Consider the following 56093-nt stretch of genomic DNA (forward strand, 5'->3'; position numbering starts at 1 on the left):
CTTCAGACTGCCCGTACGATCATCAATGCCGAGCGATTTGGCCGGGTTTAGCGAAAGCCACGTCCAAGCGACCTCTTTCGGTATATCGATACCTGCCTTCAAACCATCAGCCCACGCCTTGGCGGCTTCCTGGTTGAGGCGCTGAATGCCGACATCGCTGTCAGAATGGACGATGGCACACGCACCGGCCTTGTGGACCATCGGGATGTTCTCACGGACCCCATCATAGGCTTCCATCTTGAAGCCCCACCAATCGGCCCACATGGAAGAACACGCACCATACTCGGCCAGTTTGTCAGCAATCTTGTAGCTTTCGACGGCGTGGTGGAAGGCGGTGACCTTGTAGCCAAACTCCTTCGACATATCCATGATTTGCGCCATCTCATCGGCGCGGTAGCAATGCATGTGCACGAGGATGTCGCCATTCAGCACACCTGCGAGCGTGTCCAGTTCGAGATCACGCGCAGGTGCTTCACCGCCTTCGTCTTCAAACTTCTCCCATTTGCGCTTGTATTCTGCAGCCTTGATCCAAGCTTGCCGGTATCCCGCCACATTGCCCATCCGAGAATAAGGGGCGCCACCAGGAAAACGCCCGCCGCCGTAACCATAGACGCGCTTGGGATTTTCGCCGCAGGCCATTTTCAGCGTATAGGGCGCGTCCGGAAATTTCATGCCCTGAACGGTCCGGCTCGGCACGTTCTTGAGGATCACACCCCGCCCGCCGAACAAGTTTGCGCTGCCCGGCAGCACCTGGAGCGAGGTGATGCCTCCGGCTATCGCCCGCGTGAAGCCTGGATCTTGCGGCCAGACACCGTGCTCCGACCACACTTCGGCCGTGACCGGCGCAGAAATTTCGTTGCCATCGCCGTGCGCGGTCACACCGGGCGAGGGATAGACGCCGAGATGGCTGTGATTATCGATAATGCCCGGAGTCACCCAGCGACCTGTCGCATCAATCGTCTCGGCACCCTCCGGGGCTTCGATATCGGCGCCTAGTGCGACGATCTTGCCATCCTGCAACAGCAGGCTGCCATCTTCGATCAGGTTACCTTCGCCATCGAGGATTGTAGCATTGGTGATCAGGACAGGCGCATTCGGATAGGGCGCATATGTGGAGGGATAGGGATTGCGGTCGAACGCGTCTTCCGACGACGCAGCCTTGTCGGCATCGTCGCCTCCACCGCACGCTGAAAGCAGGAGTGCCGCAGCGCAAACAGCGGCCAGCCCATAAAGTATTCGCATTTCATTTCGCCCCGTGTCCGCAGAAAGGTTTGGCTCATACTGCTGACATTTCTCCCGGCTTCAAGGCCTGAGCCGGAAACACGCGTGAAATTCTTGCCTGGCCGGCCGGATTTGCCGCAATTTGTTTCTACTGTTCCGGTTGAGACGGGTCTTTCTTGTCTCGGCCGAACACCAGGCGCATCAGCCAGTTTGGCGCAAACCGTTCGACCCGGGGATGCCTTGCCAACACGCTCTCCATCCACCGCCTGCCCCACATCGCGTTCCGCCCCAGCAGCACGACACCAAGAATGGCAATCGGCAAGCCAACAGGAATGATCGGCGTGACGAAAGCGATTGGAATGGCCACCACGATCATGATCAGACCGGTAAGCGCCAAAATCTGGCGGAACGCTACATTCACACCATTGCGCAGCCCCGCCGCAGCCTTTGGGGAAGCTGCGGTCTGTTCCGTGTTCATGTGGGTTTCGTCATCGGCCATTAAGCTGAATATGGGAAAAGAAGCGGGCGCCGCCAGCGATATCGTCATGATGTGGCCAAAGTCTGGTGTCTGCGTTACCTGATTGCTACAGATTGCCCGTTCGTTCCGCGCGCAGGGCGGGATGAAGTGTTGCGTGAGGCCCGGAATGAAATTGCAGTCAGTTCAGGTCCTGCGTGGAGTGGCTGCCCTCCTGGTCGTTCTCTATCACACCCGAGCCCACGAAATTCGCGGCATCACCCATAATGGTGGCGACGAGCTCGCTTGGCTTGGCGGCATCGTGACGAACGGTTTCGCCGGGGTCGACCTGTTCTTCGTTATTTCCGGCTTCATTATGGTCGCCGTGACCTACGAATTGAAGCCCGGCATCCACACAGCTCTGAATTTCGTGTTCCGTCGGCTGACCCGGGTCTATCCGGTCTGGTGGCTGTTTGCCGGTATCACCACAGTCGGTCTGCTCGGCTATTTCCAGTTGGGTAATATGGTCGAGACGTTGCAAGTCACGTCACGTCCGGAGCCAGACTGGATCTATATCATCAAGTCCTTCCTACTGATTCCACAGGAAAAGGAGCCGGTACTCGTGGTGGGGTGGACGCTAATCCATGAAGTCTATTTCTATCTGGCGTTCAGCCTGGTCCTGCTGCTTCGCAGATCCTGGTGGCCCTATGCGTTGCTTGGCTGGGGAGCTGCAGTCATCGCAGGATGGATGTCAGGGCTGTCCGGCCCGATCGTTACCGATTTCCTATCGCTGTTTTTCTCGCCCATGACCATGGAATTCCTGTTCGGCGCCGCCACAGCAATGCTCGTCGCGTCCGGAGTAGCGTGGCGAGGTGGCGTAGTGATGCTGGTCGCCACACTGTGGATGGTGGCGTCCCTATGCCTGCAGGGGCCCCAAACCGATTACACACTTCAATGGGGCCGCGTCATGATGTTCGGCTTGCCGAGTGCCGCGCTCATCTACGGACTCGTTACGCTGGAGCTTGATGATCGTTTGGCTTGGCTGGTCCCCGCGGGGGTCGGCGCTCTGCTGAGTATCGCGGTTTTCCAGCTCTACGGACTGGGAGAAACAGCCCCTCTATCCGTGCGGGTCAATGCCACTATTGTTGCAGTTCTGGTGGGCGGCGTGGGCATGCTTGCCACGTTCTGGACAGGTTGGCTGGCTGGTCAGACTAAACCTCGCAGCGTGCGCGCCCTGTTTCCATCCTTGCGAAAGATGCTCGCCGCAATGGTCCGTCTCGGCGATGCCTCTTATTCGCTCTACCTTGTGCACACGATCATCATCGTGGCCGTACGGGTCCTGTTCGGACGCCTCGGAGACATTCCCGTTCTCGCGCCTGTTTTCCAGCTCGGCCATCCCGGCCTGCTCGACAATGTTGCGTTTGCACTTGCCTGCGTGACCGGATCGATTATCGCCTCGCTGCTAAGCTACACCTATTTTGAACGGCCAATGGGCGCGCTCTTCCGAAAGTCACGCCCAACAGTGCAGAACGCTTCCTGATCCTTATTCCGCCGCGACGGAACTCGTTTCTGGCGGTGTCCACTTGAGCACAGGCTTGCGGGCGGCCTGCGTCTCGTCCAAGCGACGCATCGGGGCGAGATAGGGCGCGCCCTTCATCGTTTCATCGCCCTGTGCAGCACGCCGGGCAATCGCCTCCAGCGAGTCACAAAAGCGATCCAGCTCGGCTTTCGATTCTGACTCGGTCGGCTCAATCAGCATCGCCCCATGCACGACCAGCGGGAAGTACATGGTCATCGGGTGGTAGCCCTCATCGATGAGGGATTTCGCAATATCAATCGTCTCGATCCCGTCCGCCGTGAAGGCATCGGAGAACAATGCCTCATGCATGCAATAGCCATCGAAAGCTGGTGTCATGACGGATTTCAGGCGCGCCTGAATATAGTTGGCGTTCAGCACGGCATCTTCAGAGGCCTGCTTCAAGCCGTCTGCGCCGTGGCTGAGCATATAGGTCAGCGCCCGGACGAACATGCCCATCTGGCCATGAAAGGCCACCATGCGGCCAAAGCTCTCGCTCGCATCACCTTCCATGTCCTCCACGAGGCGGAAGACCCCGTCTTCATCCTTCACAACGAAGGGCACTGGCGCGTAAGGCGCGAGTGCATCTGAGAGGACGGTCGGTCCGGACCCCGGTCCACCACCGCCATGAGGGGTGGAGAAAGTCTTGTGGAGATTGATGTGCATCGCATCGACGCCAAGGTCACCGGGACGGACCCGGCCAACGATGGCGTTAAAGTTCGCACCGTCGCAATAGAAGTATCCGCCAGCCGCATGGATCAGGTCGGCGATCTCCTTGATGTCGGTCTCGAAGAGGCCGCACGTATTCGGATTGGTCAGCATGATGCCAGCGATATCATCAGACATTTCAAGCTTCGCTTTCAACTCATCCATGTCCACGCGGCCGCGCGCATTGGCCTTGATCTCGTCCACGATGAAACCGCATTGAACCGCGGTCGCCGGGTTCGTTCCGTGCGCGGAGGCTGGTACCAGCACGCGCTTGCGGGTCTCGGCCTCGCCGCGCGCGACCAGCGCCTGACGGATTGCCATCATGCCGCAGAACTCGCCATGCGCCCCGGCTTTGGGGCTCATCGCAACCGCAGGCATGCCGGTTAGTGTCTTCAGCCAAGTGGCCAGTTCATCAATCAGTTCCAGTGCGCCCTGCACGGTTGCCTGCGGCTGCAGCGGGTGGATATCCGCAAAGCCGGGCAAGCGCGCGAGCTTCTCGTTGAGACGCGGATTGTGTTTCATCGTGCAGCTGCCGAGCGGGAACAGGCCAAGATCGATGGCATAATTCTTCTGACTGAGGCGCATGTAGTGGCGCACCGTCTGCGGCTCAGACAGGCCCGGCAGGCCGGTCGGCTGGCTGCGCGCGGCGGTTTTTTGGCTTGGGCAGGTCAACGCCGGTCGTGTCTTGTGTGCCGATCTCGAATATCAGGTCCTCGGCTTGCAGCAGGCCTTTCGAGCCGGACACGGTGTCCACGGACTGGCTGGCAGCTGAAACGGGAGATGTCGGGCGGCCTTGGGTGTTCATGGTCATCAGATGATCTCCTTCAGGGCGGCGGCATAGGCGGCTATGTCTTCCGGTGTCGTGCATTCGGTGGCGGCGCAAATAATCACGTCACCCATATGCCCATCGGGGAAGAGGCGGCTGGCGCGAACGCCACCGACCACACCGGCTTCGTCCAGCATGGCGAGCACGGCTTCGGCGTCCATCGGTGTGCGGAAGGCAAACTCATTGAAGAAGCGCGGCGTCAGGATTTCCACGCCGGGCACGGCTTCCAGCGCATCGGCAAGATCGCAGGCCGCTTCATGGTTCAGCAGGGCCAGCTGTTCCAGCCCCTTCCCGCCGAGCAACGTCATGTGCGCCGTGAAGGCCAGCGCGCAGAGGCCGGAATTGGTGCAGATGTTCGAAGTCGCCTTGTCGCGACGAATATGCTGTTCGCGCGTCGAGAGCGTCAGCACGAACCCGCGATTGCCGTCGGCGTCCACAGTTTCCCCGCACAGACGGCCAGGCATCTGGCGCACCAGCTTCTGGGTACAGGCAAAGAGGCCGACATAGGGACCGCCAAAATTGAGGCCGTTGCCGATGGACTGGCCCTCGCCCACGGCAATGTCTGCGCCCATCTCACCCGGAGGCGTGACGAGGCCCAGAGAGACCGCTTCGGTGAAAACAGAGACGAGCAGCGCGCCTTTTTCATGCGCGGCGTCGGCAGATTTCGAAAGGTCCGTCACCGTGCCGAAAATGTTCGGGCTCTGGCCGATGACGCAGGCGGTCTGATCGTCTACCGCATCGGCCAGCGCATTCTCTCCATCCACAGTTGCGGGCAACTGGAACACTTCGAACCCTTGCGCCTCGCACACCATTTTGGTGGCGGCGGCATAGTGCGGGTGCAGCCCGCCCGACAGGATCACCTTCTTCCGGCGCGTCACGCGGGTTGCCATGATCGCCGCCTCGGCACAGGCTGTGGAGCCGTCATACATGGAGGCGTTTGCCACATCCATGGCGGTCATCGCCGCAACCTGAGTCTGGAATTCGAATAGGGTTTGCAATGTGCCCTGCGCAATCTCCGGCTGGTATGGCGTGTAGGTGGTGAGGAATTCAGAGCGCTGGATCACCATGTCGACCGTAGCCGGAACATGACGCTTGTAGGCGCCCGCCCCGACAAAGAACGGACCGGACGAGGCCGACCGGTTCTTGGCCGCGAGATTCGACATGTGGCGCTCGACGGCGAGTTCCCCCTGATGGTCCGGCAAGCCTTCAATCGTGCTGCCGAGGCGCGCAGCTTCAGGTACGTCCGTGAAGAATTCATCGACTGTTTTGGCGCCGATGGTCGCCAGCATTTCTGCACGGTCTTCCGGGGTCAGGGGGAGGTATCTCATATGTGCTACTCCATCAACGCCTACAGGCCGTCACAAAATGCCTTGTAGGCATCCGCATTCATCAGCGATCCAAGTTCGCCGGCATCAACCAGTTTCAATTTGCAGAACCAGCCTTTGCCTTCCGGGTCTTCGTTGACCGTTTCCGGTGCGTCGGCGAGTGCGGCATTGCCCTCGACCACTTCGCCGGCGACGGGTGCGTACACATCCGAAGCCGCCTTGACGCTTTCGACCACCGCCATGTCGTCGCCCTTGGCGAAGCTGGCACCTGCTTCGGGCACTTCGACAAACACAACATCGCCGAGCTGCTCGGCGGCGTATTTGGTGATCCCAACCGTGGCGACATCGCCATCCACGGTGATCCATTCATGGTCTTCAGTATAGTAAGTTGTCATGCCCAATTCCCTCTCAGCGTTTGTAATTGTGTGCCACGAAAGGCAGCGCGCACACTTCTGCGGGACGCGCCTTGCCTCTCACCATCAGGTCGATTTTCGTGCCAGGCTCAGCCAGGCCTGCGCGCACATAACCCATTGCGATGGGCGCATCGACACTAGGTCCAAAGCCACCGGACGTGACAATGCCAACTGCTTCGCCACCAACTTCGATCACGGTTCCCTCGCGGGCTGGCGCGCGCTCCAGGGGCTGGATACCGACACGGACTTCAGCCGGGCCGTCGGCGAGAGCTTTCATAATACGTTCAGCCCCCGGAAAGTCGGCGCGTTCACGGCGTTTCTTCTGGATCACCCAGGCAAGGTCTGCCTCGATCGGGTCGCGGGTCGTATCCATGTCGTGGCCATAGAGGCAAAGCCCAGCCTCGAGACGCAGGGAATCCCGCGCGCCAAGGCCGATAGGCTTCACCCGGTCATCGGTCAGCATTTCCTTGACGAGCGGCAGGCCAGCCTCCGGGGAGACAAGCACTTCAAACCCATCCTCGCCCGTATAACCACAGCGCGACACGATGCAGCGCGAGCCGTTCAGCTCGAACGGCATATGACGCATAAATTTCAGCTCTTCACAGCCCGGGAAGAAATCGCTCATCACGTCGGCAGCCTTCGGCCCCTGCAACGCAAACAGAATGCGGTCATCGGCGTGCGTCAGCACGGCCTTGCCTTCAAAGCTCCGCTCAATGAGCGCCCAGTCGGCATCCTTCACAGCGCCGTTCACGACGATGTAGAGCGAACCCTGCGCCTCTTCGCCGATCGGGCGGGTGATGATGAGGTCATCCAGGATACCGCCTTCCTCATTGAGCAACACGGTCAGGCGTGCCTGCCCTTCCTTGAGGCCCGCAATATCTGACGGTACCAGCGTTTCAATTAGCGCCGCAATCTCGGCATGCGCGTCATCGCCGCCACCAATACCGTCAGCAAGCGCCAGGAAGCATGGCCCCATATGGGAGACGTCGAACAGGCCTGCCTCTGTGCGTGTCCAGAGATGCTCTTCCTTGACGCCCATCGGGTACTGGACCGGCATTTCATAGCCTGCGAACGGCACAAGCTTCGCGCCCAGCTCTTCGTGCAAGGCATGCAGCGGGGTACGCTTCAAATTCTCTGTCGTCGTGTCGGCCATGACGCCCTTTCATAAGGAGACGGGGCAGCCTGAAGCTGCGCATCGTCGCCCCCGCTGTCCTGGGCGCCTGAGAGATTCCGCCCGGTTTGGTGGGCTTGCTCCTTCGGCGAGACGGCGCAATCAGCCCGTCTCTTTCCAGCGTGTTGTCTCTCTCCCGGTCCATTTGCCTGAGCGTTTCCGGGGCGGTTGCGCCTTCGGCGGCAGGATTGGATACCTGCTCTCTCCCGGGAGGAGTTCGTCTATGCGACTCGAACTAGCGTGGATTCTGGTGGCCAGCAAGCGGAGAGTCAGCAATCGCCTGCCCGAATGCCGACACTGCCCAGCGAACAGGCAGGCCGGCTCGCATCAGACTTCTGTCGCCTTGCGCCCGAACCAGCCCTGAACCATCGACCACGCATTTTTTGAGCCCGACATGGTCTGCTCTGCCGCCCAAGCGGCGCGGGAGGTTAGCCCGCCGCAACGCTTGAGCAAATCCGTCGCGACCGAGCCGGATTCCTTTTTCACGCGGGCAAGTGCTTCGGCAGAAATCGAGCGGGCCTGTCGCGCGGACCAGCCTTCAAAGGCCCGGCAGCGGCGCTTGGCGAGATAACCCATCTTCAGGGTCAGCATGGCGTTTACCGCTCCGTCCATGACCGGCCCGGCGATCAATCCGCCCATACGCCCCAACAGGCCGCCGATCACATCCCCCGTCATGTCGGTCACATCCTCCAGCGCGCGGCTCACCACGACGATAGCCGCCACATCTCGCAGGATCAGCAATGTGCCGCCCAAATGTGGGCGGCCAAAATAGATCTGGGAAATCTTCGCGATCAGGTTCGCATTGCGCCACAGCACCACGAATGCATCAACGGTGCCGTTCATGGAGAAAGCCGTGGCCACGCCGACGCCGACCGCTTCGGCATGGATCAGCTTGTCGACCTTGGCGTCGAGTTTCTTGAGATGGATTTCGATATGGCGCTTCTGGAAAGCTTCAAGGTCTGCTGCGACCGTGGCGGCCTCTGTCATGTCCGCCGCCGCGAACCGGGCCAGCAAAGCGCGCCCGGCCACCATGCCTTCCTCGATAGACGCCACGTCCTCGACCAAGAGCGGATTGCGCTTCAGCATGGCAAGATATTTGAGGTCGTATTTCAGCCGCTGAGACAGGAGTGTGATGTCCGGATCATCCAAATCGAACGGCGTATGGGGCGGTTTCGCTGCGACGGGCATGGACAGGAATGACGCGAGTGGCCGCCCTACCAGCAAAAGCAACAATCCCGCCAGCAGCAGGATGAACGCGTACCCCAGCACCGGGTGCACGTCGTCGAACAGGCGGTAGAACAGAAATCCCTGTCCGATCACGGTCAGGAAGGCGAGCGTCAGCAGCGCCGCTCCAGACCATTTGATGACTTTCCAGGCTTTCGACCATTGGGATGCAAATTCCCATTGGTACGCGCTGTCTGAACTGGTCTCCACCGGGACTGGCATGGTCTTGGCCATATCGGAACTCCTCTACTGACTGATCTCTCCGAAGAGGATCAGCGAGGAGTTGGGCCAAGGCAATACGTAGCTACATGCGCTCCGGAATGCGAATGCCGAGAAGGTCGAGGCCAGTTTCGAGTTGCTTGAGCACGGCGGCCGACAGGGCAAGCCGGCTGGCGCGGAGGCCAGCATCTTGCTCGGATGCGATCGGCAACGCCGCATAGAAGGCGCTGAAACCCTGCGCGAGATTGTAGACATGCTCGCAGAGGATGTGCGGCATACGCTTTTCACGCGCCTGCAGCAGCGTCGCCGCGAAGCCATCCAGTTGCAACACAAGCGCGCGTTCGGCGTCATGGCCGATCCGGATCTCGCCAGCCTTGTGGCCAGCATCTTCTGCCTTGCGCAGGACCGATTTGATCCGCACGGCCGCATAGAGCAAATATGGCCCAGTCTTGCCCTCAAAGCTCGTGAAGCGGTCGAGATCAAAGACGTAGTTACTAGTCCGGGTGTTGTGCAGGTCCGAGAAGCGCAGTGCCGCCAGCGCCACCTTGGCGGCGACATCCCGGCGCTCGTCTTCCGACATGTCTTCCGGCAGCTTTCCGGCTTCCGCAATCTTCTTCTGGGCTTCTTCGAAGGCCATGGCGTTGAGGTCCGCCAGCCGAAGCACGCCGCCTTCGCGGGTCTTGAACGGCTTCCCGTCGGGACCGTTCACCGTGCCGAAGCCAATGTGCTCCATATGGCCTTCATCGATCAGGCCAAGCAATTCCGCGGCGCGGAAAACCTGTTCGAAATGCAGCGCCTGACGTTGGTCCACAACATAGAGCATCAATTCCGGGACCGGATCCATATGCTCCATCCGGTCCTCAATCGTCGCAAGGTCGGTGGTATGATAGCCCGTGCCGCCGCGGCTGTTGACCAGCATGATCGGCGGCATGTCCTTCTTGTCGCTCTCACGCTCGATGCGGACAATGACGGCGCCATCATCTTCTTCGGAAAGGCCTGCGTCCTTGAACTTCTCAACGAGACCCGGGATCAGGTGATCGACATCGCTTTCCCCCTTCCACAGGTCGAAATGGACATTCAGGAATTCATAGTCGATCTTGAGCGCCGCAACCGACACATCGATGAAGTGCCTCAGCAGGGCACGATAACCCGGCCGCCCGGCCTGGAGTTCGGCCACAGCCTTCTGGCTGCGCTCATTGCGCGCCGCATCAGCCTTGGCCTTGTTGCTAGCCGCCGGATAGAGGCGTGCGAGGTCTTCGATCGTGACAGGTGGCTGTTCCGGATACGGGCCCTCATAGACGGCGTCGAAATAGATAAGGTCGGGCTGCTCGTCATAGAGTTCGGTCACGAGGTGGCCCATCTGGAGCCCCCAGTCGCCGAGATGGGTGTCGCCTGTTACCTTGTCGCCGAGAAAACGGAGTAGTCGCACCAATGTGTCGCCGATCACGGCGGAGCGCAGATGTCCGACATGCATCGGCTTGGCCACGTTCGGGCCACCAAAATCGATCACAGTGACCTTCGGGTCAGCCGCCAGTTCGCCGCCCGCCATGTCGTCCGAGAGGATGCCCGCAGCACGCGCCGACATCGCCTCGTCGGAGACGCGGATATTGATGAAGCCCGGCCCGGCGACTTCTGCCGACAGGACCATGGGATGATCTTTCAGTGTCGCCGCGATCTCACCGGCAATCTCGCGCGGGTTCTTGCCAGCCGACTTGGCCGCCCCCATTGCGCCATTACACTGGAAGTCCGCGAATTCCGGCTTGTCAGAGCGGCGCACAGCGCCCCATTTCGACTCCAGTCCCATGGCCTCAAAGGCGGCGCTGGCGGCCACCGACAGATCATTGATCAGACTGGCCATTGCTTACTGTCCGGCATCCATGCGGAAACGCTTGCCCGCGCGGTTGAATTCCAATTGCTCTTGGGTCAGCTCGAACCCTACGACGACTTCGAAGTTCGTGCCCGAAATCGACTCATCCACGCGCGGAATTTCGATTGTGCCGATAACTTCGGTTTTTCCGGTCAGGTTCTGGCCGCCGAAGTTGCCCTCGGTATTGAAGTATTTCTTTGCCAGTACTTTGCCGTTCCGGCGCGTGACCGCGACGTAGTAAGGGTAAGTGTGGGCATTGGAATCCGCTGCCGGGCCCTTGCCGAACGCAAAATCGATCTCAACTTCAGCTTCCAGTGGATTGTCCTCAACATACCGACAGAACAGCCGTACATCGATGATTTCACCCGTAAATTCGATATTCGAATACAGCTCGCCACCACCATCAAATTCGACATAGCGCGACGAATCATAGAGGGCACCGACGGGTGGGCACGGGCCGGCATTCTGGCGCGTATCGAAACTGTCCGCGATCTTTCCGGCACCACAGCCAGTGAGAATGACCGCGGCGAGAAGTGGGGCATATTTGATCATGCGTCGGCGTGTCCTTCTTGGCCTCATGCAAAGGCCTGTCCATCTGTTGCTGCAGATGTGTTAAAGGCCCAGACGTCTCGGCGCAACGCCCGCAGGCAGGAAGTAGGATGAAATGAACGACAGGCAGCCTCTTGTGATCCGACTTGCGGCGCCGCGCGGCTTCTGCGCTGGCGTTGATCGGGCCATCCAGATCGTCGAGGAAGCGCTCGAAAAGTGGGGCGCGCCGGTCTATGTGCGCCACGAAATCGTCCACAATGCCCATGTGGTGAGCCGACTCGAGGATCTGGGCGCTATCTTTGTCGAAGAACTGGACGAATGCCCGGAAGATCGCCCTGTGATATTCTCCGCCCATGGCGTGCCGAAATCCGTGCCGGCCGAAGCCCAGCGCCGCAACATGATCTTTGTCGACGCTACCTGCCCACTCGTCTCCAAAGTGCATGTCGAAGCCGAGCGCCATCACCGGGAAGGCCGTGAAATTGTGCTGATCGGCCATGCCGGACACCCGGAAGTCATCGGCACGATGGGACAGCTGCCGGGTGATACAATGACCCTGATCGAGACCGTTGAAGACGTGGCGAGCTTCGCGCCAAAGAATCCGGACAATGTCGCTTTCGTGACCCAGACAACCCTCTCTGTTGACGATACAGCAGACATCGTGGCGGCGCTGCAGACGCGCTTTCCGGGCATTTCGAGCCCTCACAAGGAAGATATCTGCTACGCCACCACCAATCGTCAGGAAGCGGTGAAGTCGTTCGCGCCCGGCACAGATCTCGTTCTCGTGATCGGGGCGACGACCAGCTCGAATTCGGTCCGCCTGGTCGAAGTGGCCAAGCGCGCAGGCGCCGCACGGGCAGAGCTGGTCGCCAGCGCCGAGAATATCGACTGGGCCTGGTTCGAAGGCGTGAGCATACTTGGCCTGACGGCCGGGGCCAGCGCGCCGGAAGATCTGGTGCAGGGTGTGATCAATGCCTGCTCTGAGCGCTTCGAAGTGTCCGTGGAAAAAATCGAAACCGCACGCGAGACGGTGACCTTCAAGTTGCCCCGCATATTATCCGAACAGGCATAGCAACCTGTCTGCGGCCGGATATTCAAATCTGTCCAACATTCTGGCATAAGGCCCGGCATGACTTACACGATTGCTGCCTTCTACAAATTCTTTTCCTTTCCGGACTTCGAGGCTCGGCAGCCCGAGCTTGCCAAACTGCTGGACACCGCAGGCGTGAAGGGCACAGTCCTGCTCGCTTCCGAAGGTATGAACGGCACGATTGCCGGAACCGCCAAGGGCATCGAGGCGGCGCTCGCCTGTTTACGCGCCGTACCGGGCGCGGCGGATCTTGAGGCGAAGTTTTCCGAAGCCGCCGATATGCCCTTTCTGCGCCTCAAAGTGCGCCTGAAAAAGGAAATCGTGACCATGGGCATACAGGGCACAGACCCGAATGCGCTGGTCGGCACCTATGTCGAGCCAACCGAGTGGAACGACCTCATCAGCGACCCGGACACTGTGCTGATCGATACGCGCAATGATTATGAATATTCTATCGGCACGTTCGAAGGCGCGATCGATCCGGAGACAAAAACTTTCCGCGAATTTCCGGACTGGTTCCGCAAGTTCCGTGAGCGGCTGGAAGCCGAAGGACGCACGCCCAAGGTCGCCATGTTCTGCACCGGCGGCATCCGCTGTGAAAAGGCGACCAGCTTTGTAAAGGCCGAAGGCATTGACGACGTGTTCCACCTGAAAGGCGGCATTCTGAAATATCTCGAGACCGTTCCGGAGACCGACAGCAAATGGCGCGGCGAATGTTTCGTCTTCGACGAACGCGTGTCGGTGCGCCATAATCTCACCCCCGGCAGCTATGATATGTGCCATGCCTGCAAACGGCCGATCACGGATGAAGACAAGGCGGAGGCCGCCTATGTACCCGGCGTTTCCTGCCCGCACTGTATTGACGAAATGAGCGATGAACAGCGCGCACGTTTCGCCGAACGCCAGAAGCAAATCGACCTTGCCCGCAAGCGAGGCCAGGAGCATATGGGCCCGGAGGCGCGGCGGAGCGAAGACGCGTGAGCGCGCCAGGACACATCCTCTATACGTTCCGGCGCTGTCCCTATGCGATGCGTGGACGAATGGGTCTGTCGATGGCAGGTCTGCCAGTCCATGTTCGTGAAGTGGTACTCCGCGACAAGCCCGCCGACATGCTGGCCGCCAGCCCCAAGGGCACGGTGCCGGTTCTGGTAACGACCTCTGGTGAGGTCGTGGACGAGAGCCTCGACGTGATGCGGTGGGCGCTGGCACAGAATGACCCCGAGGGCTGGCTGGCGGCAGACCCGGAAACGACGGACATGTTGATCTCTCGCAATGATGGCGCGTTCAAGCACGCGCTGGACCGCTATAAATACCCCAACCGGTATTCCGACGAAGATCTTGTCCCCGGCGCGGCGCGGGAGGCGGGGCTCGAGATACTTGGGGACCTTAACTCAAGGCTGGAAGCACATGGCGGCCAGCTTGTGCGGCCAACGCGCAGCCTGGCCGATATGGCGATATTTCCTTTCGTTCGCCAGTATGCGCATACCGACATGGACTGGTTCCGGGCGCAGGATTTGCCTGCGCTACAGGTCTGGCTGGACGGTCACAAGCAGAGCGCCCTGTTCAAGAGTGTGATGGCGAAATATGCCCAGTGGGAACCGGGCAATGACGAGCCATTATTGCCCGCTGTCGCCTGACCACCCAACGCTTACCGTCTACCCACCAAAACCGGCTATCTGGTCTTGCTATCACCGGCACGATCCGTCCCGATATCTTCCAGATTATAGGGCGTGGTCTGGTACATCTGGTTGATCCAGTTTCCAAACAGAAGAAAGGCGTGAGATCGCCACCGATTTTTCGGCGTGCGGCTGGGGTCGTCATCCGGGAAGTAATTGGCCGGCACAGCAATCTGCTTACCTGACGCCACATCTCGGCGATACTCATTCTCCAGAGAGGTCGAGTCGTATTCAATGTGGTTGAAGATATAAAGCCGGTTGCCGCGCGCCTCATGCAACAGGCAGAGCCCGGTCTCGTCACTCTCCATCAGGACATTCAGACCACTGCCGGATGGAATATCCTCGCGGCGCACTTCGGTCCATCGAGATACCGAGATCGAGAAATCATCCGAAAATCCCGTGAGGAACGGAGATTCCGGTTTGCGGTTGTGGTGGCGATAGACACCAAACGCCTTCTCTTCGAGAGTATGCTTAGGCACGCCATGGAAATGATGCACGGCCGCCATGGCCCCCCAACAGATGAAGAAGCTGGAATGAACATGAGTCTCGGTCCAGTCGAGAATTTTTGTCAGCTCGTCCCAATAGGTGACGTCCTCGAACGGCAGGGTCTCAATCGGCGCACCGGTAATGATAAAGCCGTCAAACTTGCGATCCTTAACCTCATCCCAGGTATGGTAGAAGGAGATGAGGTGATCCTCCGGCGTGTTGCGCGCCACATGGCTGCCGATGCGCACCAGGGTCAACTCCACCTGCAGCGGCGTCGCGCCGACAAGGCGGGCGATCTGGGATTCAGTCTCGATCTTGTTCGGCATCAGATTGAGCAGCGCAATCCGCATCGGGCGAATATCCTGACGCGTTGCGATGGATTCATCGAGCACCTGCACGCCTTCACGCACGAGCAGGTCGCGCGCGGGCAAACCGTCAGGAATTCGAATGGGCATAGGCTCTACTCCGCTACCAGTTTCGGCCAGTCGGAATCTTGCTGTGAGCGTGTTCGGATTTCCCGCGCAGCCTTTTAGCAAGTTGTTTAACGTGGCTGCAAGCCGACCGACCAAATCACCACGGGGCCTCTACATAGGCGCCCTGTGGCGGGAGTCAATCGGTTCGCGTGAGGGGATCAGCCCGCAATCGCCGCGCGAACAGCGGCGAGCGCATCGTCGGCCTTGTCGGTATCAGGGCCGCCAGCCTGAGCCATGTCAGGCCGTCCGCCACCGCCCTTTCCACCAAGCGCCTCGCTGGCCGCCTTGACGAGATCGACCGCCGAATAGGTGTCGGTCAGGTCCTTGGTCACCCCAACGGCAACACCGGCCTTGCCATCGGCGACGCCGACAAAGGCCACGATGCCAGATCCGATCTGGGCCTTGGCCTCATCCACCAGCGTGCGCAACTCCTTGCCGCCCACACCTTCAGCAATGCGCGCCATCAGTTTCACGCCATTGATCTCTTCCGGCCCGGCCGGCGCGCCACCGCCGCCGCCCATGGCGAGCTTGCGCTTGACGTCGGCCAGTTCTTTTTCCAGCGACCTGCGCTCCTCGCCGAGCGCAGCCACTCGGCGCGGGACATCCTTGAGCGGAACTTTCAAGCTCTCGGCAAGGTCTACCGCAATCTGGGCACGTCCCTTGAGATAGGCCAGCGCCTCGGCGCCTGTTGCCGCTTCGATTCGGCGCACGCCTGCCGACACACCACTCTCTGACATGATCACGAATACGCCGATATCCCCGGCACGCTCGACATGGGTGCCGCCGCACAGTTCAACCGAATAGCGCCGTGCATCGCCGGTGCCCATGGACAGCACACGGACTTCGTCGCCATACTTCTCACCGAACAATGCAAGTGCCCCCGCTTCGATGGCTTTGTCAGGTGAAGTTACCTGAATGCCCGTCGGGTGGTTTTCGCGAATCTGGGCGTTGACTTCATCCTCGACCGCTTCGAGTTCTGCTGGCGTCATCGGACCATTGTGCGAAAAATCAAAACGAAAGCGATCAGCCTCGACCAGTGAGCCCTTCTGCGTGACATGTTCGCCGAGCACATTGCGCAAGGCAGCATGCATGATGTGGGTTGCAGAATGGTTCGCCATGATGGCGCGGCGGCGGGCGGCATCGACATGCAGGCTGGCCGTGTCGCCGAGCCTGGCTTCGCCCGAGACAAGCTCCCCGATGTGAACGTGCAGGTCACCTGCGCGCTTCTGGACATCGCGCACGATGAAGCGCGCGCCGTTACCGAACACTATCTCACCGTGGTCGCCGGCCTGCCCACCGGATTCTGCATAGAAAGGCGTTGTGTCGAAAACGAGTTCGGCCGGGCCGGCAGACAGTGCATCAACCCGTGCGCCGCCAGCAGCGATTGCGACCAGCTTGCCCTTGCCTTCGGTGCCATCATAGCCGGTGAAACTTGTGGCGCCCGCATCGTCGCGGACGCGGAACCAGATATCATCCGTTGCCTGATCTCCGGAGGAGAATCCTGCTGCGCGGCTATCCTGGCGCTGTTGCTCGAGCGCGGTTTCAAAACCATCAACATCGACGCTCATCTCCCGACCGCGCAGGATGTCCTGCGTGAGGTCGAGTGGGAAACCATACGTGTCGGACAGTTTGAAGGCGACGTCGCCCGGCAGCGCATCGCCGGCCTTCATGTCCGCCGTTTCCTTGTCGAGCAGCGACAAGCCATTGCCCAAAGTGCGCTGGAAGCGAGCCTCTTCCTGTTCGAGGGCGGATTCAATGGCGGCTTTGGCGCGGCCGAGCTCAGGATACGCCTTGCCCATTTCCGAGATCAGCGCCGGGGCGAGCTTGTACATCAGCGGTTCGCGCGCGCCAAGCAGGTGACCGTGGCGCATCGCGCGACGCATGATGCGACGCAGGACATAGCCACGCCCCTCATTCGACGGCAGGACGCCATCGGCAATCAGGAAAGCGGATGTGCGCAAATGGTCGGCGATGACACGGAAGGAGGCAAGCTGATCGCCCGCAGCCTTCGCGCCATAGAGGTCTTCCTCGGCCGCGATCAGCGATTTGAACAGGTCGATATCGTAATTGTTGTGGACGCCCTGCAGAACGGCCGAAATCCGCTCCAGCCCCATGCCCGTGTCGATGGAAGGCTTGGGGAGATTCTTGCGCGAACCATCGGCCTGCTGGTCGAACTGCATGAAGACCAGGTTCCAGATTTCGATGAACCGGTCGCCATCCTCATCCGGGCTACCGGGAGGGCCTCCAGCGACGCTTTCGCCATGATCATAGAAGATTTCCGAACAGGGTCCGCACGGACCAGTATCGCCCATCGACCAGAAATTGTCGGATGTGCCGATCCGGATGATCCGGGAATCATCGAGGCCGGCAATCTTTTTCCAGAGCGTGGCGGCTTCATCGTCTTCGGCATAGACCGTGACGAGCAGCTTTTTCGGGTCGAGCGCGAATTCCTTCGTGCACAGTTCCCAGCCGAATTCGATTGCGTCTTCCTTGAAATAGTCGCCGAAGGAGAAATTGCCCAGCATTTCAAAGAAGGTGTGGTGGCGCGCCGTATAGCCGACATTGTCGAGGTCATTGTGCTTGCCGCCAGCGCGCACACATTTTTGCGATGTCGTCGCACGAGGCCCCGGAGGCGTTTCAGCGCCGGTAAAGATGTTCTTGAACGGCACCATGCCCGCATTGACGAAGAGCAGGGTGGGATCGTTCTGCGGGATGAGCGGCGCAGATGCCTGACGCAGGTGCCCTCGCTTCTCGAAGAAGGAAAGAAAGGTCTCGCGAATCTCGTTTACGCCGGTCATGGGCAGCTCTGTGTCCTTGCGATCAGTGTTGCGGCCGAGTCAATCGACGCACTTATTACACCGGCGATATAAAGGTCCCTTTGCGGCACGCCAAGCGGGGTGCGCCACAAAGGGACAGTTCTCTGGAGAGAGAGAGGGTATTTCTGGCCCTGAAATGTGTATTTCAGGACCAGAAATCCTGTGGATCAGCCTTCTGCGGCGTCTGGCAGATCGTCTTCCTGTTCGGATTCCATGCCGGCATTCAGCAATTCATCCGCCAGAAGGCCTGCATTGCGCCGGATCGCATCCTCGATCTCGTCGGCGATGGCCGGGTTTTCCTTCAGGAAGTTACGGGTCTTCTCGCGGCCCTGCCCCATGCGCTCTCCCTTGTAGGAGTACCAGGAGCCAGCCTTTTCGACGACTTCAGCCTTCACGCCAAGATCAATGAGCTCACCCGTCTTGGAAATGCCTTCACCATAAAGAATATCAAATTCAACCTGGCGGAAGGGCGGCGCAACCTTGTTCTTGACCACTTTGACGCGTGTCTGGTTGCCGATCACCTCATCCCTGTCCTTGATCGCGCCGATGCGGCGGATGTCGAGACGGACAGACGAGTAGAATTTCAATGCGTTCCCGCCAGTCGTTGTCTCTGGACTGCCGAACATGACGCCGATCTTCATCCGGATCTGGTTGATGAAGATCACCATGCACTTGGATTTGGAGATCGAGCCGGTCAGCTTGCGCAGCGCTTGGCTCATCAGGCGGGCCTGCAGACCTGGCAGGGAGTCGCCCATCTCGCCTTCGAGTTCGGCACGTGGTGTGAGGGCCGCCACCGAGTCGATGACCAGTAGATCAACCGCGCCGGAACGCACCAGCGTGTCAGCGATTTCGAGCGCCTGTTCACCGGTGTCCGGCTGGGAGATCAGAAGGTCATCAAGATCCACGCCGAGCTTACCGGCATACAGCGGATCGAGCGCGTGTTCGGCGTCGATAAAGGCACAGACGCCGCCATTCTTCTGGGCTTCTGCCACGCTGTGCAGGGCCAGCGTCGTCTTGCCCGAACTCTCCGGACCATAGATTTCGATGATACGGCCCTTGGGCAGGCCGCCAATGCCGAGCGCAATGTCGAGGCCGAGCGAACCGGTGGGCACCGCTTCGACATCCATCACCTTCTTGTCGCCAAGGCGCATGACCGAGCCCTTGCCAAAGGACCGCTCAATATTACCCAGCGCTGTTTCAAGAGCTTTCTGCTTGTCCACGCCTGATTCCTTGTCCACGAGTTGTAGCGCCGCTTTGGCCATGAGTCGTCTCCTTAGGTCTACCATGGGGCCGCATTTGGCAAGGCCCCCGTTTGCCGTTGCTGAGTCGGATGTACCATATTTGTTCTGCGGAACAAAGGGGAAACTTCCTGCGCGCTACATCTTTTCTTTTGGTGCTGTTTCAGGCATGGTCGCGCATATGCTTGACCGATCCAGCCGCCCCGCCGGCGAAGCCCGCCTTCGCTATCTCGACGCCGACATCGAAATGATCGCGCCGGGAGACTATGTCACCTGCGCGGTGACCGGCCGGAAGATCCCGCTCCAGGCCCTGCGCTATTGGAGCGTGGACCTGCAGGAAGCCTACTGGGACGCCGAGGCGGCGAGCCAGCGCATGGTCAAGGCTGGTCGCTGATGCACCGCGCGCTCCTGACGGGACTGGCAACATTCGTGGTGGCGTGCGCAGCCGCAGAGTCTCCTGCGCCGACGCCTGCGCCTGACATGGCACCTGTTCCTGCTGCGCCAGCCCCGGTGGCTGAGCCTGAAACTGAGACAGAGACACCTGTTCAGGTCATCGCGCCGACATGTGACGGCGTTCTGGTACAGGGCGGGCTGGTGATTTGTTCAGCCGAACCGGGCAGTACGTTCACGGTCGCGGGAACAAAGCTGACTGTCAGCGAGATGGGCACGGCGCAGTTCGGGCTCAGCACGCGCGCGCCGAGTGTCGTCGGCTGGTCGCATGACAGCGGCGCATTCGGGGATCTCCAGATTGCCGAGCGCCAAGATGAATACCGCGAAATTTCAGGTTTTGACTGCGACAAGGTCGATGCCCGCTCGGCTGAACAGAAGGCACATGCCTCGCGCAGCTGGGTGAAGAAGCAGGACTCGTTTGCCAGCTTCAATCCCGGCCCCGGCGCGCTGGAAGGTTTTGTGAAACCGGCCGATGCGCCAACCTCGTCGCCCTTCGGACCGACCCGGAAATATACCGGCGTCTCGAAAGTGACTGGCGAGCCGTGTGAGAGCACATCGGTGCATCGCGGCTATGACATGGCCGCGCCGGTGGGCACCGAGGTTCGCGCGCCCGCGCCGGGTGTGGTGATCCTGGCCGATCCGGATCTCTATTATGAAGGCGGCACCGTGTTCCTGGACCATGGCCATGGCCTGGTCTCGGTGTTCATGCATCTGTCAGCGGTCGATGTGGCGGCGGGCGATGAGGTCGACACGGGCGACCTGTTGGCCAAGACCGGCAATACCGGCCGCACGACCGGGCCACACCTGCACTGGGCGGTAAAGTGGCGCAATCCCGAAGCGCGCAGCCGGGACGGCGATTTCTATATCGACCCGGCCCTGTTGCTGGAGCTACAGCCCGCGCCTTAATCCTAAATGATGAATCAAGGTTATCGCAGGCTTGCCCGCGCCCGCGCAATTGCGCCCTTTGCGGAAACGCGCCCTTCAGACCTGTGGCGCATAATTCACCCGTAGCGCGAACACACACCCCTCTCCCGGATTCGCGCTGCGCCCCCCGGGTCTGCGGAACCTGTAATATCTGCAGCACACCGAACCTGCATGGGCGGTACCCATCAATTGCACCCAGCCGCCCATGGCTCCGCTCGCCCTTAGCCCCTCCCAAGGCGCGGGTGGGCGGAGATTGCAACCTCCCCCGATGTCCAGATTTTAACGAATGGCCGCCCCGGTCAGGCCGGGGCCACGGGCGGGTCCGTGGCCGTATCGGCCCAATGGCAGAACTGCCAGAAATCCCAGAGTTTTCGCTGCAGCGTGTCGCGCCTCAGCCGGTCTTTCACATAGCCCGGCGGGCGGCCCATGCGCAGCGGATGCATGCGCCCGCGCTTGCCGGCCTGAAGCTCGGCCCGGCGACGCGCCTGCCACAGCGCCATGCGCCGCGCCTCGGCGGCGGGGTCAGCGCAACTTGTGGAGAGCCGCTCCAGCCGCGCGAGCAGCGGCGTGGGATCCAGCGTTTCGGGCGGGCCTTCAGGCTCTGGCGCACGGGGCATGCCCAGCATCCAGATCGAGGGGCGAGGCCCGTATCTTGCCGGGGGCGTTTCAAGCGGCTCCAGCGGCGGGAAATAGAGCGTCAGCGTGTCGAGCATGACGAGCTTGCGCGCCGGGGCCTGCCGTGCGAGGCCGGTCTGGCTGGTCCGTAAAGTGTCCATAGCTGGTCCAGATGAGTCCATAGCCGATGCGCGCGGCCGCGGCGGGGTCCAGCTGACCTCCAGTTCCAGCGACATGAGATAGAGCATGCGGCGCACCAGAGATTCCAGGGCGCGCAGCGTACGGAGCGATGCATAATAGACCGCGCGCGGCACGGCGCCCTCGCTTGGCGCGGTGAGCGCGCCGCGCACTTCCGCCATCAGCCCGGCCACAAAAGGCCAGCCCGTCTCCAGCGCGCGTTTGATGAGGGAGTCCCGGTCGAACATGCCCGCAAGCATACGGCAGGGTTCAGAGGGGTGGGATAAGGTTTATTTTGTTTGTCTGAGCGGATCGACACAGGTTTTAGTGACTACAGAAACACCCCATGTCTCTAATATCACAAATGGGAGATTCGATTTCCCATATCGACGAATACTACCACTATGGAGGGGCTAGAAGTGGACAATTTGGAAGGCCAGTGGATTGGAACACTTGACGGCGAGATTGGAGGTTTAGCGATTCTCGATCTCGACCTAGTCGGTAAACAATACTGGGGCACCGGAATGTTGTTCCCAAACGGCGCGGGTATTCCCGGCACACTCGCGGTAATAAGAACCTCTAAAGAACAATTCTCACAATTTGAGGCCCGCACTTTAGCCCTGACTACCACGGGCGAACCGGTACTAGCCCAAGATGTCCCAAGAGTTTTCCCGGGCTACCAGCATGGAACTTCGACCACTTTACAATGCCAGATACAGCAAGATGGTCGCCTACGTATAAACTACCACACCGACATCGGAACGATTGGATCAGGACATCTCATAAAAAGCCGAAGCACAATTCCATCATCATACGAACCTGAAACCGAAGTTAGTGACTGGGGCTCTTTTAAGGAATTTGTTTCAACAACCGATGTCTCTAAACATATTTACAGGGGGCAACCAGGAGCGTGGAAGTTAAGAACCTCTTTTCACCGGACTAGCAGAACAGATTTGTCGCGCTATATGGATGAGGATGCACGAATACTACGAAGGCACTTGTCACCAATAGTGGAGAACAAGTTTGATTTTGAAAACCCTGATAGTTTAGGAGAATTTTTTCATCTAGTTCAGCATCACGGCTTCCCTACTCCTTTGCTCGATTGGACTGAGTCCCCATACGTCGCAGCCTATTTCGCCTTTCGTAATCCGTTTTCTGACGAAACCGGAAGCGTGCGAATATTCGAATTCGCCAGAGAAGCTTGGGATGACAATCCACGCACCCCCAAAGATAACCACGTAAGTCGTGTCAAACCTCATGTGACTATTTTAGACTTGGCTGGCCCCCTAAATCATCGGACATTGCCGCAGCAAGCCGTATCGATGCTGACCAATATCGATGACATTGAGCATTTTATCTCTTTCCATGAATTACAGCAGCACCAAACATACTTGAAAGCCATAGATATTCCGAAGAGCGAGAGAAGTATCGTTCTACGCGACTTACGTACAATGGGAATCACTGCGTCATCTCTCTTTCCGGGACTGGATGGGAGTTGTGAGGCCTTGAGGCAACTACGTTTTGATGACTAAATTCGAACGACGACCCCACATCCTAAGGTATGCACAATACCGAAAGCGCGTTGGCGGGTCTTGACCCGCCCTACGGGGGTTTTGGTTTTTGTAGGGCGGGTTAGCGGAGCGTAACCCGCCATTACCCAGGTCTCCATGCTTTTCCATAGTCGCGTTTGAAGCGATGCCATGTCGAGAAGGGCCATTTGTCCGCATCATCGACATAACCGTGCTTCACCGGATTGTGGTGAATGTAATTCACGTGCGCCTCATAATCCTTATCATCCCGGATCGCATGTTCCCAGAACCTCTGTTGCCAGATGTTCCGCTCTCGCTTTCGGCCCTCGCCCTTGATGGTCTCCGGCAGGCGTTTGGTGAAGCCCGCCTTGAGGAGGCGTATACGGGTTGAATAGTCATGATCGTCTTCCGGCAAGGTCATCATGAAATGCGTATGGTCCGGCAGCACAACCGCAGCAGGCGTCTCGAACGGACGACGTGCGCGCACGTCTCGCCAGCTTTGGCGGAGTGCCTCAATGTTTGCCGTCAGCACATCCGAGGTGCGGTTCTTGAGCGTGACCGTGAAGAAGAAGGTGCCACCCGGAATATAGAGACGTCTATAATCCGGCATGGCGTTTCTCCTTGGCGCCTTTTTTTGGCGGGTTTTGACCCGCCCTACGGGACGAGCACTGTCGCGCCGGTCGTGGTGCCGCTCTCGATGGCTTCGTGGGCTTTCGCGGCCTCTGAGAGCGGGAAGCGCTGGCCGATGTCGGCGTGGATCGTGCCGGACTTCAGGGCGCTGAAGAGGAGGCTGGCGCCGCGCGCAAGACTGTCCGCATCCGGAATAAAATGGAACAGGGTGGGCCGGGTCATGACCAGCGAGCCGCCTTGCGCCAGACGGCCGGGCGGGATCGGCTCAACCGGGCCGGAGGCGTTGCCATAAGTGACGAACCAGCCTGCAGGCCGAAGGCTGTTCAGGCTTTCCTCGGCGCTGATGCGACCAACACTGTCATAGGCGACATCGACGCCGCGCCCGCCGGTCAATTCCTTCACCTTGTCGGCGACGCCCTCATAGCCAATGATCACGTCTGACGCGCCCAGCGCCCTTGCCTTTTCGGCCTTGGCCTCAGTGGAGGTGACGGCAATGACGCGCGCGCCGAGGCTGGCCGCCCATGGTACGAGCAGGCTGCCAACACCGCCGACGGGCGCCCAGACGAGAATCGTCTCCCCGGCCTGAAGCGGGCGGACCTCGAACAACAGCGCCCAGGCGGTGAGGCCTTTCAGAAGGACGGCGGCGGCATCCTGCGGACGGATATCATCCGGCAGGAGCAACATGCGGTCGGCCGGGCCGGTGAAATGGCTGGCATAGGTGCCGCTGCCCAGATAGGCGACCTTGTCGCCGGGCTTCAGATGGGTGACGCCCTCGCCGACTTCCTGAACCGCGCCGGCGCCCTCCTGGCCGGGCGTGAAGGGAAAGCGCACAGGATAGAGGCCGGTGCGGTGATACGTGTCGATGAAGTTGAGGCCCGCCGCGCTCTGGCGCACGGTCACTTCGCCGGGGCCGGGCTTGCGGGGGATGAAATCCTCGACCTTGAGCACGTCTGGCCCGCCGGTCTCATGCATCTGGATGCGGTATGGCTGTGTCATGTGTGCAGTAGAAACCCGGAGCGCACTGGAGCGCAAGAGCGACTCGCGTTTTGGTTGGGCAATGGCGACAGCACAGATCCTTATTGCGGGCGTGGACGAGGCCGGGCGCGGGCCCTGGGCGGGGCCGGTGACGGCAGGCGCGGTGATCCTCGACCCGGCGCGGCCCATCGACGGCCTGACCGATTCCAAGAAGCTGACCGAGGCAAAGCGCGACGCACTGGCGCCGATGATCCGCGACCGGGCGGCAGCGTGGAGCGTGGCGCATGCGACCCCGGAAGAGATTGACCGGCTGAACATTCGCCAAGCGACATTCCTGGCGATGGAGCGGGCCGTGGCGGGACTGGGCCTGGCGCCGGGGCACATATTGGTGGATGGCAACGCCCTGCCCGCGAGCTTTCCCTGCGCAGCGACGGCGATTGTGAAGGGCGACCTGACCGAGCCGGCCATCTCGGCTGCGTCGATCCTCGCCAAGACGGTGCGCGACGCGCTGATGAAGGAGATGGATCTAGCGTTTCCAGCCTATGGCTTTGCCCGGCACAAGGGTTATGGCACCGCCGCCCATGCCGAGGCGTTGATGGCGCACGGGCCCTGCGCCCACCACCGGATGAGCTTCGCCCCGGTCAAACGGGCACTGGCCGCGAGCGCCTGATTCGCCCCTGACCGTCCTGCCCGGCGCTCCCCCCTTGCTCTGGGGCCCGGAGCTTAACCAATTGGGCAAATCGGTAAGGATTTCTCCCTCTCAGACCCCCGAAACCGCCACATTTTAACGGCTGATTAACCGTAGCAAGAGAGCTTCGCGCGAAATGGGAGGGCTCCGCATATGTGGATATTGTTCGGGTGGCATACTTGGTGGGGCGAGTCTGGCCGGCCCTATCGCTTCAAGATCACGCTGACGCCGAAGGGCCTGCCGAATGATGGCGGCATCTATGTCTTCGTGCAGCGCCGCTTCGTCTTCTTCCTGTTCCCACTCTACATCGGCAAGGCCGCAAACTTCAAAAGCCGCCTGATCGGCCATGAACGCTGGTGGGAAGCCTGGTGGAAGCGCGGCGCGACCGAGCGGCACGTTCTGGTCCTGAAGAAGGAATCGGACCGGGCGCGTGTGGAGGAAGACCTGATCCGCCGCTACCAGCCGCGCATGAACAATATCCTCGTGCCCCGCGGCAGCAATGATGCGCCCAACAACAAGCGCCTGCGCTTCTGGTGGAGCCTCAAGCGTTTCTTCCGGATCCCGTTCCTGGCCCGCTAGGGCAGCGACGGCCCGTAATCCTCGACACGTCAAGTAATTGGCGCCCCTGTGACGGGGCGTTGGCGGGCCTCTGACGGGGCCCTGACGGCGTAATGGCGTGGCCCGAAAGGGGGTTTTTCCGCAAGTTCAGGGCAGTTACACACAGTTCGAGGAAAGGAACGCCCCATGAAATTCGATGTCGATGCCGGAAAGATCAAACGCTGGCGCGAGGAACGCCATTGGTCACAGGAACACCTGGCTGAGCTGGCCGGGGTTGGCGTACGCACGGTGCAGCGGATCGAGACCGGCGAGAAAGCCTCCGGCGATTCGCTGAAGGCACTGGCGGCGGCGTTCAATGTCGATGTCATGGCGCTGACGGTGGATGCGAAACGTGAAGCCGAGGTCATGCTGCGCGAGAAAAACGCCAAGGTGACGGCCGCCATGCGGCTCGGCTTCTTCATTCATCTGGCCAGTTATCTCTTCGGCATGGTCGTGTTCGCGGGCATCAGCCTAAGCATTGGCGGCGAGCGTTATGCGATGCTGACGCCGACAATCTGGTGGACGGTCGGCCTGGCGGGCCATGCGCTCGCCCTGGCCCTGGTCGAGTTGACCGCGCGCTACCAGCAGCAGGTCGGCGCGGCAGACTGATCGGCAACCGCGCGAAATGCTTGCGCGGGAAACCCGGGCCGTGAGATAGGGCGCGTATGGCAGATGATAGCTCCTCCTTTTCTGCGGCTCCGCCCCTGTTTGCGGATGCGCCGTCTGGCGTCAGCTTCAAGAAGCTGCGCAAGCGACTGGTGCGCGGCGCGCTGAAGGCGATTGACGACTACAAGATGGTCGACCGGCGCGCGGTGGATGCGGGCGAGGCCCCACGTCCGAAATGGCTGGTCTGCCTGTCGGGCGGCAAGGATTCCTACGGCTTGCTGGCGGTATTGCTGGACCTGCAATGGCAAGGCGCACTGCCGGTGGACCTGGTGGCCTGCAACCTTGACCAGGGCCAGCCGGGCTTTCCGAAGCACGTCTTGCCGGACTGGCTGGAGCGGGTCGGAGTCAAATACAGGATCGAGACCGAGGACACCTATTCCATCGTGACCGAGAAGGTCGAGGCGGGGCGGACCTATTGCTCGATGTGCTCGCGCCTGCGCCGGGGCATCCTCTACCGTATCGCGCGGGAGGAAGGCTGTGAGGCCATCGTGCTGGGTCATCATCGCGATGATGCGCTGGAAACCTTCATGATGAATTTCGTGCATGGCGGGCGCATGGCCGCAATGCCGCCGAAACTGCTCAATGACGAGGGCGATGTCCTCGTGCTGCGCCCACTGATCACCGCCGCCGAGGAGGATCTGGCCAAGTTTGCCACCGCAATGGAATTCCCGATTATTCCTTGCAATCTATGTGGCAGTCAGGACGGGCTACAGCGCGTGGCGATGAAGCAGATGCTGGACGAATGGGAACGCAAGAAGCCCGGCGTGCGGCAGGTCATGGCACATGCGCTGGCCACGGTGCGGCCAAGCCATCTGCACGATCCGCGAGTCTTCGACTTTGCCGGACTGGAGATTGGTGGCGCCGGCGAAGATGATCCGAACGTTCCGTTTTAGCGCAGCTTAATTCTTCGTATTGACGAACAATAACACCACACCGCTGATCATGGCATACTGGAAAGCCCCGGCCTGTGCTGCACCGCCCAGCGGCGTCTGCCACATCTGGAAATAGGCCCCTCCGACCACCATGAACAGGCCGAACCAGACAAACAGCGCCATAATACAGCCCATCAGGCCCCATGTCTTGGCCGCGTCGAAGGTTTCTGGCGATGCGGCGCGTGCACGGAACATGTCATAGGCACCCTTGAAAGACAGGGCAGCAACCAGCAGCTCTCCCAGTATGATTCCCCACAGGACGATCACGATCAGGACGGGTGATGTCACGGGTGGACCAAATGCATTCGGATATGCCTCGTTGCCCGCCATCGGAAGTACGCCCTGGACGAAACTGGTCGCTGCTTCGAAGTTGACGATGTTGTTGAGCGCGTAGAACAGGCCCTGTAGCCCGACAAACACGATGAGCAATATTTTCGACAGTCTAATCATGGCGTCCTCCCTACCAAGAGGACAATGCTAACCGAATTTGACCCGAATGGCGAAGAACATTTGAACGTGCCATTCCAAGCCTACCGGAACAGGCGCCCCTTGCGGGCACGGTCGACCAGAAGCCAGATGCCGGCGAGCGACAGTGTGACGGCGCCGAAGCCGAACAGTTTCATCCACCACGTCGTGAAGGTCTCGCGCGACGTCCAGTCCATGATGTGCAGGCCCCAGAGCAGGTCGAATGCCCGCCACCACGGTGTGCGCACGGCCACAAGATCGGCTGTCTGCGGATCGATCCAGAAGGTGGCAGTGTCCTGGCCGGTGAACTCCGCCCGCCAGAGCGGCTGACCCGCGCGACCGGTCTCGGCAGGTGCCGCGTCGACCAACGCCACCGTCTCCAGACGGCCCCGGCCCGCCCAGTGCGCTGTCGCCGCAGCGCGGATATCTGCCTCCGCGAGGGACGCGCGCGCGGCGCCCGTGACCGTGTCATACAGGCGCGTGCCGGACGTATCCGTCACCTCCCAGACATATCCATCGCCAAGGCGTTTCAAGTCTGCTGAAAGGATGGGTGCGCCCTGCAATCCAACCGGTGGGGTAAGGCCCGATGGAATGGAGGTTGGGTCAAGCGTCATGTCAGCCCGCAAATGCGTGCCGCGCACCTGTTCAATCGGCTTCAGCGTGAAGAAAAATCCGGACACGGTCCAGATCAGCAATTGTGCCCCTACGACAAGAGCCAGCAACCGGTGCACCCGGGTGACGTACCAAGTGAGCTTTGTCATGGCGGAGGTTCCGGATTCAGTTTACCGACTGCACGATGTTCAGCGTGTACGGCACATAGAGCTGAAGTTCCAGAGGCCCTGTGGGGATCATCACGACACCGGATTTCTGCCGTGCCTCCTGCGCAAAACCGGGCACAATCCCCATGGCAGGGCAGAGCCCTGCATGAAAACACCCTCCAGCAGATGCCGGAGGGTGTTTCCAAAAGCAGGTTCCGTCAAGGACGAGAGGCGACTATTTCCGCCAGACGGCAGCCATGGCCGGATCTTCCTCTTCGCCCGTGTACTTGCGGGTTTCGGCGCGGCCGACCACCATGTGGTGCACTTCATCGGGACCGTCAGCGAGACGCAGGGTGCGCTGATTGGCATACATGCGGGCCAGTGGCGTCCATTGGGATACACCGGCGGCGCCGTGCATCTGGATGGCATCGTCAATGATGGCGCAGACACGTTCCGGCACCATGGCCTTGACCATGGAAATCCAGACGCGGGCTTCCTTGTTGCCCAGCACGTCCATCGCCTTGGCAGCCTTCAGCACCATCATGCGCATGGACTCGATCTCGATGCGCGCGCGGGAGACCTTTTCAAGGTTTCCGCCCAGCTTGATCAGGTCACGGCCAAAGGCCTGACGCGTCATGCCGCGAACGACCATCAGGTCGAGTGCCTTCTCAGCCGCACCGAGCGACCGCATGCAGTGGTGGATGCGGCCAGGCCCCAGACGAAGCTGGGAAATCTCGAAGCCGCGGCCTTCGCCGAGCAACATGTTTTCCTTCGGCACACGTACATTCTCGAAACGGATATGCATGTGGCCATGCGGGGCATCCGGATCACCGAAGACGTGCATGGGGCCGAGAATGGTGACGCCCGGATGCGGCAGCGGCACCAGGATCTGGCTCTGCTGCTTGTTCGGGGCGGCGTCAGGGCTGGTTTTCACCATGGTGATCATGATCTTGCAGCGCGGATCGCCAGCGCCGGAGATGTAGAATTTCTCGCCATTGATGACCCATTCGTCGCCTTCGAGCACGGCGCTCATGGAAACGTTCTTGGCATCCGACGATGGCAGGGCCGGCTCGGTCATGGCAAAGGCCGAGCGGATCTTGCCTTCGAGCAGCGGCTTGAGCCAGCGCTCTTTCTGTTCTGGCGTGCCGACGCGCTCCAGAACTTCCATATTGCCGGTGTCCGGCGCGGAGCAGTTCATGGATTCAGAGGCCAGCGGGTTCTTGCCGAGCTCAGCCGCGATATAGGCATAGTCGAGGTTCTTCAGGCCTTCGCCGGTTTCGGCGTCCGGCAGGAAGAAGTTCCAGAGGCCCTGCTTCTTGGCCTCGTCCTTTGCCTTTTCGAGCGCTTCCAGCTGGCCGGGCGCATAGGACCAGATGTCAGTCTTTCCTTCGCCAAGGCGATGGAATTCCTCACTCATGGGATTCACGACATCCTTGATGAAGCTTTTCACATGCTCGTAAAGCGGCACGGCTGCGTCTGACATGCGCAGATCGTTGAGCTCGTTTTGTGTGTCCTTGGACACTTCGGTATCCGCCATTTTGGGGTCTCCTCTCAGACTTTCTTGTTGGGGGAATGGTAGGCCTTGCGGCAACGGCACCGCAAATTGTTTCTTTGAAATGTTTTGTGTCGCGCATGTGTGGCGGGGCGCGGGATTTGGCGTTTGCCTGCAAACCGGTCTAGGCCAGCGCCATGACGTCGCTCGCCGCTTCCATCATCCTGGTCACCGTGCTGGCCACCAGTTTCCTGTCCGGCATCTTCGGCATGGCCGGTGGCGTGATCTTCATGGGCGTGCTGACTGCGCTGGTACCGGTTGCCACAGCCATGATCATTCATGGCGCGGTCCAGATGGTCTCCAATGGATATCGGGCGTATATCTGGCGCCGTCATATTCACTGGAGCGTGTTTCGTCGCTATGCGCTGGGATCTGCCGCAGCGGTCCTGTTGCTGTTCGCGCTCAGCTGGCGCCCGGACAAGCAGATGGTTTACCTGATGCTGGGGCTGGTGACCTTGCTCGTCTGGCTGCCCAAATCGGTTGCCGATCTCGACATCCAGAAACCCTATCAGGCCGAAGGTGCGGGCTTTGTCGTGCAGGCGCTCAACACGGTTGCGGGCGTGGCCGGGCCGTTGATGGACCAGTTCTTCGTTCACACGGACATGCATCGCCACGAAATCGTTGCGACCAAGGCCGTGACGCAGGTTCTGGCGCATTTCGTGAAGATCATTTTCTGGAGCGTCCCGGTCATCATGGCGACGGGCGCGCAATCCTTGCCGCCAGCCTGGCTGATCCTTGCGGCCGCACCGCTCTCCATGCTGGGAACAACATTGGGCGGCAAAGTGCTGGACCGGATGAGTGATGTGAACTTCAAGCGGGGCATGAAATATCTGGTCACGGCGGTCGGCGCAGTCATGCTGATGCGCGCCGCAGGCTGGCTCTAGAGCCACTGCGCTTACGTCTCTGATTGTCTGTGGCGTCAGCGCCGCGCTCATTCAGGATCCTCTACTCTGCAAATGAAAGTAGCGAGTCCTGTACCATTCGGGAAGTTTATTATATGAAGCCCATGCATCACTATTGGTGATGGTTTGGAGCGCATATGAATCTTAGATCATTGGACCTGAACCTGCTGCCTGTGCTGGAGGCAGTTTATTCCGAGCGCAGCCTGACCCGGGCCAGCGAGACGCTGCACATTACCCAACCCGCAGTGAGCAACGCCCTCGCCCGGCTACGCACCCATTTCGAGGATCCGCTTTTCGTGCGCGAGGGGCGCGGCGTGAAGCCCACGGCCATGGCCGAAGCCCTCATGCCTGCGGTGCGCGACGCGCTTGACCGGTTGCGCGCCGGGCTGGAGCCACGATCGGCGTTTGAACCGTCTCGCTCGACGCGCGTGTTCAATATCTCCGCCCGCGATGCCGGAGCCTTCATGATTGCGCCAAGCCTTGCACGCCGACTGCAGGACATTGCCCCCGGCGTGCGCATCGCCTGGACGCAACTGAACCGGGGCGCGATCTCCACCGAGCTGGCCTCGGGGCGGCTGGACCTGGCCATCGACGTCCCAGGCATTCGCGGCACCGACCTTGAGCGTGAGCCGCTGATGACGACGCCTTATGTCTGTGTTGTGTCGGAAGACCATCCGCTCTCGGGCCGCCAGATGACGTTTGAAACCTTTTTGGAGTTGCGCCATGTCGTCGTCTCCAGCCGCCGCGAAGGACGTTCTTATGTCGAGGAAGTCGCCCGGTCGCATGGCGCGCGCATCACGCCGGTCATGCGACTGCCGACCTATATGCCAGCGCTGGAAATTGTGAAGTATACGGATCTTGCGCTCACCGCACCTGCCTTGCTCGCGCAATCACCGGGACTGGTCTCACATGACCTGCCCGGCGTCTTTCCCGCGCTCGACAGCGAGCTTTACTGGCGGCGGGAAAATTCTGAGGATGCTGCCCTGACCTGGCTGCGGGCTCTGATCCTTGATGCTGTGACAGAATTGGCGGGATGAGACTTGCGCCGGCAGGAGTGTGCCTATAACAGACGCGGGTCACTTGGGGAGTAGCCAGTCGGTCGGCAGACCGAGCCTCCGCGTCAACATACTCGGCCTGCAGGTCGTGGCGCGAAGGGAACGGGACACCGTTCGGGCGAGACCAATGACGCCGCATTCCTGCTCGGGCCGGGCACGGAATGATGGTGTCATTGCGTCAGATTTGCCCGGCCTGGAGACTGTCTCTCATGGAAGCCCTGTTCACCTCCACACTCGTGGTCGCCCTTGCCGAGATCGGCGACAAAACCCAGCTATTGGCTGTTTTGCTCGCGGTACAGTTCCGCAAGCCACTGACCATCATCACCGGCATATTGGCCGCAACCCTCGCCAACCATTTTCTGGCCGCACTGGTCGGCTCTCAGGCCGCCACGTTCCTCCAGGGGGACTGGTTTCGCTATCTGATCGCCGTATCGTTCATCCTGATGGCCGCCTGGACCCTCATCCCGGACAAGCTGGACGAGGATGAACGCCCCCGCATGCGAAATGGCGCTTTCCTGACAACGCTCATCACATTCTTTCTCGTCGAAATGGGCGACAAGACTCAGGTTGCGACGATTGCTCTGGGGGCACAATTCGAGCAAGTGATGCTGGTCACGCTCGGCACGACACTGGGTATGATGCTGGCCAATGTTCCCGCAGTCTATTTCGGAGAAGCCTTGATCCGGCGCGTGCCGCTCAGCCTCGTGCGACGGTTGGCGGCGCTGTTGTTCCTGGCAATCGGGCTATGGCTGCTGGCAGAAACGGCGGGGTGGATCTGACGCAGCCATCAGATGGCAGCGCGCTCGTATTCCTCATCGCGTTCGGCGGCCAGCCGGTCACGGATGGTTTCTTCATTGTATCCGAACTCATGAAGCGTACGTCCGGCCATTTGCAGGCCGGATTCAATGGCATCCGGGATCACTGACCGGGCCCCGGCATCGATGAGGCGCCGGGCGTGTTCATGGTCGCGGGCCCTGGCGATAATCGGCGCGTCAGGGCGCAATTTGTGAAAGGCTGACACCATCGCTTCTGCGGCGGTAACGTCATCCACCGTAACGACAAACATCATGGCACCGTCGACGCCTGCGCTATGCAGGATTTCCGGTCGCGCGGCGTCCCCCAGATAGGCGCGCCAACCAGCATTGCGGGCACGCGAGACATTGAAGGCGCTGCGTTCCAACGCAACAACTTCGGCGTCTTCCGCCGCGAGGATACGCGCGACGGCATGTCCGACCCGACCAAACCCGGCAATGATGACGTGGCCCTGAAGGTTTGAGAAATCTTCTTCCAGCGTATGCGCCGGTTCGGGCCCGGCCAGCTTGCCTGACAAGAAGCCCCCAACCTTTCCGAGCACCGGAATGAGCAACATGGAGAGTCCGGCAATCGCGGCCATCAGCCCGGCTGGCGCCGGGGCAAGCACGCCAATGGCGGTGGCCGCTGCAATCACCACAAATGCAAACTCCCCGGCAGGCGCGAGCAGGAAAGCTGCTTCGATGGACATCGGTGTCGGCCCGGCAAACAGACGCAGGGCCCCGAAACCGATGACCAGTTTCAGGATGAGCAGTGCACCAAGGCCGGACAGGATCACCCAAGGCTGAGACAGGATCGATGGCAGGTCGAGCCCCATGCCCACCGTCATGAAGAACAGGCCCAGCAGGATGCCCTTGAAGGGTTCGAGATCGACCTCTGTCTGATGCTTGAACTCGGTTTCGCCCAGCAGCAGGCCCGCCAGGAACGCGCCGAGCGCAAGTGAAAGGCCCGCCGTTGCCGTGATGGCGGCCGCGCCCACGACGGTCAGCAGGGTCAGCGCCATCAGGAAATCCCGTCCGCCTGCCGCCGCCGCAAGGCGAAACATGTGCCGCAGACCAAAACGGCCAATGATCACGATCACGATGATTGCAATGACGCCATTGAACAGGGCTTCGAGCAGAATTTTCGTGACGTCCTGACCGGCCTCTATGTTGGCAAAGCCGACAAAGATCAGGATGGGAGCAACGAGGATGTCCTGAAACAATAGCACGCTGAGCGCGGCGCGCCCGACCGGTTGAGCGGCCTGTTTCTGCTCGATCAGCAGCTGCATGACGATAGCGGTCGACGACAGTGCAAGCGCCAGCCCGGCGATGATGGCGGCCTCTGCCGGCAGGCCGATCTGCCATCCGATGAGACCGATGGCGAGCGCGCTGATCCCTGCCTGAAGCCCCCCTGCGCCGAACACGGCCCGCCGCAGGGCCCACAGCTTTTCAAACGAAAACTCGAGCCCCAGCAGGAACAGGAGGAACAGCACGCCCAGTTCGGCAAAGGGCGCGGCGGCTTCCGGTTCCGAGATCGAGACAAATTCGAGTATGGGATAATTGTGGGAAAGCGAACCCAACGCGTAAGGTCCAAGCGCGATGCCGGACAACATGAATCCGACCACGGCGGGCAGTTTCAGATACCGGAAGACCGGAACCGCCACACCCGCCGCAAACAGGAAGACGATTGCGTCCTTGATCAGAATCTCGTGTCCTGGTTCCGCCATGCCTCGCTATGATTACCTTGTCTGGTTTGCCTCAGCTGCGCCGGGCCTTGAAGAAATCCTTGAGCAGCGCGCTCGCCGTCTCGCCCGCCGCCTCGTCCTGCTCGACCTCCGGCCGCCAGTGGCAGGTCGGTTGCTCGAAAAAGCGCGCGCCATGAATCACCGCGCCGCCCTTCGGATCGCAAGCCGCGAAGACGACCTTCCCGATCCGCGCGAAGCTGATCGCGCCTGCACACATCGCGCAGGGTTCCAGTGTCACATAGAGGTGCAGGCCGGTCAGCCGGTAATTTCCCCTAGACGCCGCCGCGGCGCGCAGGGCGACGATTTCGGCATGCGCGGTCGGGTCATGCCCGGCTATTGGGCGGTTCGCCCCCTCTGCCACGATCTCGCCCGTCTCCGGATCGACGACCACGGCGCCGACCGGCACTTCGCCCGCCTCGGCCGCCTGTCGCGCCAGATCCAGCGCGCGGGTCATCGGTTCAGCAAGAATTGTCATAGGGACGGGATCGCCTTACACGGACGCAAAGTAAAGGGATTGCTTGTCGAATGCGCATCATTGCCGGAGAGCACAAGGGACGCGCGATTGCTGCGCCGAAGGGTCAGGGCACACGCCCGACGGGGGATCGCGCGCGCGAGTCCATCTTCAACATGCTGGCCCATGCCGACTGGGCGCCCGAGATTGATGGCGCGCGGGTAATTGACCTGTTTGCAGGTTCCGGCGCGCTGGGCCTGGAGGCGATGAGCCGGGGCGCGGCGTTCTGCCTGTTCGTCGAAACCGACCATGGCGCGCGCGGCGCGATCCGCGACAATATCGAAGCACTGGGACTGTTCGGGAATACGCGCCTACACCGGCGGGGGCCAGCGCCGGCGCCCCCTTCACGCTCGCCTTCCTCGACCCGCCTTACAATAAAGGCCTCGTTGAACCCGCACTGGCCGGTCTGGTATCTGGCAAATGGCTGGCCGAAAATGCGCTTGCCGTGGTCGAGACCGGATCGGACGAAACGATCACGCCAGACGGATGGGAGACGGTCGAGACGCGCAACTATGGCGCAGCGCGGATATGGTTCCTGAAACGGGCCTAGCCCTCGAAAAACTCCCGGCGCAAATCGAGGTGAGTCTGATTGGTGCCGATGAGTTCTCCGCATTCACCGAGCCAGCCTTCCGCCGCCGCCCGGCCAATGTCCCTCAGCTTGGTCAGGAACTCCCAGCTCGTATCGTATTTGGTCCTTAGACTGAACTCCATGAGGTCTTGCCCACCCTTGATAGCATGGATGTTCAGACGACGGTATTTTTTGAGCATCGGCTCTTTCAACATGCCATCATCAAGCAATCGCTGGACAAAGGCGATGGCACGCAGCTCTCCGATCAGGGCGGCATTAAAACTGATCTCGTTCATCCGGTCTTGAATCTCCCCGGCACGTTTCGGCACACCGTCGCGGCGGATCGGGTTGAGCATGACCAGCAATACGTCACGCGGGGCGCCGGAATAGATCAGCGGAAAGAGGCTGGGATTGCCCATGAAGCCTCCGTCCCAATAAGCCTGCCCATCAATCTCCACGGCCTTGAAGGTTTGCGGCAGGCATGCCGAGGCGAGCACTGCGTCGAGGGAGATGTCCCCATCACTGAACACGGTGACATGGCCGGATTCGACATTCGTCGCCGACAGGAACAGTTGGATGCCCGACTCATCCACTTTCGAAAAGTCGATTACCTGCTCCACCACATCGCGGAGCGGGTTGATGTTGAACGGGTTGAGGTCGTAAGGGCTCGCCAGGCTCGACATGGCACTGGCATAGGCGAATACGATCGGACTGAGCGCGCCATAAGGCGTGACATTGCGGGAAGATTTGGAGATCCCCTGCCAGAGGGCTTCCAGCGTATCCTTCGCACCCTGCACGCCGTTTTCAGCCATCCCCGCCGAGAATGCGACGGCATTCATCGCCCCGGCGGAAGTCGCGGAGATCGCCTGGATTTCAAGATCATCTTCCTCGATCAGCCGATCGAGCACACCCCATGTATAGGCGCCATGCGCACCGCCACCCTGGAGCGCGAGGCTGATCTGCCGCTGCTTCTGTTTTGCCATGGCGGTGTTCCTGTCACTTGAACCGAGATATTACTTTGCCGGTGCGGTCTTAATGAGACCTGACCACAGGCGTAGGATGCCTGTCCGGCCGGCGCCACGCCCGCAAAACAGGAATCTGGGTATTCATGTCGATTTTGGTCGATATTGGCACAAGCCTTGCGATAAAAGCGGGGTAACCAAGCAGGATGAACAGGTGAGCCGCCGTGGCGTATGAGATTCCGCAAAAACCCGTGATATCGGTCATCATGGCGAACTATAATTGCGAGGCATTTCTTGCCAGCGCCATAAGATCCGTCCTGAATCAGACCAATACGGCGCTGGAACTGATCCTTGTGGATGACGGGTCCAGCGACCGGAGCGTCGAGATTGCCCAGGAAATCGCGAAAAAGGATGCGCGACTGAGCGTCTTCAGCGGCACGCGTTATGGCGGACCTGCCCCGGTTCGCAACCACGCACTCGAGCATGCCAAAGGCGATTGGGTCGCCATCGTGGACAGCGATGACTTGATCCGTCCCGACCGGTTGGAGCGCATGCTGACCGCCGCCGAAGACACCGGCGCAGACATCCTGATCGACAATCTTGCCGTGTTCCAGTCCGACGGTCCCGCCAATATCTTCACGATGTTCGAGGGGGATTTGCGGGATCGCCCGGCCAGGATCATGGAGAGCGAATACATCAAGGCGAACATGCTTTATGGACGGGGCAGCAAGCTCGGTTATGCCAAGCCACTGATCCGCCGCAGCGCGCTGGAAGCCAATTCGCTTCGCTATAATGAGACGATGCGGATTGGCGAAGATTACGATCTGATCGTGCGGCTGTTATCGACCGGAGCGCGGATGATGAGCGTGCCGGACGTGATGTATTTCTATCGTAAGCATGGCAATTCGATATCTCATCGGCTTGATGCCGTGGCGCTGGACGCGCTCGAACATACGGCCGGCGAAGCGCTCCGCCAGCCGACCCCACATGCGGAAGTCACGGCCGCCCATGCCGCTCGCCTGAAGTCGATCCGGCGCGCCGTCGTATTCGATCAGATCCTGACGGCACTCAAGCGCAAGAATGTGTTGGGTGCGGCCAAGCTCGTCGGGACAGACCCATCTGTCATTCCACTGCTGAGGATGCCGTTGATCCATCGAATCCAGCAGCGCACCGGCAACCCGCTCGCACGCTCGGACCAGCATCTCGAGGCCGAATTGGTGAAACTGCGCGCCCTTTGCGAAGCTTGAGCGTGGCAGGCACCAATTCCAGAAGCGTGGTCCCAGCGGTCGGTACGGTCTGTTTTCGGGGAGACGATGTTCTTCTGATCCAGCGGGGCACCAAACCCTTGCAAGGCGAATGGTCCCTGCCCGGCGGCCGTATCGAAGCGGGCGAGCGCGCAACGCTTGCGGAAGAGACCGGGATCACCGCACGGCTCGTGGGTCTGATAGATGTTGTGGATGCGATCTTTACCTCTCGCGGGTCCGGTGACGTGACCCGCCATTATCTATTATTCGACTATGCTGCGGTTTGGATGTCCGGAAGCCCGGTAGCGGGGGACGACGCAGCCCATGCCGAGTGGATCAGTCCTGCCAGGCTGGCCACCTTGCCGCTATGGGACGAAACCCGTCGCATCATCAATTCCGCGCGCCATCTAGTTCACAGCTCAAACGAAGCTTGACCGCCCCTACGTCACCCGCTTGATCTGCTGACCAAGCAAAAAAGTCGCGGAGGACACAATATGACATACGCCCCATTCAACTTGGCCGGAAAGGTCTGCGTCATCACTGGCGGCAATAAAGGCATTGGTCTCGGCATGGCCGAAGCGCTCGCTGCCTCTAATGCGGATGTCGTCATATGGGGACGCAAGGAAGATGACAACGCTGCGGCCCTAAAGAAACTCGAGGGTCTCGGAACTGGCAAAGCGTCTTCAAAGAAGGTCGACGTGGCCGAGGAAGACCAAATCGTGAAGGCCATGGCCGAAACTGAAGAAGAATACGGTCGAATCGATACCTGTATCGCCAATGCCGGGGTTGGGCGCGGCGCAGCGAATTTCCATGAAATGACTTTGGAGACGTGGCAGTACAATCAACGCATCAACTCGGAAGGTGCCTTCCTAACCTTGCGCGAGGCTGCCAAATCCATGGTCAAGCGTGCCAAGGCTGGCGATCCAGGAGGCTCGCTGATCGGCACAGCATCGCTCGCTGCGCTGTCGGGTGCAGCGCGCAATCAGGCATATGGGCATACCAAGGGTGGCCTCATCGCCATGATGAACGCCATCGCCGTCGAATATGGCCGCTATCAGATCCGTGCAAATTCCATCCTGCCGGGCTGGATCGCGACCGACATGACGGACGGCGCGCAGGACAACGACGTTTTCAACAGCAAGGTCATTGCGCGCGTTCCAATCCGTCGCTGGGGCAAGCCGGAGGATTTCGGCGGAATTGCCGTCTATCTGGCGTCTGACGCTTCGAGCTTCCACTCGGGCGATACGCTGCTGGTAGACGGCGCGTACCAGAAATTCTGATCGACCGCCTGGTCTCACAAAAAAAGGGCTGCCCGAGGGCAGCCCTTTTCAATTCTGGTAGGACCAGACCGATTACTCGGTTGGCTCTTCTTCAAGTTCGTCCGCAGCGTCGTCGACAGCTTCTTCAGCGTCATCCATTGCTTCGTCCATTGCATCGCCTGCATCTTCCGCAGCCGCTTCAATGTTGTCGCCAGCTTCGCTGAGCGCGTCGCCTGCATCGGCAGCAGCTTCGTCCATTGCATCAGCAGCATCATCTGCAGCTTCTTCGATGGATTCAGCAGCCGTCGTATCTTCAGGAGCCGTTGTTTCTTCTGCAGCGCATGCAGCCAGTACAAGCGCAGCGGCACCGATAATCAGGAGTTGTTTCATGCTTTATTCCCCTACTTCAGGTCAAAGATGACCGGGCAGAGGTTTAACATCTGCCGACCACGACGCAAAGATGGTTTCAGCTGAAGGTCTGATGCAGCGCTTTTTGCGCAAACTGCGCCCAAAATAGCGAATTCGCGCTCCAACGGCGCAGATTTGGGCCGGATCGGGCATTTATTCATCATCTTCCCCGCCAAATATCACCGTCTCCGATTCGCAAGCGAATGGTCTTTCAACCGCTTAATAGCGTCGAAACAGGATCCTATTCCGTTTTATGCCCGAATCACGTGGACAGGCCTGGAGCCAATCACGTCCCTTCACCCTGCCAGGAATCGCGCTTGGTCAAACAGCCTTGCGTTGACGCAAGGACGGCAAATTAGGGTCTTTTCAGAAGAATTCATAAAGTCAGGGAGACGCCGTCATGGCCATAAAAACCGCACTCACAGAAATGTTGAACACCGAACACCCCATCATGCTCGCGGGCATGGGCGGTGTGTCCTACGCCGAAGTTTGTGCGGCCATGTGCAATGCGGGCGGATATGGCGTGCTCGGCATGGCGGGAACGACCCCGGACTTCATTGAAGGCCAGATGAAGCGCGTGCGCGAACTGACCGACCGGCCCTTTGGTGTGGACCTGCTGGCTGCCAGTCCGGAAAGCCTTGAAGAGAGCGTGGATGTCATCATTAACAATGGTGCCGACAGTTTTATTGCCGGTCTTGGCGTTCCAATGCCGATCATGGAGCGCCTGAAAAAGGCAAATGTGAAAGTCATGGTCGTCGGCGGCGCGGTGAAGCATGCCATCAAGGCCGAACAGGCTGGCTGTGATGCGGTCATCCTGCAGGGCGGTGAAGGCGGCGGGCATACGGGTCTGGTGGGAACGATGCCGCTGGTGGCGCAGGCCGTGGAAGCCGTGAACATTCCGGTGATCGCGGCAGGCGGCATATATGACGGTCGCGGCCTCGCAGCAGCGCTCGCACTCGGAGCCTGCGGCGTCTGGATGGGTACGCGATTCATCGCCTCGACCGAGGCCCATGCCGCGCAGATGTACAAGGACACGGTCGTTGGCGCGGGCGACACCGATACGACACGCACGCGTTGCTATTCGGGCAAGCCGATGCGTTGCCGCACGAATGACTATATCAATGACTGGGAAACGCGCCCGCAGGACATTCAGCCCTTCCCGCACCAAGCCATCCATTCTACCCGGACAGGCGTAATTGGGGGCATTGGGGGCATCACGGACGAAGCCAAACTCGATGCGGACACCTCCTGCTTCGCCATGGGCCAGTCGGCTGGCGGCGTGAGGGAGGTCAAGCCCGTCGCGGAGATCGTGGCAGACATAATGCGCGATGCCGAATCAGCCATCGAACGGATGGCCAGCCTGCGGACCAAAGCGACCGCATAGAAAACATCACGCCGGAAACATATACAGCCGGGCCCACAGGCCCGGCTGTAATCGTTTTACTGCGCGGCGGCCGGTGTCAGCTTGATCAGGCGACCACCTTCCTTGTCCTCCAGAACATAGAGCGCGCCGTCTGGTCCTTGCTCAACTTCGCGAATGCGTTTTCCCCATTCATAGCGCTCGGCCTCCTTGGCCACCGGTTCGGTTTGGCCATCCTTGGGCGGTTGTCCGAGATTGTCAGTCGGTTCAGTCTCGAAGGAGACGCGGATCAATGCCTGCGAGGACAGTCCTCCGATGAACGCATTGCCCTGCCAATCGGCAAACATCTCCCCATCATAGAATACCAAACCGGCCGGGCTTATTGCCGGAACCCAAGCGATCGCCGGGTCCTCGAAAATCGGATTGCTTTCATGTGTCGGGATCGGCTTTCCACTATAGTGATCGCCCTCAGAGACTTCGGGATAGCCGTAATTCTCGGACCGTACGATCAGGTTCAGCTCGTCCCCACCCTTTGGGCCCATTTCAACGACCCAGAGGCGCTCTTGCCCGTCAAATGCAATGCCCAGCGGATTGCGATGACCAAGCGTCCACACCTGATCTGCAACCGCGCCGTTTCCGAAGAAAGGGTTGTCTTCCGGAACAGACCCGTCCTGATTGACACGAACTACCTTCCCCAAATTCATGGCCATGTTTTGCGCCGGAGTGAACTTCTGACGCTCTCCTGAGGCGATGAAGAGATGACCATCCGGTGCGATGGCAAGACGATGGCCGTAATGGCCGTTGCCTTTCACTTTTGGTGTCTGGCGCCAAATCACGTCGCGCCCCTCCAATGTGCCGCCCGTGTCAGTAAGGGTCAACGTTGCGCGCTCAACGGCTGCCCCGCTCAAGCTCTCATCCGTCTCATCGCGTTCGACGTAAGAAATGAAGACGGTGCCGTTCTCAGCGAAGTCCGGGTGGACGATAATGTCCCCCAGACCTCCCTGCCCCATTGCCGTGACCGAAGGGACATTGGCGATTTCGCCCAGTTTCTTGCCCGCGGTATCCAGCAGCCAGAGATCACCATCCTTTTCTGAAACAAGTGCGCGGCCATCCGGCAGGAAGGTCATCGCCCAGGCGCTGTCAAAGGTTTCGAGCGGGGTAGCGGTGAGCTGCGTGCCGCTTGTGCCAGTGACCGTCATGGCGTCGGGTGCAGTGGCCTCATGATGTTCAGCGGTCGCACAGCCCACAAGCATGATTGCGGCGCTGCCGCTCAGCAAGGAGCGCAGGATGAGTGATGACATGGGAATTCCTCCGGTGGCAGATGTCTGCCAACCGGAACGCCCAAAAGCGCAAGCAGTTCCACTGCTCAGTCAGCAAACGTCTCGCGCGGCACCACGTGTTTCAGCGGCTCATTGGCCAGATAGCGCTTGAGATTGTCCAGAAAGGTCTCGTCCGCGCGAATATAGGTCGCCTGCGTCATGGCGCTGTTGTGCGGTGTGATCGCGACTTTGGGATGGCGCCAGAGCGGGCTGTCGCTTGGCAAAGGTTCTTCGGCGGTGACGTCAACTGAGGCGAAGGCCGGGCGCCCCGCATCCAGCGCCGCGACGAGCGCCGCCTCATCCACCAACTGCCCGCGGCCAAGATTCATCAGCAGCGCATCCGGGCGCATGCCTGCCAGGAATTCCGCATCGACCATGCCAGCCGTTTCATCTGTCAACGGAACGCTGAGCAGGACCACGTCGGCTTGCTCCAGTTCGCTCGTCACCAGCGCCATCGGTACAATATGATCAGCGCCCTCAGCCGGACCAGGCGAGCGCCGTGCGCCCGTCACGTGACCGCCGAGTAGCTGGACCCGCTTGCCGACCGCCGACCCGATGGACCCAAACCCGACAATCAGCCAGCGCGACCCCATCATCTCACGCATCTCGAGCCGGTTCCAGTCAGCCTCGGCCTGTTGTGCGCGATGCTCCGGACCCTTCTTGAAAAAGTCGAAAGACTGCCAGAGCGCCCATTCGGCCATGGCTTCGGACTGCGTGTGGTTGGTACAAAACGTGCGGGAAATCTTGCCAACGGAGATCAGTGCCGGATTGTCGAGCCCAGCCGCGGAGGACTGGAACCAATCTATCCCGCCAGTCTTGAGTACGGCGATCATGAAGTCGCGGGCATGGCTGCCAAACCAGACATCGGTATTCCCGAACACGATGTCGGGTTTGACGTTATGCACAACGGTGCTGTCCCCGGCATGGGAGAACAGGCCGTCCTCATCCATGACAATGAACTGGATCTCATGTTCAAGGCCCTTGAGCCTTTCACGAATGCGCGCAAAAGTCGTCGCATGAAGCAAACAGGTTTTCATATTCTCCTGCTTAGCGCGGTGATGTTCTGCGGCGCAAGCACAGCGCAATCGGAATTGCCGATTCGTGGACCGGATTATTTCCGCGATGCGACCGATCTCGCAGCCACGCTGGGCGCCGCCCACGCGATCCGCGCAAAGTGCAATGGCCGCGATGACCAGTATTGGCGGCGCTACATGTCCGACATGCTGAAGTACGAAGCGCCCAATCGCGGCGCGGTCCGCAGCTCACTGGTCGACGCCTTCAATGAGGCCTTCACAAGCGCCGGGCGCATCTACCAGACCTGTGACAATCGCGCGGTCGAGGCTGAAGCTGATTTTGCCGTGAAGGGCCAGGAAATCGCCACGCGCATGGCCACCCATTACTTCCCTCAACCCCCAGAGCGCCAAGACTAGGTTTCGGTCGACACCACGCTGACATCCTCAAGCAGGAATCGCGGTCCTGTGCCGAGCCCACGCGCACGATCCTCCGGATTGTAAAGTTGGCATTTTTTCAGGGACAGGCAGCCACAACCGATACAGCCGTCCAGCTTCCGGCGCGTCCGCTCCATAAGCGCGATCCGTTCATCCAGCATGTGCCGGAAGGCCGTACTGATACGGGTCCAGTCCCGCTTGGTCGGCGTACGCCGCTCCGGCAATGACGACAGGAGCTGGCTGATCTCTTCGATGGTCAGGCCAATCTGTTGGGCGATCAGGATAAAGGACAGGCGACGAATGTCCGAGCGCAGGAAGACACGCTGGCCGCCAGAGGACCGTTCTGGGTGAACCAATCCCCGCCCTTCGTAGAAACGGATCGCCGAGACCGACAGGCCGGTCCGCGCAGCCACATCTCCGATCGCCAAGCCCTTCGGAACTGCCATGAAAAAATCTCCTATTTCACGCTTGACCTCAACTTAAGTCGAGGAATTACGACAGCTTTATCAGAGATTTGATGAAGACGAAATGGAGTTGAAAACAATGAGTATTGCAAAGTTCGAACATGTGAATGTGACCGTCAGTGATCCAAAGAAGACCGCGTCCATGCTGACCCGTTTGTTTGGCTGGAAAGTGCGCTGGGAAGGCCCGTCCAAATATGATGGCTATACGGTGCATGTCGGCACGGATGAGGATTACCTCGCACTGTATGCGCTGCCCCAGCAAGACCGGCCAGATGAGGAAAGCTATTACCGGACCGGCGCCGTCAATCATTTCGGCATCCTGGTGGATGATCTGGACGCGACCGAGCAGAAGATCCTCGCCGCTGGCTATCGCACCCATAGCCACCAGACCTATGACCCAGGCAGCCGGTTCTATTTCCACGACCATGATGACATCGAGTGGGAGGTGGTGAGCTATGCTTGATGGACTGATCCATTCCTATCTCGAAACCGTGGGCCGGGCATGGGAACCGCGCGACGCGTTTGTTCGGCCTCGCTGGGACTCGCTTCTGCCCCAAAGCGCGCTAAGCTCTCGTCAGATGAGAACAGGAGAGGCTGATGAGACCCATTCAGGCAATCGCCGCAACAGCGCTGGCTATCGGATTGTACGCGTGCGCTACACCGCCAGCACAGGATGAGGCGCAAGTAGACGCCACCGCGAAGGTCACGCAGAAGAAAGTGGTCCGGATATCCATAGAAAAGGATGCCGAAGCCACGCCGCCGGGGCCGGGCGACCGGATGATTACCGGGCGGGACCTTGGCACGCGCTCCTCTGTGGTGGCCCCGAATGGCGCGGCCGCCACAGCCCATCCCCTCGCCACGCAGACGGCGCTTGATGTGCTGAAAGCCGGCGGATCAGCCGTGGATGCGGCTATTGCCGCAAATGCGATGCTGGGCCTTGTCGAGCCGACCGGAAACGGCATTGGCGGCGATCTGTTCGCCATCGTTTGGGATCCGGAGACGCAGCAGCTCTACGGTTATAATGGCTCTGGTCGCTCTCCGATGGGCGCAACGCTAGAAGACATGCAGGCCAAAGCCGATGAATTCATGGACGGTGAGGAAATCCCGCCCTTCGGCGCGGCGCCTGTCACTGTGCCCGGCACAGTCGACGGCTGGTACGCACTGCATGGCAAATTCGGCAAGCGGCCGATGAACATGAACCTCGAACCGGCCATTCAGTATGCCCGTGATGGGGCGCCGATCCCGGAAGTCATTGCCTATTATTGGGGCCGCAACGCAACGCGCCTGCAGGAAGCGGCTGACAGCGGCATGCTGGAAGAGTTCGACAATGCCAAGGCGACCTATTTCTCGCCCGCCCCGAAAGAAGGCAGCCTGTTCCGCAATCCGGACCTTGCCGACACGCTGGAGCGGATAGCCTATAAAGGCCGCGACGAATTCTATTCCGGCGAGACCGCCCACATCATGGGCGACTATTTCGAGCGGATCGGCGGCTTCCTGACCTATGAGGATTTTGCCGCCCATACCGGCGAGTGGGTCGAGCCAATCTGTGTGACCTATCGCGGTGACTACAAGGTCTGCGAATTGCCGCCGAACACGCAGGGCATCGCGGCGCTGCAAATGCTGCAGATGCTGGAACGGTTCGACCTGCGCGGCATGGGCTTCGGCTCGGCCGACTCGATCATGGCGCAAGTGGAAGCGAAGCGACTCGCCTTTGCGGACCGCGCGCGGGGATATGCTGATCCAGAAACGTCCGGCATCGATCCGAAGGTCTTCGTGCGTGAGGGCTACAATACCGAGCGCGCGACCAATATCGACCTCAAGCAAGCCATGGCGCCCCCGGCGCCCGGTTTTGCGGACGCTGACACGAAGCTTAATGATGGCGACACGACCTACCTCACCGTCACCGACAAGGACGGCATGATGGTGTCCCTTATCCAGTCGAACTATCGCGGCATGGGCTCGGGCCTCGTCGCCGATGGCCTCGGCTTCATGTTTCAGGATCGCGGCCAGCTGTTCAGCCTCGACCCGGCCCATCCGAATGTGTTCGAGCCCGGCAAACGGCCCTTCCATACGATCATCCCGGCCTTTGCCTTCAAGAAGGACATGCCGGGCTGCCAGGTGCGCGCCGTGCCGATTGAGCAGGCCTGTCCGTTCGAGCCCTGGCTCAGCTTTGGCCTGATGGGCGGCGGCATGCAGCCACAAGGCCATGTGCAGGTGATCCTGAATCTCGTTGATTTCGACATGGGGCTACAGGAAGCCGGCGATGCTGCGCGCTGGGAACATGTCGGCGGGTGCGAACCGACGGATGACCTGACCGGCGACACGTGTGAGAGCGATATGGGCATCGTGCATCTGGAAAGCGGCATCCCGCCGGAAACCCGCGCCGAACTGGAAGCGCGTGGCCACACGGTCGAATGCTGCAAGGCGAATGCGGGCGGCTATCAGGCGATCATGCGCGACTTCAACACCGGCGCATGGATCGCCGCCACCGAAATGCGCAAGGATGGCAGCGCGGATGGGTACTAGCCGTCTCGCTCCTCTCCCATTAGGGAGAGGGGCATGACGACGAAATTTGCCCCAGAAGCCCCGGCCGATTGTCCTCTGTGCCCGCGCCTTGTGGCGTATCGGGAAGAGGTCGCGGCGAAAGAGCCGGATTGGTTCAACGGCGCCGTGCCGAGCTTCGGGCCGGAGGATGCCGAATTGCTGATCATCGGGCTCGCGCCGGGCGTGACCGGGGCGAACCGGACGGGCCGACCATTTACCGGCGACTGGGCCGGTGACCTGCTCTATGCGACGATCGACAAGTTCGGATACTCGACCGGCACCTACGATGCGCGGCCGGATGATGGGTTGAAGCTGAAGCGCGCCATGATCACCAATGCCGTGCGCTGTGTACCGCCGCAGAACAAGCCGGTCGGCGCCGAGATCAATCAGTGCCGCCCCTTCCTGTCAGCGCGGATCTCCGCGCTGCCGAAACTGAAGGCGATGATTTGCTTGGGCAAGATTTCCCATGATTCCACGGTACGCACGCTGGGCCTGAAGCTGAAGGATTATCCCTTCGGGCATGGCACGCATTATGATGTGGAATTCAAAGACCGCCCGCTGGCGCTGATCTCCTCCTATCATTGCAGCCGCTACAACACGAATACACGCCGCCTGACACCGGAAATGTTCGAGGATGTTTTCGCGATGGCAAAGAAAGTGACAAAATCCGACTGAGGGGTTTGCAATAGAGAACTTCCCGTTTATCGATAATATTGATTTTCGATAAAGGTCCGTTCCATGCCTCGATATGCCGCTCCTATTCTGTCATGCTTTCTGGCACTGGCGTTTCTCGGCGCCGGGGCCGCCCACGCGGCAAAACTGGAAGTTGACCCGGATGCGCCGCTCTGGATCAGACTTGCGACTGACGCACTGCTCTATGCGCATATTGGCGGTGGGACTGTCGGGCTCGTGTCCGGTGCTGCCGCGATTGCGACGCGCAAAGGCCGAGCTGTTCACCGGCTTGCCGGGCAAATTTTCTTCGTTTCCATGTTCATCACCTACCTGATCGGCGCAGGCGTCGCTCCATTCCTGGAGGAAGGGCAGCGACCCAATTTCGTGGCCGGCATTCTGGCCCTGTATCTGCTCATCACGGCTCTGGTCACGGTTCGCCAGCGCGGGCCGGTCCGGGTCAACTGGCAGCACCATGCTGGTCTCGCAACAGCGCTCGGGATCACGCTGATGGGCGTCATTTTCATGTATATGGGCGCAAATAGCGAAACAGGCACGGTGGATGGCTCGCCCCCTCAGGCATTTGTCCTGTTTGCGGTGGCAGGCAGCTTTGCTGCCTTCGGAGAATTCAACGTGATACGGAAAAAGGCGCTGTCCTACGCCGCACGTATATCGCGTCATCTCTGGCGCATGTGCTTTTCGATGTTTATTGCCTCAGGCTCGCTTTTCCTCGGTCAGCCGCAAGTCTTTCCCGAGGGCTTCAACCAGTCCGCCTGGCCATTCCTGCTGGCCTTTATGCCACTATTTGCGCTGCTCATCTGGCTGGTTCTGGTGAGGTTTCGCGGCGCAAAACTCCGCGCCGCCTGAGCGGTAGTCCTCACCCTTCCTTCAGGATCCGCGCCTTCTGGCGTTGCCAGTCGCGTTTGGCTTCAACGTCGCGCTTGTCATGACTCTTGCGGCCGGTGGCGAGGCCGATCAGGATCTTCGCCATGCCGCGCTCGTTGAAATAGAGCTTCAGCGGCACGATGGTGCGCCCGGCCCGGTCGACGGACTGGGTGAGCTTGGCCAGCTCCCGCTTGGACACGAGCAGTTTCCGCTTGCGCTTCGGCTCATGATTGAACCGGTTGGCGGCATTGTAGATCGGGATATCCGCATTGATCAGGTAGAGGCCGCCATCTTCCGGGCTGACATAGGCTTCAGCGATATTGGCCTTGCCCTGACGCAGGGATTTTACCTCGGAGCCGACCAGCATGATGCCAGCCTCCAGCGTGTCCTCGACCGCATAATCGCGGCGGGAGCGGCGGTTCTCCGCGACCAGCCCATCCGAGCGGCCCTTGGTCTGGTTTTTCTTCGACATCGCCCTGATTTAGGCGCTCAGGCCCGCAAGTGCCATGGCTTGGTCGATTTCAGCCCGTTTTTCTGCACCTGGGCTGGTGATCGGCAGGCGCACCTCGTCGGTGCAGAAGCCGAGCCGCGACAAGGCATATTTCGCCGGTCCGGGCGATGGCGAGCAGAACATGGCCTTGTGCAACGCGATCAGCTTGCGCTCTATCGCGCGAGCCTCATCAAGATTTCCAGCATGGAAAGCCGTGTGCATGGCAGCACATGCTTCCGGCATGACGTTCGCCGTGACCGAGATGCAGCCCATGCCGCCCATGGCAAGATGGCCCAGCGCACTCGGGTCGTCGCCGGACAGCTGAACAAATTGCGTGCCTTCCGGGATCGCAGCGGCGTGCTGGCTGACGCGGTCCATGTCGCCAGTCGCGTCCTTGATGCCGACAATGTTGGGCAATTGGGCCAGGCGGGTGACCGTATCCGGCGCGAGATCCACAACGGTGCGGCCCGGCACATTGTAAAGCAGGACCGGAAGCGCGACCGAGTCGTTGATCGCTCGGAAATGGGCCTCAAGGCCTTCCTGATTGGGATTGTTGTAATAGGGGCATACGACCAACGCAGCGTCAGCGCCGACAGCCTTGGCGTGCTCGACCAGTTCGATTGCCTCGTCTGTGGCATTGGCCCCGGCCCCAGCAATCACGGGCACGCGACCTTTGGTAATTTCAACACAAAGCGTTACGACATCCTTATGCTCTTGGGTGGAGAGTGTGGACGTCTCGCCCGTAGTGCCGACCGGCACGAGCGCGCTGGAACCGCCAGCAATCTGGCGCTCTACCAGCGCTGCAAAAGCGTCCCGGTCAACAGCACCATTGCTGAAGGGTGTGACGAGAGCTGGGATTGAGCCATGGAACATCGTAAATTTGCCGCGATTCAGGTGTTGTTTGTCTTGATCGAGTATGAATCGCCAATGCCTTCTCACGCTTTGGCCAAGAAATAAACTCTGCAGAGACGTTTCATGATGCGACCCGTTGCCATTTTTGCCTCTCTTGCCGTGCTGTCCCCGGCGGCTGTCTGAAACCCGACCGACCCTATGCGTCTTCCGTAACGGATGCCCGCAATGCGGAAATCCTGCACAAGGCACTCCGCGCGGCTGACCGCTATGACTGGCCGACTGTGGCACATCTGCAGACTCAGGCCTCTGATGCCGACGTGCGAAACCTCATTATGTGGATCCGGGCCAGCCGCGGCGTTCCGGGCATGAATTTCTCGGAAGTCTCGTTCGCGCTGGACAAGCTGCAAGACTGGCCGAAAAAGACCTCCATGCGCCGCCGCGCCGAAGAGATTATCGGCGAATCGTCTTTCAGCCATAAGGAACGCATCGACTGGCTGACCGAGTCGGGTCCGATTACCGGAGCTGGCAAGATCGCGCTGGCCGATAGCTGGCGTGCGATTGGTGAACCCGGCAAGGCGCTGGAAGCCGTGCGTGACGCCTGGCACAATAATTCCCTCGAACGCGACGTCGAGCGCGAAGTCCTGTCCACTTATGGCAAACAGCTGACCCAGTATGATCACCGCGCCCGTGTCGAGTTCCTGCTATGGACCAACCAACGCACGGCTGCATCGAAGCTCAAATACCTGCTCACGTCTGACTATCGTAAACTGGTCGACGCCCGCATCGCGCTCGCTGCGCGGTCGCGCAATGTTGATGCATTGGTCGATGCCGTCCCCGCCAACTTGCAGGACAATCCCGGCCTGCTCTACGAGCGCGCCAAATGGCGCCGCCAGAAACTGCGCAACCAGGATGTGGCGACCCCATTGCTAACGGGCATCGACGGGAATGACATTCCGGAAGCTGGCCGCTCGCGCCTGTGGGACGAACGCAACATCGCGATCCGGACAGATCTGAAGGACGGCAACTGGAGCCGCGCCTACCAGCTGGCCTCACCGCATGGCATGGAAAGCGGCGGCGACTTCGCCGAGGCCGAATGGGTGTCTGGGTGGATCGCCCTGCGCCTGAAGAATGATGCGGATCGCAGCCTGCAGCATTTCGAGACCATGTCTGACGGCGTCTCAACACCGATCAGCCTTGCACGCGGCAAGTATTGGGCTGGTCGCGCCCGCGATGCGCTTGGCCAACCGGATGCCGCACGGACAGATTACACGGCGGCAGCTGAGCACAAGTTCACCTATTACGGACAACTTGCCGCCGAGCGTCTGGACGACAAGAAGCTCGCCTTCCCGAAGACCTCAGAGCCGACCGCAGAAGAGATTGCAGCCTTCGAGGACAAGCCAATGGTTCAGGCCCTGCGCCTGCTTGGCGAGAGCGGTGAGGAACGCCTGTTCCGTGAATTCGCCTATCACATGGACGACCTGCTTGAGACCGAGTCCGAATATCTGCTGCTCGCCCGCATTGCTACGGAGTATCAGGTGCCGGATGTCGGGGTTCGTGGTGCCAAGGCCGGTCTTGCCAAAGGCATTGTCTCTACCGATGCCGCCTACCCGGTGGTTGCCTATCCGCTTCTGCGCGAGCCACAGGTAGAGCGGCCGCTAATGCTGGCCCTGTCTCGGCAGGAAAGCGAAATGAACCCGAACGCGATCAGCCATGTTGGCGCACGCGGCCTGATGCAATTCATGCCGGCCACCGCTCGTAACGAAGCGCGGCTACGCGGCCTGCCTTACCGCACTTCCTGGCTGACCGATGATCCGGGCTATAACATGACCCTAGGCGGCCAGCATCTGGACACGCTGCTCTCGCGGTTCAATGGCAGCTACATCATGACAGCCGCCGCCTATAATGCCGGGCCTAGCCGACCGCGCCAGTGGATCCAGGACTATGGCGATCCCCGCACTGGTCAGGTCGATCCGATTGACTGGGTGGAATTCATTCCCTTCTCGGAAACCCGCAATTACGTCCAACGCGTCCTTGAGAACACTCAGGTCTACCGTCACCGCCTCAGCGGAGAGCCGATTGATATCGAGATTGAGGAAGATCTCGACCGAGGGCGGGAATAGGTCCTACCGCGCCGGAACGTGCGCCGCGATCAGCTGAGGCCCGTCCGCAGCAAACGCCCGCTCAAGCGCAAGATCGAACTCTTCCGCATTCGTGGCGTTGACTGCGGGTACACCCTGCGCCTCTGACAGCTTCACCCAATCGATCTCGGGATGGCCGAGGCCAAGCAGTTCCTGCGCGGCAGGCCCCGGATTGCCAGCGCCTGTCCGCGCCAGTTCTATATTCAGGATACGGTAGGAATGGTTGACGAAGACCACGTTGACCACATTCGCGCCTTCGCGCGCCATGCTCCAAAGTGCCTGATTGGTATACATGCCCGCACCGTCGCCGGTGATGCAGAGCGTCTTGCGGTCAGGCGCAGCGAGCGATGCCCCCAACGCGAGCGGCATGCCCTGCCCGATCGCGCCGCCCGTCAGCATCATCCAGTCATGCGGCCGGGCGCGCTGGGTCATCAGGAAGCTAGGCAGGCCATTGGAGACGCCATCATCCGAGACGAAACTGCCTTCCGGCATGTGGCGGGCAATGGATGCGCCAATCGTAGCAGCATTGAGAGCGCCTGTCGGTGCAGCGGGCAGGTCCAGCTCAGCCACTGGCGCGGCTTCCTTCGCACCGAGCGCATCTGCGAGCGCCTCAAGGATCGCGGCGCTGTCGGTCTCCGGTCCGCCAATCTTCATCGGTGTACATCCTTCCGGCACAAGCACGCTCGGCTTGCCGGGATAGGCGAAGAAGGCCACCGGCACCTGCGTACCTGCGATCAGCATCAGGTCCGAGCCTTCAAGGTCCGACATGGCGCCTTCGGCGAAGTATTGCATCCGGTCCGGGATGAACCGCCCAGCCCCCCGCGCCTGGCGTGGAAAGAAGGTATCGGTCAGCACACGTACGCCTGCGGCCTTTACACGCGCAGCCTGTGCCAGGCCCGCTTCAGTCAGCGCGGTGCCATTGATGATGATGATCGGCTTGCTGGCAGATTTGACGGCGGCCGCAGCTGCTTCGATAGCAGTCGGGTCAGGCTTGCGCAGCGATGGACGCCCGCGCTTTGCGCCGGGTTTCCCACCTTCCAGCCAAGCGGTGTCGGCGGGAAGGATGAGGGAGACCGGGCCGGGTTCAGGCCCAAAGCTCGCCTCCCAAGCCTGCGCGGCAAGATCGCCGGCCTTGGCAACCGTGTCAGCGGACTTGACCCAGCGGGAGTTTGGCCCGGCCATGCCGATGACATCCGAGGCCAGCGGCGCATCATAGCGCTGGTGCGGCACGGCATGATCGCCGATCACATTGATCATTGGTGTCCATGCCCGGCGGGCATTGTGGATGTTTGCCCCGCCATTGAGATAGCCCGCACCGAGGTGCAGCAACGTCATGGCAGGCGTTCCGGTTACACGCGCGTGACCGTCAGCGGCGCCGGTTGCGACACCTTCGAACAAGCAGAGCGTCGACTTGATGCGCGGCTCATGATCGAGCGCGGTGACGAGATGCATTTCGGACGTGCCGGGATTGGCGAAGCACGCCGTTACGCCATGGTCGGCCAGCGTGGAAACAAGCGCCTCGGCGCCGGTCATCTTTTCAAGTGGCTGATCTGTCATCCGGGTTCCCTTTGAGATTCTTGTTCGTGTTCGGTGTCTTGCGCTACAGAATCAGCAAATTCGCAGGCGTCTCGCTTGTTTCGGCGAACAGCGTGTCGACTTGGTCCTTTCGGAGATCCTGTGTGCGCGACTGGTTGATGTAGCCCTTCTCGGTAATCTCGCCATTGTCCGCCAGCGGAGGACAGGTTTGCAGCAGCACACGGGCGACCCGAGCAGACACATTCGGATGTGTCTTGTTGTGGGCCACTAGTCCTTCGCGAACTTTCTCATGGATGGTCGGGTGCGCGACAAGTTGGTCCAACGGCAAATCCTCACCAATCAGGCGACGACACCATGCTTCATTCAGGAAACCAAGCAGGCGCACATCATTGCGGTTCAGGCCACAGACAACAGCATCAGACAGTGCACCGCCGGTCGCAGCCACGGCCTGCACGCGCACGGTGCCTGCTGAAACCCAGGTCCCATTGGCGAGCTTGAACTCTTCGGCCGTGCGCCCGTCAAAGGCGAGGCCACGTTCGGGGTTGTCGGGATCGACGAATTTCACCGCATCGCCGAGCTTGTAGAAGCCTTCCTCGTCGAAAGCTTCTGCGGTCTTGGCTTCGTTGCGAAAATAGCCGGGTGTCACGTTCACGCCTTTGACGCGCAACTCCATCTTTTCGGCATTCGGCACCATCTTGAACGTGTTGCCCGGCAGCGGCAGGCCGATCAGCCCCATCCGGTCGTTCGGCCAGTGCACATTCGACGCCGTCGGGGCGGTCTCGGTCGCGCCGTAGCCGGCTGAGAGGGAAATCCGTTCGCCAGTGATACGCACGGCGACAGCCTGAATGCGCTCATAGATATCCTGTCCCATGGATGCGCCACCATAGGCCATGCAAACGAGTCGTTTGAAGAAAACCTCTGCTAGCTGATCATCCCGTTCAAGCTCCGTCGCGAGGGCAGCCCATGCCGCCGGCACGGTCGTGTGCTGGGTGGTGGAGACCTCTTTCAGATTCCGCAACATTTCCGGAAGTCGTGCGGGCGTCGGCGCGCCTTGGTCTATGTAGAGCGTACCGCCCCAGTCGAGCATATTGTGCAGGATCGAATGCGCACCATAAGTATGGCTCCAAGGCAGGAAATTGCACATGACCTGCGTGCCGCCCGTCAGCTCATCGAGACGCTCCTCATCCCAGATCGAGCGGATCATCCGGGCATTGGAGGCGACCATGCCGTGCAGATTGATGACCGCCTTCGGCTCGCCGGTAGAGCCGGATGTCATCATGTATTTTGCCACCGTGTCTGGCGTGAGACGGGCATAGGCTTCATCCACCGCCGAAGTAGGCGACCGCATGAATTGTTCGAAACGCACCGCATCGCAACGCTCCGGCGCGCTGCCACTATAGATGACGAGGCGGCCATCAAGATCCAGTCCATCGAGCGCGCGCTGATAGTCCGCGCCATCCTCGACATAGATGAATTTCGGCTGGGTCAGGCCATCAATATATTTGAGGCGGCCAAGGTCTTCGCTGAGCAGCGCATAGGCCGGTGTGACGGGCACGGCCGGGCTGCCGGCCCACATGGCCGCATACATGATCAGCGCATTGGCGATGGAATTCTTTGACAGGATCATCAGGGGCGCACCCTGCCCGGCGCCTGCATCGAGAAAGCCTTGCGCAAGCCGGCGCACGGCATCAAGTCCCGCCGCATAGGTGATTGTGTTCCAGCCTTCGGCATCCGGCTTTTCCGGATCACGTTCCGCCAACCACACTGTATCTGGCCGATGCTCGGCCCAATGGACAAGCGCCGCCAGCATGTGTGGCGGGCACGCTTTCAGGGGCTGGCCATTATCGAGGTAGATCGTCCCGTCGGGTCGCCGATCGATCTCCAACTTCAGCGGCAGATAGGGTACTTCCCGGAAGGGCAGGTCCGACGTGTCAGGCATAATGTGCGCGTTTCTTCCCGTATATTTTTTCTTTCCGGCTCATTCAAAGCCGCTTGTGGGAATATGGATCACTTCTCCGCAGTGCTTGCAATGCACGGCATCGCGTTCGTGAAGTCGCAGGCCACACTCATCGCATTCCTGTTCAACCTTGTCGCGCGGCTCGATAATAGTGCGAATGAGCTGCAGGAAGAGGGTCAAACCCAGCACCATCACTATTATCGACAGAAGTCGTCCGCCAGGACCAACCATCAGAACATCGCCATAGCCAGTTGTGGTCAGGCTCGTGACCGTGAAATAGAGCGCGTCTATATAGGTGCGGATGCCGTCATTGATGCCGACCTGGGTCGAATAGACGACCGCAGCCATGATGAAGACGAACACAGCCAGGTTGGTCACCTTATCGATGATCCGCTCATGCCGCTGAAAGAAGGGGGTGATCACCTTCACTCGCTTGATAAAGGTGAACGCGCGAATGGCCCTGACCGCACGGAGCACGCGCAGGAAGGCGAAATTCGAAACCAGCAGCGGCGCAAACATGGTGATCACGACGACAAGATCCGCAATATTGATGGGCCGGACCACGAAATTCCAGCGGTGCCGCGCGATATAGAACCGCGCCAACAGGTCGGCGAGGATCACACTTCCAATCACGTAATCGACAGCGATATGCGTGCGGTCCCGCTGGTCAAAGGGCGCCCAGAGGAAATAGCCGATGGT

54 protein-coding genes, 2 pseudogenes and 3 riboswitches (2 of these 59 cut by a window edge) are annotated in these 56093 nt (G+C 60.3%); of the genes and pseudogenes, 25 read left to right on the forward strand and 31 right to left on the reverse strand.

Annotated features, from left to right (window positions below; genetic code table 11):
• Positions 1-1242 carry the 5' portion of an amidohydrolase gene (locus tag L53_RS08360; protein ID WP_034814051.1) on the reverse strand. The gene continues 171 nt to the left of window position 1, outside the view, so the window shows 1242 of its 1413 coding nt (coding positions 1-1242); the start codon lies at positions 1240-1242; its stop codon lies beyond the left edge, outside the window.
• Positions 1243-1369: 127 nt separating this feature from the next.
• Positions 1370-1699, reverse strand: coding sequence for a hypothetical protein (locus L53_RS08365; RefSeq protein WP_051607757.1), 330 nt, complete (start codon positions 1697-1699; stop codon positions 1370-1372).
• A 166-nt stretch (positions 1700-1865) separates the two neighbouring features.
• Between L53_RS08365 and L53_RS16365 the strand changes: the two genes are divergently transcribed.
• Positions 1866-3215 carry an acyltransferase gene (locus tag L53_RS16365; protein ID WP_051607724.1) on the forward strand — a complete coding sequence of 450 codons (1350 nt, stop codon included), beginning with the start codon at positions 1866-1868 and terminating at the stop codon, positions 3213-3215.
• Positions 3216-3218: 3 nt separating this feature from the next.
• Here the strand turns inward: L53_RS16365 and gcvPB are convergent.
• The 7 genes and pseudogenes from gcvPB to L53_RS08405 all read right to left on the reverse strand — a co-directional run bounded on the left by gcvPB (position 3219) and on the right by L53_RS08405 (position 11556).
• A pseudogene (gcvPB, locus tag L53_RS08375) lies at positions 3219-4770 on the reverse strand (aminomethyl-transferring glycine dehydrogenase subunit GcvPB).
• Complete coding sequence (gene gcvPA / locus L53_RS08380) at positions 4770-6113, reverse strand: aminomethyl-transferring glycine dehydrogenase subunit GcvPA (protein WP_034814053.1); 1344 nt, start codon at positions 6111-6113, stop codon at positions 4770-4772. Before gcvPA ends, gcvPB begins: the two are co-directional and overlap by 1 nt.
• Positions 6114-6133: 20 nt before the next feature.
• Positions 6134-6505, reverse strand: coding sequence for a glycine cleavage system protein GcvH (gcvH, locus tag L53_RS08385; RefSeq protein ID WP_034814055.1), 372 nt, complete (start codon positions 6503-6505; stop codon positions 6134-6136).
• A gap of 13 nt (positions 6506-6518) precedes the next feature.
• Positions 6519-7676 carry a glycine cleavage system aminomethyltransferase GcvT gene (gene gcvT, locus L53_RS08390; protein ID WP_034814057.1) on the reverse strand — a complete coding sequence of 386 codons (1158 nt, stop codon included), beginning with the start codon at positions 7674-7676 and terminating at the stop codon, positions 6519-6521.
• A gap of 145 nt (positions 7677-7821) precedes the next feature.
• Positions 7822-7913, reverse strand: a riboswitch (glycine riboswitch).
• Between the two features lie 108 nt (positions 7914-8021).
• Positions 8022-9152, reverse strand: a complete 1131-nt coding sequence (locus L53_RS08395; protein WP_034814060.1) for a DUF697 domain-containing protein — start codon at positions 9150-9152, stop codon at positions 8022-8024.
• A 70-nt stretch (positions 9153-9222) separates the two neighbouring features.
• Positions 9223-10995 (reverse strand): arginine--tRNA ligase, encoded by a 1773-nt coding sequence (gene argS, locus L53_RS08400; protein ID WP_034814061.1) that lies wholly within the window; start codon positions 10993-10995, stop codon positions 9223-9225.
• 3 nt (positions 10996-10998) lie between these two features.
• Positions 10999-11556, reverse strand: a complete 558-nt coding sequence (locus L53_RS08405; protein ID WP_233347669.1) for a hypothetical protein — start codon at positions 11554-11556, stop codon at positions 10999-11001.
• Positions 11557-11668: 112 nt separating this feature from the next.
• Between L53_RS08405 and ispH the strand changes: the two genes are divergently transcribed.
• From ispH to L53_RS08420, 3 genes are read left to right on the forward strand one after another with little or no spacing between them, the layout of a single operon-like run.
• Complete coding sequence (gene ispH, locus L53_RS08410) at positions 11669-12622, forward strand: 4-hydroxy-3-methylbut-2-enyl diphosphate reductase (protein WP_034814062.1); 954 nt, start codon at positions 11669-11671, stop codon at positions 12620-12622.
• A gap of 57 nt (positions 12623-12679) precedes the next feature.
• Positions 12680-13621, forward strand: coding sequence for a rhodanese-related sulfurtransferase (locus tag L53_RS08415; RefSeq protein ID WP_051607725.1), 942 nt, complete (start codon positions 12680-12682; stop codon positions 13619-13621).
• The gene (locus L53_RS08420) at positions 13618-14277 is read left to right on the forward strand and encodes a glutathione S-transferase (RefSeq protein WP_034814064.1); all 660 of its coding nucleotides are present in this window, start codon (positions 13618-13620) and stop codon (positions 14275-14277) included. The genes L53_RS08415 and L53_RS08420 overlap by 4 nt, the downstream gene beginning before the upstream one ends.
• Positions 14278-14312: 35 nt before the next feature.
• Here the strand turns inward: L53_RS08420 and metA are convergent, their stop codons facing one another.
• From metA to recA, 3 genes are all read right to left on the reverse strand, one after another.
• The gene (gene metA, locus L53_RS08425) at positions 14313-15257 is read right to left on the reverse strand and encodes a homoserine O-succinyltransferase (protein WP_034814065.1); all 945 of its coding nucleotides are present in this window, start codon (positions 15255-15257) and stop codon (positions 14313-14315) included.
• 54 nt (positions 15258-15311) lie between these two features.
• Positions 15312-15389, reverse strand: a riboswitch (SAM riboswitch).
• Between the two features lie 44 nt (positions 15390-15433).
• Positions 15434-18073, reverse strand: a complete 2640-nt coding sequence (gene alaS, locus L53_RS08430; protein WP_034814066.1) for an alanine--tRNA ligase — start codon at positions 18071-18073, stop codon at positions 15434-15436.
• Positions 18074-18258: 185 nt separating this feature from the next.
• Positions 18259-19353, reverse strand: coding sequence for a recombinase RecA (gene recA, locus L53_RS08435; RefSeq protein WP_034814067.1), 1095 nt, complete (start codon positions 19351-19353; stop codon positions 18259-18261).
• A 157-nt stretch (positions 19354-19510) separates the two neighbouring features.
• Here recA and L53_RS08440 point away from each other — a divergent pair, with 157 nt between their 5' ends.
• Positions 19511-19723 (forward strand): DUF2093 domain-containing protein, encoded by a 213-nt coding sequence (locus L53_RS08440; protein WP_034814392.1) that lies wholly within the window; start codon positions 19511-19513, stop codon positions 19721-19723.
• A complete protein-coding gene (locus L53_RS08445) occupies positions 19723-20685 on the forward strand; it encodes a M23 family metallopeptidase (RefSeq protein WP_034814069.1) in 963 nt (320 codons plus the stop codon). The genes L53_RS08440 and L53_RS08445 overlap by 1 nt, the downstream gene beginning before the upstream one ends.
• A 317-nt stretch (positions 20686-21002) precedes the next feature.
• Here the strand turns inward: L53_RS08445 and L53_RS08450 are convergent, their stop codons facing one another.
• Positions 21003-21755, reverse strand: coding sequence for a hypothetical protein (locus L53_RS08450; protein ID WP_034814071.1), 753 nt, complete (start codon positions 21753-21755; stop codon positions 21003-21005).
• Positions 21756-21914: 159 nt separating this feature from the next.
• Between L53_RS08450 and L53_RS08455 the strand changes: the two genes are divergently transcribed.
• Entirely contained in the window at positions 21915-23027 is a 1113-nt protein-coding gene (locus L53_RS08455) for an FRG domain-containing protein (protein WP_198019767.1), read from the forward strand.
• A 121-nt stretch (positions 23028-23148) separates the two neighbouring features.
• Here L53_RS08455 and L53_RS08460 read toward each other — a convergent pair whose 3' ends face one another.
• Positions 23149-23634 (reverse strand): transposase, encoded by a 486-nt coding sequence (locus L53_RS08460; RefSeq protein ID WP_034814075.1) that lies wholly within the window; start codon positions 23632-23634, stop codon positions 23149-23151.
• A gap of 44 nt (positions 23635-23678) precedes the next feature.
• Complete coding sequence (locus tag L53_RS08465; RefSeq protein ID WP_034814076.1) at positions 23679-24650, reverse strand: quinone oxidoreductase; 972 nt, start codon at positions 24648-24650, stop codon at positions 23679-23681.
• Positions 24651-24711: 61 nt separating this feature from the next.
• On the opposite strand from L53_RS08465, the gene rnhB reads away from it, so the two are divergent.
• From rnhB to ttcA, 4 genes are all read left to right on the forward strand, one after another.
• Positions 24712-25299, forward strand: a complete 588-nt coding sequence (gene rnhB / locus L53_RS08470; RefSeq protein ID WP_034814077.1) for a ribonuclease HII — start codon at positions 24712-24714, stop codon at positions 25297-25299.
• Positions 25300-25470: 171 nt separating this feature from the next.
• Positions 25471-25896 carry a GIY-YIG nuclease family protein gene (locus L53_RS08475; RefSeq protein WP_034814078.1) on the forward strand — a complete coding sequence of 142 codons (426 nt, stop codon included), beginning with the start codon at positions 25471-25473 and terminating at the stop codon, positions 25894-25896.
• Between the two features lie 165 nt (positions 25897-26061).
• The gene (locus L53_RS08480; protein ID WP_034814079.1) at positions 26062-26523 is read left to right on the forward strand and encodes a helix-turn-helix domain-containing protein; all 462 of its coding nucleotides are present in this window, start codon (positions 26062-26064) and stop codon (positions 26521-26523) included.
• Positions 26524-26579: 56 nt separating this feature from the next.
• A complete protein-coding gene (ttcA, locus tag L53_RS08485) occupies positions 26580-27473 on the forward strand; it encodes a tRNA 2-thiocytidine(32) synthetase TtcA (RefSeq protein WP_034814080.1) in 894 nt (297 codons plus the stop codon).
• A 6-nt stretch (positions 27474-27479) separates the two neighbouring features.
• Here the strand turns inward: ttcA and L53_RS08490 are convergent, their stop codons facing one another.
• From L53_RS08490 to L53_RS08500, 4 genes are all read right to left on the reverse strand, one after another.
• Entirely contained in the window at positions 27480-27962 is a 483-nt protein-coding gene (locus tag L53_RS08490; protein WP_051607726.1) for a DUF2165 domain-containing protein, read from the reverse strand.
• Positions 27963-28042: 80 nt separating this feature from the next.
• Complete coding sequence (locus L53_RS08495) at positions 28043-28738, reverse strand: hypothetical protein (RefSeq protein ID WP_034814081.1); 696 nt, start codon at positions 28736-28738, stop codon at positions 28043-28045.
• A gap of 16 nt (positions 28739-28754) precedes the next feature.
• Positions 28755-28883 (reverse strand): hypothetical protein, encoded by a 129-nt coding sequence (locus L53_RS17555; protein WP_255342008.1) that lies wholly within the window; start codon positions 28881-28883, stop codon positions 28755-28757.
• Between the two features lie 87 nt (positions 28884-28970).
• The gene (locus L53_RS08500) at positions 28971-30272 is read right to left on the reverse strand and encodes an acyl-CoA dehydrogenase family protein (protein ID WP_034814082.1); all 1302 of its coding nucleotides are present in this window, start codon (positions 30270-30272) and stop codon (positions 28971-28973) included.
• Between the two features lie 152 nt (positions 30273-30424).
• Here L53_RS08500 and L53_RS08505 point away from each other — a divergent pair, with 152 nt between their 5' ends.
• The 3 genes from L53_RS08505 to L53_RS08515 all read left to right on the forward strand — a co-directional run bounded on the left by L53_RS08505 (position 30425) and on the right by L53_RS08515 (position 33023).
• Positions 30425-31171, forward strand: a complete 747-nt coding sequence (locus L53_RS08505) for a sulfite exporter TauE/SafE family protein (protein ID WP_034814083.1) — start codon at positions 30425-30427, stop codon at positions 31169-31171.
• 155 nt (positions 31172-31326) lie between these two features.
• Positions 31327-32226 (forward strand): LysR family transcriptional regulator, encoded by a 900-nt coding sequence (locus tag L53_RS08510; RefSeq protein ID WP_034814084.1) that lies wholly within the window; start codon positions 31327-31329, stop codon positions 32224-32226.
• 32 nt (positions 32227-32258) lie between these two features.
• A riboswitch (yybP-ykoY riboswitch) is annotated at positions 32259-32360 on the forward strand.
• Between the two features lie 93 nt (positions 32361-32453).
• Entirely contained in the window at positions 32454-33023 is a 570-nt protein-coding gene (locus L53_RS08515) for a TMEM165/GDT1 family protein (protein WP_034814085.1), read from the forward strand.
• Positions 33024-33031: 8 nt separating this feature from the next.
• Here L53_RS08515 and L53_RS08520 read toward each other — a convergent pair whose 3' ends face one another.
• Together L53_RS08520 and L53_RS08525 are read right to left on the reverse strand one after the other, a co-directional pair.
• Positions 33032-34762 (reverse strand): cation:proton antiporter, encoded by a 1731-nt coding sequence (locus L53_RS08520; RefSeq protein WP_034814086.1) that lies wholly within the window; start codon positions 34760-34762, stop codon positions 33032-33034.
• 31 nt (positions 34763-34793) lie between these two features.
• Complete coding sequence (locus L53_RS08525) at positions 34794-35255, reverse strand: nucleoside deaminase (protein WP_233347671.1); 462 nt, start codon at positions 35253-35255, stop codon at positions 34794-34796.
• A 50-nt stretch (positions 35256-35305) separates the two neighbouring features.
• Here L53_RS08525 and rsmD point away from each other — a divergent pair.
• Positions 35306-35841, forward strand: a pseudogene (gene rsmD, locus L53_RS17745) (16S rRNA (guanine(966)-N(2))-methyltransferase RsmD).
• Here rsmD and L53_RS08535 read toward each other — a convergent pair.
• Positions 35838-36842 (reverse strand): patatin-like phospholipase family protein, encoded by a 1005-nt coding sequence (locus L53_RS08535; protein WP_034814087.1) that lies wholly within the window; start codon positions 36840-36842, stop codon positions 35838-35840. The pseudogene rsmD and the gene L53_RS08535 sit on opposite strands and share 4 nt — an antisense overlap.
• Positions 36843-37045: 203 nt before the next feature.
• Between L53_RS08535 and L53_RS08545 the strand changes: the two genes are divergently transcribed.
• Genes L53_RS08545 through L53_RS08555 form a run of 3 tightly spaced genes read left to right on the forward strand, consistent with a single transcriptional unit; the run spans position 37046 to position 39345 of the window.
• Positions 37046-38068: a glycosyltransferase family 2 protein gene (locus L53_RS08545; protein ID WP_156947863.1), complete on the forward strand. Its 1023-nt coding sequence runs from the start codon at positions 37046-37048 to the stop codon at positions 38066-38068.
• Positions 38069-38070: 2 nt separating this feature from the next.
• Complete coding sequence (locus L53_RS08550) at positions 38071-38499, forward strand: NUDIX hydrolase (RefSeq protein WP_199285732.1); 429 nt, start codon at positions 38071-38073, stop codon at positions 38497-38499.
• Positions 38500-38559: 60 nt separating this feature from the next.
• Positions 38560-39345 (forward strand): SDR family NAD(P)-dependent oxidoreductase, encoded by a 786-nt coding sequence (locus L53_RS08555; protein ID WP_034814089.1) that lies wholly within the window; start codon positions 38560-38562, stop codon positions 39343-39345.
• Positions 39346-39417: 72 nt separating this feature from the next.
• Here L53_RS08555 and L53_RS08560 read toward each other — a convergent pair whose 3' ends face one another.
• On the reverse strand, positions 39418-39714 hold the full coding sequence (locus L53_RS08560; protein ID WP_034814090.1) for a hypothetical protein: 297 nt from the start codon (positions 39712-39714) through the stop codon (positions 39418-39420).
• A 418-nt stretch (positions 39715-40132) separates the two neighbouring features.
• Between L53_RS08560 and L53_RS08565 the strand changes: the two genes are divergently transcribed.
• Positions 40133-41116 (forward strand): nitronate monooxygenase family protein, encoded by a 984-nt coding sequence (locus tag L53_RS08565; protein WP_034814091.1) that lies wholly within the window; start codon positions 40133-40135, stop codon positions 41114-41116.
• Positions 41117-41172: 56 nt separating this feature from the next.
• Here the strand turns inward: L53_RS08565 and L53_RS08570 are convergent, their stop codons facing one another.
• Both L53_RS08570 and L53_RS08575 read right to left on the reverse strand, forming a co-directional pair.
• Positions 41173-42393 (reverse strand): PQQ-dependent sugar dehydrogenase, encoded by a 1221-nt coding sequence (locus tag L53_RS08570; RefSeq protein WP_051607728.1) that lies wholly within the window; start codon positions 42391-42393, stop codon positions 41173-41175.
• A 65-nt stretch (positions 42394-42458) separates the two neighbouring features.
• A complete protein-coding gene (locus L53_RS08575; protein WP_084333259.1) occupies positions 42459-43448 on the reverse strand; it encodes a D-2-hydroxyacid dehydrogenase in 990 nt (329 codons plus the stop codon).
• Between L53_RS08575 and L53_RS16995 the strand changes: the two genes are divergently transcribed.
• Entirely contained in the window at positions 43428-43841 is a 414-nt protein-coding gene (locus L53_RS16995; protein WP_034814092.1) for a TIGR02301 family protein, read from the forward strand. The genes L53_RS08575 and L53_RS16995 overlap by 21 nt on opposite strands.
• On the opposite strand, the gene soxR is transcribed toward L53_RS16995, so the two are convergent.
• Positions 43838-44305, reverse strand: coding sequence for a redox-sensitive transcriptional activator SoxR (soxR, locus tag L53_RS08585; protein WP_034814093.1), 468 nt, complete (start codon positions 44303-44305; stop codon positions 43838-43840). The two genes, L53_RS16995 and soxR, sit on opposite strands and share 4 nt — an antisense overlap.
• Before the next feature lie 97 nt (positions 44306-44402).
• On the opposite strand from soxR, the gene L53_RS08590 reads away from it, so the two are divergent.
• The 4 genes from L53_RS08590 (at position 44403) to L53_RS08605 (ending at position 48403) form a co-directional block, all read left to right on the forward strand.
• Positions 44403-44786 (forward strand): VOC family protein, encoded by a 384-nt coding sequence (locus tag L53_RS08590; protein WP_034814406.1) that lies wholly within the window; start codon positions 44403-44405, stop codon positions 44784-44786.
• A 134-nt stretch (positions 44787-44920) separates the two neighbouring features.
• Positions 44921-46849 (forward strand): gamma-glutamyltransferase family protein, encoded by a 1929-nt coding sequence (locus L53_RS08595; protein ID WP_084333261.1) that lies wholly within the window; start codon positions 44921-44923, stop codon positions 46847-46849.
• Between the two features lie 33 nt (positions 46850-46882).
• Positions 46883-47542, forward strand: coding sequence for a uracil-DNA glycosylase (locus L53_RS08600; protein ID WP_034814094.1), 660 nt, complete (start codon positions 46883-46885; stop codon positions 47540-47542).
• Between the two features lie 63 nt (positions 47543-47605).
• On the forward strand, positions 47606-48403 hold the full coding sequence (locus tag L53_RS08605; protein ID WP_051607730.1) for a hypothetical protein: 798 nt from the start codon (positions 47606-47608) through the stop codon (positions 48401-48403).
• A 10-nt stretch (positions 48404-48413) separates the two neighbouring features.
• On the opposite strand, the gene smpB is transcribed toward L53_RS08605, so the two are convergent.
• Positions 48414-48893 (reverse strand): SsrA-binding protein SmpB, encoded by a 480-nt coding sequence (smpB, locus tag L53_RS08610; protein WP_034814095.1) that lies wholly within the window; start codon positions 48891-48893, stop codon positions 48414-48416.
• 9 nt (positions 48894-48902) lie between these two features.
• Positions 48903-49784, reverse strand: coding sequence for a 4-hydroxy-tetrahydrodipicolinate synthase (gene dapA, locus L53_RS08615; protein WP_034814096.1), 882 nt, complete (start codon positions 49782-49784; stop codon positions 48903-48905).
• 260 nt (positions 49785-50044) lie between these two features.
• Between dapA and L53_RS08620 the strand changes: the two genes are divergently transcribed.
• On the forward strand, positions 50045-51883 hold the full coding sequence (locus L53_RS08620) for a lytic transglycosylase domain-containing protein (RefSeq protein ID WP_156947864.1): 1839 nt from the start codon (positions 50045-50047) through the stop codon (positions 51881-51883).
• A gap of 3 nt (positions 51884-51886) precedes the next feature.
• Here L53_RS08620 and L53_RS08625 read toward each other — a convergent pair whose 3' ends face one another.
• The 3 genes from L53_RS08625 to L53_RS08635 all read right to left on the reverse strand — a co-directional run.
• A complete protein-coding gene (locus L53_RS08625; protein ID WP_034814414.1) occupies positions 51887-53434 on the reverse strand; it encodes an acetolactate synthase large subunit in 1548 nt (515 codons plus the stop codon).
• Between the two features lie 67 nt (positions 53435-53501).
• The gene (locus tag L53_RS08630) at positions 53502-55376 is read right to left on the reverse strand and encodes a feruloyl-CoA synthase (protein ID WP_034814097.1); all 1875 of its coding nucleotides are present in this window, start codon (positions 55374-55376) and stop codon (positions 53502-53504) included.
• 39 nt (positions 55377-55415) lie between these two features.
• Positions 55416-56093: the 3' portion of a potassium channel family protein gene (locus tag L53_RS08635; protein WP_034814098.1), read on the reverse strand. It continues 108 nt past the right edge of the window; the window shows 678 of its 786 coding nt (coding positions 109-786); its start codon lies off the right edge, out of view; its stop codon occupies positions 55416-55418.

Source organism: Hyphomonas sp. L-53-1-40, from assembly GCF_000682775.1.
GTDB lineage: Bacteria > Pseudomonadota > Alphaproteobacteria > Caulobacterales > Hyphomonadaceae > Hyphomonas.

Excerpts from the sequence above, each read along its gene's own strand:
- L53_RS08365 (WP_051607757.1), bottom strand. The coding sequence starts at position 1,699 with ATGAACACGGAACAGACCGCAGCTTCCCCAAAGGCTGCGGCGGGGCTG.
- L53_RS16365 (WP_051607724.1), top strand. The coding sequence starts at position 1,866 with ATGAAATTGCAGTCAGTTCAGGTCCTGCGTGGAGTGGCTGCCCTCCTG.
- gcvPA (WP_034814053.1), bottom strand. The coding sequence starts at position 6,113 with ATGAGATACCTCCCCCTGACCCCGGAAGACCGTGCAGAAATGCTGGCG.
- gcvH (WP_034814055.1), bottom strand. The coding sequence starts at position 6,505 with ATGACAACTTACTATACTGAAGACCATGAATGGATCACCGTGGATGGC.
- gcvT (WP_034814057.1), bottom strand. The coding sequence starts at position 7,676 with ATGGCCGACACGACGACAGAGAATTTGAAGCGTACCCCGCTGCATGCC.
- L53_RS08395 (WP_034814060.1), bottom strand. The coding sequence starts at position 9,152 with ATGGCCAAGACCATGCCAGTCCCGGTGGAGACCAGTTCAGACAGCGCG.
- argS (WP_034814061.1), bottom strand. The coding sequence starts at position 10,995 with ATGGCCAGTCTGATCAATGATCTGTCGGTGGCCGCCAGCGCCGCCTTT.
- L53_RS08405 (WP_233347669.1), bottom strand. The coding sequence starts at position 11,556 with ATGATCAAATATGCCCCACTTCTCGCCGCGGTCATTCTCACTGGCTGT.
- ispH (WP_034814062.1), top strand. The coding sequence starts at position 11,669 with ATGAACGACAGGCAGCCTCTTGTGATCCGACTTGCGGCGCCGCGCGGC.
- L53_RS08415 (WP_051607725.1), top strand. The coding sequence starts at position 12,680 with ATGACTTACACGATTGCTGCCTTCTACAAATTCTTTTCCTTTCCGGAC.
- metA (WP_034814065.1), bottom strand. The coding sequence starts at position 15,257 with ATGCCCATTCGAATTCCTGACGGTTTGCCCGCGCGCGACCTGCTCGTG.
- alaS (WP_034814066.1), bottom strand. The coding sequence starts at position 18,073 with ATGACCGGCGTAAACGAGATTCGCGAGACCTTTCTTTCCTTCTTCGAG.
- recA (WP_034814067.1), bottom strand. The coding sequence starts at position 19,353 with ATGGCCAAAGCGGCGCTACAACTCGTGGACAAGGAATCAGGCGTGGAC.
- L53_RS08440 (WP_034814392.1), top strand. The coding sequence starts at position 19,511 with ATGCTTGACCGATCCAGCCGCCCCGCCGGCGAAGCCCGCCTTCGCTAT.
- L53_RS08445 (WP_034814069.1), top strand. The coding sequence starts at position 19,723 with ATGCACCGCGCGCTCCTGACGGGACTGGCAACATTCGTGGTGGCGTGC.
- L53_RS08450 (WP_034814071.1), bottom strand. The coding sequence starts at position 21,755 with ATGCTTGCGGGCATGTTCGACCGGGACTCCCTCATCAAACGCGCGCTG.
- L53_RS08460 (WP_034814075.1), bottom strand. The coding sequence starts at position 23,634 with ATGCCGGATTATAGACGTCTCTATATTCCGGGTGGCACCTTCTTCTTC.
- L53_RS08465 (WP_034814076.1), bottom strand. The coding sequence starts at position 24,650 with ATGACACAGCCATACCGCATCCAGATGCATGAGACCGGCGGGCCAGAC.
- rnhB (WP_034814077.1), top strand. The coding sequence starts at position 24,712 with ATGGCGACAGCACAGATCCTTATTGCGGGCGTGGACGAGGCCGGGCGC.
- L53_RS08475 (WP_034814078.1), top strand. The coding sequence starts at position 25,471 with ATGTGGATATTGTTCGGGTGGCATACTTGGTGGGGCGAGTCTGGCCGG.
- L53_RS08480 (WP_034814079.1), top strand. The coding sequence starts at position 26,062 with ATGAAATTCGATGTCGATGCCGGAAAGATCAAACGCTGGCGCGAGGAA.
- ttcA (WP_034814080.1), top strand. The coding sequence starts at position 26,580 with ATGGCAGATGATAGCTCCTCCTTTTCTGCGGCTCCGCCCCTGTTTGCG.
- L53_RS08490 (WP_051607726.1), bottom strand. The coding sequence starts at position 27,962 with ATGATTAGACTGTCGAAAATATTGCTCATCGTGTTTGTCGGGCTACAG.
- L53_RS08495 (WP_034814081.1), bottom strand. The coding sequence starts at position 28,738 with ATGACAAAGCTCACTTGGTACGTCACCCGGGTGCACCGGTTGCTGGCT.
- L53_RS17555 (WP_255342008.1), bottom strand. The coding sequence starts at position 28,883 with ATGGGGATTGTGCCCGGTTTTGCGCAGGAGGCACGGCAGAAATCCGGT.
- L53_RS08500 (WP_034814082.1), bottom strand. The coding sequence starts at position 30,272 with ATGGCGGATACCGAAGTGTCCAAGGACACACAAAACGAGCTCAACGAT.
- L53_RS08505 (WP_034814083.1), top strand. The coding sequence starts at position 30,425 with ATGACGTCGCTCGCCGCTTCCATCATCCTGGTCACCGTGCTGGCCACC.
- L53_RS08510 (WP_034814084.1), top strand. The coding sequence starts at position 31,327 with ATGAATCTTAGATCATTGGACCTGAACCTGCTGCCTGTGCTGGAGGCA.
- L53_RS08515 (WP_034814085.1), top strand. The coding sequence starts at position 32,454 with ATGGAAGCCCTGTTCACCTCCACACTCGTGGTCGCCCTTGCCGAGATC.
- L53_RS08520 (WP_034814086.1), bottom strand. The coding sequence starts at position 34,762 with ATGGCGGAACCAGGACACGAGATTCTGATCAAGGACGCAATCGTCTTC.
- L53_RS08525 (WP_233347671.1), bottom strand. The coding sequence starts at position 35,255 with ATGACAATTCTTGCTGAACCGATGACCCGCGCGCTGGATCTGGCGCGA.
- L53_RS08535 (WP_034814087.1), bottom strand. The coding sequence starts at position 36,842 with ATGGCAAAACAGAAGCAGCGGCAGATCAGCCTCGCGCTCCAGGGTGGC.
- L53_RS08555 (WP_034814089.1), top strand. The coding sequence starts at position 38,560 with ATGACATACGCCCCATTCAACTTGGCCGGAAAGGTCTGCGTCATCACT.
- L53_RS08560 (WP_034814090.1), bottom strand. The coding sequence starts at position 39,714 with ATGAAACAACTCCTGATTATCGGTGCCGCTGCGCTTGTACTGGCTGCA.
- L53_RS08565 (WP_034814091.1), top strand. The coding sequence starts at position 40,133 with ATGGCCATAAAAACCGCACTCACAGAAATGTTGAACACCGAACACCCC.
- L53_RS08570 (WP_051607728.1), bottom strand. The coding sequence starts at position 42,393 with ATGTCATCACTCATCCTGCGCTCCTTGCTGAGCGGCAGCGCCGCAATC.
- L53_RS16995 (WP_034814092.1), top strand. The coding sequence starts at position 43,428 with ATGAAGCAAACAGGTTTTCATATTCTCCTGCTTAGCGCGGTGATGTTC.
- L53_RS08575 (WP_084333259.1), bottom strand. The coding sequence starts at position 43,448 with ATGAAAACCTGTTTGCTTCATGCGACGACTTTTGCGCGCATTCGTGAA.
- soxR (WP_034814093.1), bottom strand. The coding sequence starts at position 44,305 with ATGGCAGTTCCGAAGGGCTTGGCGATCGGAGATGTGGCTGCGCGGACC.
- L53_RS08590 (WP_034814406.1), top strand. The coding sequence starts at position 44,403 with ATGAGTATTGCAAAGTTCGAACATGTGAATGTGACCGTCAGTGATCCA.
- L53_RS08595 (WP_084333261.1), top strand. The coding sequence starts at position 44,921 with ATGAGACCCATTCAGGCAATCGCCGCAACAGCGCTGGCTATCGGATTG.
- L53_RS08600 (WP_034814094.1), top strand. The coding sequence starts at position 46,883 with ATGACGACGAAATTTGCCCCAGAAGCCCCGGCCGATTGTCCTCTGTGC.
- L53_RS08605 (WP_051607730.1), top strand. The coding sequence starts at position 47,606 with ATGCCTCGATATGCCGCTCCTATTCTGTCATGCTTTCTGGCACTGGCG.
- smpB (WP_034814095.1), bottom strand. The coding sequence starts at position 48,893 with ATGTCGAAGAAAAACCAGACCAAGGGCCGCTCGGATGGGCTGGTCGCG.
- dapA (WP_034814096.1), bottom strand. The coding sequence starts at position 49,784 with ATGTTCCATGGCTCAATCCCAGCTCTCGTCACACCCTTCAGCAATGGT.
- L53_RS08625 (WP_034814414.1), bottom strand. The coding sequence starts at position 53,434 with ATGACCGGCGCCGAGGCGCTTGTTTCCACGCTGGCCGACCATGGCGTA.
- L53_RS08630 (WP_034814097.1), bottom strand. The coding sequence starts at position 55,376 with ATGCCTGACACGTCGGACCTGCCCTTCCGGGAAGTACCCTATCTGCCG.